The organism is Dactylosporangium thailandense, from assembly GCF_059739745.1.
The window spans coordinates 11,250,985-11,307,814 of the sequence record NZ_AP029195.1 but is presented as its reverse complement, the minus strand read 5'-3'; the positions used below and the strand labels follow the sequence as shown (position 1 = coordinate 11,307,814).

Below are 56,830 nucleotides of genomic sequence, written 5' to 3'. Positions count from 1 at the left end.
CGTAGGTGCGCAGGCCCGCGGCGTGCAGCAGCGGGGTGACCGCCGCCCACTCGCCGCTGTGCTGCGGGAATCCGTGCAGCAGCAGCACCGGCTCCCCGTCGGCCGGGCCGCCGTCGAACACATCGAACGTGAGCGAGCGCGCCGTGATTTTCATGACCCGAGACTACGAGTCGGCGACGATCACTGTTACCGTCAGGAAACAACTGCACATCCGACAGGGGAGCGCACAGCGCTGAGAGTGCGACGGCCGTCCGACGGCCTCGCAGACCCTCGAACCTGATCTGGGTAATGCCAGCGCAGGGAGCTCGGTCACCTCACGCCAGCCGTCACGTCGGCCTATCCATGGGCCGGCGTGACGTCGCGTCTCCTTCTGGTTCGCACGAACTGGGAGGTTCAACCATGCAGACCCGTTGGCGGACCGTCGACATCGTCGTCGCGTCCATCATCGCCGTGGCCTTCGCCGGGGTGTTCTACGCCTGGAACAACCTGTGGAACGCCCTGGAGAGCTTCGCGCTGCCCTGGCGCGCGGTGATCTACGGCGTGTGGCTCATCCCCGCGGTCCTCGGGCCGCTCGTCATCCGCAAGCCCGGCGCCGGCCTCTACACCGAGCTCGTCGCCGCGACCGTCTCCGCGCTGTTCGGCTCGGCGTGGGGGCTCACCGTCGTGGTGTCCGGCCTGGTGCAGGGCATCGGCGGCGAGTTCGGCTTCGCCGCGACCGGCTACCGCGGGTACAAACTCGTCAACGCCCTGGTCGCGGGCGCCCTCTCCGGCGTGGGCGCCGCGCTGTTCGACCTGAGCGTCTACTACGGCGACACGTTCACGGCCGGCCAGAAGTGGACGTACGCGGCGCTCGTCGTGGCCAGCGGCGCGATCGTCGCCGGCGGCGGCAGCTGGGCGCTGCAGCGCGCGCTGTCGCGCACGGGCGTGCTGGACCGCTTCCCGTCCGGCCGGGAGCGGGTTGCCGTCTAAGCGTTGAGCACCGTCGAATTCCGCGGGTTCGGGTGGCGGCACGCCGGGCGCAAGGCCTGGGCGATCCGCCACCTCGACCTGCGCATCGAGCACGGCGAGCGGGTCCTGCTGCTGGGCGCCTCCGGGGCCGGCAAGTCCACGCTGCTCGCCGCCCTGGCCGGCCTGCTCGCCGAGGACTCCGGCGAGCAGGAGGGCGAGGTCCTGGTCGACGGCCGCGACGCGCGGCGGCAACGCAACACGACGGGGATCGTGTTCCAGGACCCGCAGACCCAGCTCGTGATGAGCCGGGCCGGCGACGACGTCGCCTTCGGCCTGGAGAACCGCGGCGTGCCCCGGGCCGAGATCTGGCCGCGGGTCGACGCCGCGCTGAGCGCCGTCGGCTTCCCGTACGACCGCTCCCGCAGCACCGCCGCGCTCTCCGGCGGCGAGCAGCAGCGGCTGGCCATCGCCGGCGTGATCGCGCTGCGGCCCGGGCTGCTGCTGCTCGACGAGCCGACCGCGAACCTCGATCCGGAGGGGGCGCAGCTCGTCCGTACCGCCATCGCCAAGGTCATCCAGGACCTCGACGCGACCCTGGTGCTGGTCGAGCACCGGGTCGACGAGGCCCTCCCCCTGGTCGACCGGACCGTCGTGATCGGCGACGACCCCGACGCGGTCTGGAGCCCCGGCGCCCCGCTGCCGGCCCGCCGGGCCGTCACCGCCCCGGGCGAGGCGCTGCTCACCGCCGAGCGCCTGGCCCTGCCGCACACCGCCGCGGTCGTCGACGAGGAGGTGCGCGCGGGGCAGGCCCTCGCGGTCGAGGGCCCCAACGGCGCCGGCAAGACGACCCTCGCGCTGCTGCTCGGCGGCCTGACGAAGCCGCGGGCCGGGCGGGTGGTGGCCTCGGCCGCGCTGGCCGGGCGGGAGGCGGGCCGCCCGCCGCACCGCTGGCGGGCGCGGAGCCTGGCCACGCGGATCGGCTCGGTGTTCCAGAACCCCGAGCACCAGTTCGTCACCGACACCGTCCGCGCCGAGCTGGCCCTCGGGGGCGCCTCCGAGGCGACGGTCGATCACCTGTTGCAGCGGCTGTACCTCGACCGCCTGGCCCTCGCCAACCCCTTCACGCTCTCCGGCGGCGAACAGCGCCGGCTCAGCGTCGCGACCGCGCTCGCCGCCGCGCCCCGGGTGCTGGTCCTGGACGAGCCGACGTTCGGGCAGGACCTGCGCACCTGGCGGGAGCTGGTGACCCTGCTCGCCGACCTGCGCGACGAGGGCCGGGCGCTGGTGCTGGTCACCCACGACCCGCAGCTCGTGACCGCGATCGGCGACCGGCGGCTGGAGCTGCGCCGATGAACGGGACGTGGCTCGGGCGGCGCGACGCGGTGGCCAAGCTGCTCGCCGCGCTGCTGGTGACCGCCGCGGTGGTCACCACCCTGGACCCGGTCGCCTCGCTGACCGTCATCGGCGTGCTGCTGGTGCTGCTGCCGTTCACCGGGCTCGGCCTGGGCACGCTGTGGCGGCGGGGCTGGCCGATCCTGGTCTCCGCGGCCGGCATCTTCGGCTTCACCGTGCTGCTCGGGGCGCAGGACTCGCCGGTCGTCGCGCACGTCGCCGGGCTCGACGTGCGCGAGAACGCGGTCGGCTACGCCCTGCGGCTGCTCGCCGTCGGGCTGCCCGGCTTCGTGGTGTTCGCGACCATCGACCCGACCGACCTCGCCGACTCGCTCGTCGCGCACCTGCGGGTCCCGCCCCGGTTCGCCATCGGCGCCCTGGCCGCGCTCCGCCTGGCGCCGCTGCTCGCCGGGGAGTACCAGCTGATCCGGCTCGCCCGGCGCGCCCGCGGTACCAAGGCCGGGCCCTTCTCCACGCTCTTCGGTCTGCTCGTCGCCGCCATCCGGCGCGGCATCCGGCTGGCAACGGCCATGGAGGCCCGCGGATTCGACCGGGGCGAGCCGCGCACGATCGCCCGGGATACCCGATTCGGGTGGATGGACGCGCTGGTCGTGGCCCTCGGCCTGACCCTCGCGGTTGCGGTGATCATGCTGAAGTTCGTGCGGACATAGGTATATCGCTACCTGTTGTTTGCCCACGGCGTCGAGGGTCGGCGGTGAGAACCACCTGATTCCCAGCTGAGGAGCCTTCATGGGCCACGGCCACGGCCACCACCATCACCACGAGGACATGCCGCAGGCGGCCGGCGACGTCCCCGCGGTGCTCGACGCGTCGATCCCGGACAGCGAGCTCTCGCCCGGCGACGTCTCCCGCCGCGGGTTCCTTCGCCGCGCGGGCCTGCTCGGTGCGGCTGCCGCCGCGGGCGGCGCGCTGGCGAACGCCGGCGTCGCGCACGCGCACGGCGACGACGACCACAACCACGACTTCGACGGCTGGGACCGCCACGGCCACAGCCGCCCGTCGAACAACAACTACAAGTGGCTGGCGGGCGACCACCACATCCACACCCAGTTCTCCAGCGACGGCATGTACCGGGTCGACGACCACGTGAAGCACGCCTCCGCCTTCGGCCTGGACTGGATGGTCATCACCGACCACGGCACCGTCCAGCACTCGAAGATCGGCGTCGACAAGGTCAACCCGCTCATCCGCGGGGCCCGCGACGACTACAAGGACATGCTGGTCTTCCAGGGCCTGGAGTGGAACATCCCGGCCGCCGAGCACGGCACGGTCTTCGTGCACCCGGGCGCCAACGAGGTCGCGGTCCTCAAGGAGTTCGAGGGCACCTTCGACGGCTCGGTGCAGGGCGCGGTCAACCCGGCCAACGTCACCGAGGCCCTCGCGGTCGCCGGCATCAAGTTCCTCGGCGACCAGGTCGCCAAGCGGCGGGTCCAGGACGCGCTGTTCCTGGCCAACCACCCGGCCCGCAACGGCATCGACTCGCCGCACGAGATCCGCAACTGGCGCGACGCCAACCCGCAGATCGCGATCGGCTTCGAGGGCGCGCCCGGCCACCAGGCCGCCGGCATCGCCAAGCCGCTCGGCGGCGGCGCGGGCCGCGGCTTCTACGAGAACGCCCCCAACGCGAACTCGTTCGCCGCCTACCCGCCGGAGAGCTACCGCACCTGGGGCGGCTTCGACTGGATGACCTCCACCGTCGGCGGCCTCTGGGACAGCCTGCTGGCCGAGGGCAAGGCGTGGTGGATCACCGCGAACTCGGACTCGCACGTCGTCTACGAGGAGACGTCGAAGCGCCCCGACAACACGGACTTCGCCACCAACGGCTACCACTTCGACCCGGTGTACGGCCAGCCGGCCAACCTCACCCCCGGTGACTTCTGGCCCGGCTACTACAGCCGCACCCACGTCGGCTCGAGCAACTTCAGCTACGCGGCGGTCATGGCCGGCCTGCGCGCCGGTCGCGTGTGGGTCGACCACGGCCACCTGATCGACGGCCTCGACGTGCAGGTGCGCGTCAAGGGCTCGCCGACCGGCACCACCCTGGGCGGCTCGCTGCAGCTGCGCCGCGGCCAGCGCGCCGAGCTGGTCATCAAGATCGCGCTGGCCGACAAGGCGAACTGGGCGAACTTCGTGCCCAAGCTGGCCCGCGTCGACGTCATCCGCGGTGCCGTCACGGGCGCCGTGTCCGACAAGGACACGTTCAAGTCCCCCGACACCAAGGTCGTCAAGTCCTTCGAGGTGACCCAGTCCAAGGGCACCGTGTCGTTCACCTACGACCTGGGCGTGGCCGACCAGCCGTTCTACGTGCGCGTGCGCGGCACCGACGGCAACCGCACCGCCCCCGGCTACCTGGGCGCGGCGATCGACCCGGCCGGCCCGGCGATCGACGTCCTCGGCGACGCCGACCCGTGGAAGGACCTCTGGTTCTACGCGAACCCGATCTGGGTCCTCCCCCGGTAATGCAGTTCCCCGACGTCCAGGCGGCCGACCATCACATCCTGACGGCCGGCCGCCCCGCGTTCACGTACTTCTCCGGCGGGCAGGTCGCCGTCGGCGCCGAGGCGCAACAGCCCCCGGAGGGCGCCCGCCAGGTGGTGTTCGAGGGCCACGAGGGGCTCAAGGGCACCATCGCGGTGTCGGCGATCATCGACGGCTCGGCGATCGAGAAGGTCGTGATCCTCGGCGGCATGACGGCGGTGCCGGAGATGCTCGTGGACACCCGCGACTTCGTCCGGCCGATCTGGCGCGACGGCGTGCTGACGCTCGTCACCCAGTTCGGCCGGGGCGGGGTCCTGGTGCCCTTCGAGCCGCCGAACAACCGGCCCTGCTGCGCGGATCACTGAACCGAGGGTTCGTGAGGGGCCCGCTGGGATTCCAGCGGGCCCCGGCTAGTCTCGGGGCATGCCCAGGGACCAGATCGACGAGGTCGTCGACGAGTGGCGCGCGCAGCTGCCCGACGTCGTCTCCCCGTCCATGGAGCTGGGCAAGCGCGTCCACCGCCTCGCCGGGCGGCTCCAGGAGGCGGTGCGCAACGAGACCGCGGCCCAGGGGCTCACCCCGGCCGAGTTCGACGTGCTCTCGGCGCTGCGCCGGGCCGGCCCGCCGTATGCGCGCAAGCCCTCCGACCTCGCCTCCGGCCTCCTGCTGACCTCCGGCGGGATCAGCAACGTGCTGCGCCGGCTCCAGCAGGACGGGCTCATCGAGCGCGCGGCCGACCCCGCCGACGCCCGGGTCGCCTGGGTGCGGCTGAGCGAGACCGGCGTGGCCGCGGCCGAGAAGATCGTGCGGGCGGTCACCGGCGCGCAGGCCCGGCTCTTCGCCGGCGCCGACCCGGCCCTCGTCGCCCAGGCCGCCGACCGGCTGCGCGACGTGCTCATCGCCCTCGGGGACATCGCAAAGGACTGAAGATGCTGCAGCGGTACGACGAACGCAACGCCGAGCTCAAGTACTGGGTCAACGGCACGCTCCGGCACCGGGACGAGCCGGGCATCTCCCCGTTCGACTCCGTCGTGCAGGGGGGCGACGCGGTGTGGGAGGGGCTGCGGCTGTACGACGGCGGCATCTACGGCCTGCACGAGCACCTGGCGCGGCTGCGGCGCTCGGCCGTCTCGCTCGGCTTCGAGGGCGTCCCCGCCGACGCCGAGATCATCGCGGCCCTGCGCGAGACGCTGGCCGCCAACGACATGCGCGACGGGGTGCACGTCCGGCTCACGCTGACCCGCGGCGTGAAGGTCACCAGCGGCATGGACCCGCGGCTCAACCGCTCCGGCTGCACGCTGATCGTGCTCGCCGAGTTCAAGGCGCCGGTGTACGACACCGGCGGCCTCACCCTCGTGACCAGCAGCGTGCGCCGGCCCGCCCCGGACGTGCTCGACCCGCGCATCCACCACAACAACCTGCTCAACTCGATCCTGGCCAAGCTCGAGGCGAACGTGGCCGGGGCCGACGACGCGATGATGCTCGACGCGCGCGGCTTCGTCGCCGAGACCAACGCCACCCACCTGTTCGCGGTCGCCGGCGGCGAGCTGCTGACCCCGCGCGCGATCGCCTGCCCGGAGGGCATCACCCGCGACACCGTCCTGCGCATCGCGCCGCTGCCGGTGCGGGAGCGGGATCTGGCGCAGGTGGAGATGTACACCGCCGACGAGGTCTTCTGCACCGGCACCATGGGCGAGATCGCCGGCGTGGTCGCCATCGACGGCCGCCCCGTCGGCGACGGCAAGGTCGGCCCGGTGACGCGCCAGATCGCGGAGCTGTACCGCGCCCACGCCCGCGCCCATGCCGTCGCCCTCTGAGTTCGAGGCGCTCGTCGGCCCGCTGCGGCCGCAGCTGCGCGCGCACTGCTACCGCATGCTCGGCAGCGTCCACGACGCCGACGACGCCGTGCAGGAGACCCTGCTGCGGGCCTGGAAGAGCGCCGGGCGCTACGACGCCGAGTCGGTGCGCCCGTGGGTGTTCACCATCGCGACCAACCGCTGCCTGACGATGCTCAAGGGCCGACGGTCCGTGGAGTGGCCCGAGCCGCTGCCCACGCCGGCCGCCGAGGCGACCGTGGTCGCGCGCGAGGGCATGCGGCTCGCGTTCGTGGCCGCGCTCCAGCGCCTCACGCCCCGCCAGCGCGCGGTGCTGCTGCTGCGCAACCTGCTCGGCTACAGCGCGGCCGAGACGGCGCAGATGCTCGGCACCTCGGTCGCGTCCGTGAACAGCGCCCTGCAGCGGGCCAAGCGCGTCGAGCCGGTGGACGCCCCGCTCGACGACGAGGTCCGCGAGCGGGCGGCCCGCTACGCGCGGGCGTGGGAGTCCGGCGACCCCGACGCGATCATCGCGATGCTGACCGAGGACGCGCGCTACTCGATGCCGCCGCTGCCGGAGCGCTACACGGGGCGGGGCGCGATCCGGTCGTTCCTGCTCCGCGGGCCGCTGCGGACCGGCTGGCGGTTCCTGCCCACCAGCGCCAACGGGCAGCTCGCGTTCGGCACCTACCGCCTGGTCGACGGCGCCTGGGTGCCGAGCGGGCTCGACGTGCTGGACTTCCGCGGCGGGCTGGTGGCCGAGGTCGTGTCCTTCCTCGAGGCCGACCTCACCGCGTTCGGCCTGCCCGCAGCGCCACCGTAGCCAACTCCTCGTACAGCGGCCGGGCCCGCGCCACGAGCGGCTCCAAATGGGCGGGGACCTCGGCGGGCCGCGGGTCGTAGGGCGCGAAGCCGGTGGAGCGTTCGACGGCGGCGTACCAGTGCGGCGCCCACACCCCGTCCGTGTCGCGCCGCCCGGCCGGCCAGGCCAGCATCGCCGGGTCCCAGGCCAGGCCGAGCGCCGCGCACAGGGCGCCCAGCGTGCCGGCCGGGTCGCGGAGCACGTCGGCGGCGTCGACCACCGGGCCGCCGAACGCCCGGAAGATCTCGACCTGCTGCGGGTACCCGAGATCCTCGAGCGTCGGCTCCCCCCGCACCTTGGCGTAGGACGCGACCACGTGGGCCGGGTCGCGGATCAGGAACGCGTTGCTCACCTCGGCCAGCCAGTCCCGCCCGATCATCGGCAGCAGGTGGTGGGTCATGTGCTTCTGGTAGAACACCGCGGCGTCCACGGGCGCGAGCAGCCCGGCGACCGCGTCCGGCCAGCGCCGCGGCTGGGAGCCGAGGATCGCCTCGCGGCCCGGATGGTCGAGCCCGGTCTCGGCCAGATAGTGCGCGTACAGCGGCTCGTCGACGACCACGGTGTCGGGCCGCGCGCCGAAGCTGCGCATCAGCGCCGTGGAGATGTTTCTGGGGCCTGACCACATCGCGACTCGCACCGTCATGGTCCAGGAGGGTAACCCACGTGCCGTTCCGCCCGTTTTACACGCGAATAGCACGAAATCCTGGCGCGCGTCGATGCGATCCACTCGGCGTCGCGGCGCTTACTGTCGAGGACGGAGCCTTACCGAGCGCCCGCCCCGCACCAGGCTTTCTTGGAGACCGACGACGAACCATGCTGCGCGGCAAGAAAGGGGCCGGTCGATGGACCTGCTGATCGACGTGCGAGTGGCGAGGCGCGACTCGGGCGCGACGCTGGATCGCACGGTCCGGCTGCGGGCCGACCCGGGTGGCGCGGTGGCCGACCTGATCGCCGCGCTGCTGGGCCTGCTCGACCCGGCCGAGCGGCCGCAGCAGACCACGTGGGCCTGGCTCGCGCGCACCGGGCGCCGCCTCGACCCGAACCGCCCGCTCGGCGACCAGGGGCTGCGCTGCGGCGACATGGTCCTGCTGGCCCCGCCCGAGCAGCGCCCCGAGCGGCCGCAGCGGGTCGAGGGCCACCGCTTCGAGCTGCTGGTGCTGGCCGGCCCGGACGCCGGGATCTGGGTGCCGCTGCCGCCGGGCGAGTTCGTGCTCGGCACCGACCCGGCGAGCGACCTCGTGCTCACCGACCCGACGGCCGGGCGGCGCCACCTGCACCTGGGCATCGGCAGCCACGAGGTGGCGGCCACCGACCTGCGCTCGCCGGGCGGCACCCGGCTGGACGGGGAGCCGCTGACCGGGACGGCGACGCTGACCGGCGGGCAGCTGCTGCGGCTCGGGGCCACGCTCGTCACGGTCGAGGAGGTCCCCGCGGAGGCGCCCGCGCCCAAGGGGCCCCCGCCGGCGGTGTGGCTGCCGGTCGTACCGCAGCCGCCCAAACGGCGTCGTCTGACGCTGCGCCGCCGGGCCGCCGATCCCGCCGCCGAGTTCGAGGCCGCCATGGAGCGGGCCGAGGCGGACGCGGCCATCAAGCATCGGGCCGTCGTGCAGGCGCGCCGGGCCGAGGCGCCCAGCGTGGCCCACCTGGCGCGGGCCGCCGACCGGCAGGAGAAGCCGGCCCGCCGCCCCGACGACCGGGACTTCCTCACGCTGCGGATCGCCACCGCCGACCAGCCGAGCCGGCTGCGCTTCGAGCAGGCGCCGACCACCGGGGACTTCGACCCCGCGCACACCGAACGGATCGGCGCGCTGCGGCAGCGGTACGCGACCGACCCCGACGTCCCCGTCGAGGCCGACCTGCGCACCCTCGGGGCCCTCGGCGCGCACGGCGACGAGGAGACCCGCCGCGCGGTGCTGCGCTCCTGGGTGGTGCAGCTGGCCACCCTCGCCGGCCCGAACGACCTGGCCCTGGTCGTGCTCGCCACCCCCGAGGAGGCCGAGCACTGGCGCTGGACCGGCTGGCTGCCGCACACCCGCACGCTGACCGCGGCCTTCGCGCCCGGCGCCCGCACCGTCGCGGCCCAGGAGGACGACCGCCGGCGGGTGCTCGCCCTGGTCGAGGCGCTGCTGCGGCAGCGGCGGCTGGGCCGGCACGCGATCGCCGAGCAGTTCGTCCCGCACGTGGTGGTGGTGCTTCCAGACGCCGATTCCGTACCGCCCGAGGCCCTCGCCCGCCTGGTCGAGGACGGCCCCCGGGGCGGGATCAGCCTGCTCACGGCGGCCGGGAGCGCCCGCGCGCTGCCGGCCGGGGTCGTGGCGCTGGAGGGCGACGGGATCGACGCGGCGGTCGCCGACCGGGTCGCGCACGCCCTGGCCGCCAACCGGGACGCGGCCGGCGGCGCGGCGCCGCGGATCGCGCCGCTCGGCGAGGTCCTCGGCCTCGGCGGGGAGCCGGCCCCGAGCGCGATCGTGAAGCGCTGGGTGCCGTCCACCCGCGACCGCGGCCTGGCCGCCCCGATCGGCTTCGGCGGCACCGGCCCGCTCGTGGTCGACCTGCGCCGCGACGGCCCCAACGGCATCATCGTGGGCGCGCCGGGCTCGGGCCGGGCCTGGCTGCTGCGCTCCTACCTGGCCGCGCTGGCCGCGACCTACCCGGCCAACCGGCTCACCTTCGTGCTCGTGGACGCCGCCGGCACCACGTTCGCCGAGTGCGCCGAGCTGCCGCACACCGTCGGGCTGTTCACCGGGGACGACGGCTACATGGCCCGGCGGATCCTGGTCTCGCTCGGCGCCGAGGTGCGCCGGCGGGAGGGGGTGCTGCGCCGGCACGGGGTCAAGGACATCGTCGAGATGGAGCGCAAGCACCCGGCCGCGGCCCCGGCCAACCTGCTCATCGTCGTCGCCGAGTTCACGACCGCGCCGCCCGAGTTCGTCACCGGGCTGCGGGAGCTCGCGCGGCGCGGGCGCTCGGCCGGAGTACACCTGCTGCTGTCCACGGCGTTTCCGCACGGCGCCGTCGACGACGACCTGCGCGCCGAGGCGCCGCTGCGCATCGCGCTGCGGGTCGAGGAGGAGCAGGACAGCCTGGAGGTGCTGGAGCGCCCCGACGCCGCCCACCTCTCCCCGCTGCTGCCCGGCCGCGCGTTCGTGCGCACGGTGACGTCGGACCCGGACGCGGTGCAGATCGCCTACGGCGGGGCCCGCTCCCCCGCCGACCGCTCGGCCGGCCCGACCCTGGTCACCGAGTGGCGCTTCGAGTCCGGCCTGCACACCCCGGTGCCCGACCTCGAGGAGCCGGACGCCGCGATCCCCCTCCCCGCGCCGGCCCACGACGGCGAGGTCACCGACCTGCAGCGCCTGGTCGCGGCCATCTCCGGGGCGCACCGGGAGGCGCGGGTGCCCGACCAGCCCAAGGCCTGGCACGCCCCGCTGGACGCCACCTACGACCTCGACGAGCTGCCGGAGCCGCCCGAGACCGGCCGCGACGCCTTCGCCGCGCCGATCGGGATGGTGGACCTGCCCAACGCCCAGGCGGTGCAGGTCTGGCCGCTGGACCTCGACGAGCTCGGGCACCTGCTGGTCTTCGGCCCCACGGGGGCGGGCAAGACGACGCTGCTGGACACGGTGGCGGCCGCGTTCGCCCGGCGCTACGACGCCGCGGCGCTGCGGGTGTACCGCGTCGACGGCACCGACGTCCCGTCCGCCGCGAAGCTGCTGGGCACGATCCGCGGCCTCGTGGCCGAGCGGGCCGCGCTGGCCGAGCCGGACGGCGCCCGCGTCCTCGTCCTCGTCGACGGCCACGACCCGCTGCTGAACGAGGCACTGACGGCGGTCGCGGCGGACGGCAAGGCGGTCGGCGTGCATCTGCTCCTCGCGACCGAGCAGCGCAGCGCCGTGCCGACGTCCCTGTCCCGGCTGATGCCCGGCCGGATCGTGCTGCGCTCGGCGGGCCGAGGCGTCGTGGAGAGCACCGTGGAGCTGCAGATCGCCACGGCGGGGCCGGCCGCCCGTTCGGGTGACGTCGTCACCCCGGCACCGGCCGCGCACGCCGGGGCGAAAGCCCGTGGGGCGGCGAAAACCACAACTCCTGCACAACGCCCCCGCCAGTTGCAGCTGGAGGTCTGAGTACGCTGAACCATCGTGCAGCACAATCCTGGTGAGTACCGTGCGGGCTTCGCCTGCTTCGTCGGCCGTCCCAACGCCGGCAAGTCGACGCTGACCAACGCGATCGTCGGTCAGAAGATCGCGATCACGTCGCCGAAGCCCCAGACCACCCGGCACACCGTGCGCGGCGTGGTCCACCGGCCCGATTCCCAGCTCGTGCTCGTGGACACGCCCGGGCTGCACCGCCCGCGCACGCTGCTCGGCGAGCGCCTCAACGACCTCGTGCGCTCCACCTGGAGCGAGGTGGACGTGATCGGCCTGTGCCTGCCCGCCGACGAGGAGATCGGCCGCGGCGACCGGTTCATCAGCGGCGAGATCGCCGAGCTCAAGGCGACCCTCGTCGCGGTCGTCACGAAGACCGACCTGGTGGACCGCGCCACGCTGGCCAAGCGTCTGCTGGCCGTGCAGGAGCTCGGCGAGTTCGCCGACATCGTCCCGGTGAGCGCCGTCTCCGGCGAGCAGGTCCAGACCCTGGTCGACGTGATGATCTCGCACCTGCCCCGCTCGCCCCAGCTGTACCCGGACGGCATGCTCACCGACGAGCCCGAGCAGATCCTCATGGCCGAGCTCATCCGCGAGGCGGCCCTGGATGGGGTCCGCGACGAGCTGCCGCACTCGATCGCCGTGCTCGTCGAGGAGGTCCTGGAGGAGGACGGGCTGACCCGCATCTACGCCGACATCTACGTGGAGCGCTCCAGCCAGAAGGCGATCGTCATCGGCCACCAGGCGAGCCGGCTCAAGGAGGTCGGCACCCGCGCCCGCCGCGAGATCGAGGACCTGATCGGCGGCCGGGTCTACCTCGACCTGCACGTGCGCGTGGCCAAGGACTGGCAGCGCGACCCGAAGCAGCTGCGCCGCCTGGGCTTCTGATGGCTCCGCGCTCCGCGCTCGCCGCGCCCGGCCCCGCACCGCGCTCCGCCCTCGCCGCGCCCGGCCCCGCACCGCGCGTGGCGGGCGGCGCGGCGTTGCCCGAGGGCCGCCGCTGATGTCCGGGGGTGGCTCGGGTTTCCGGGGGAAGCTCTATCGCGACGACGCCGTCGTGCTGCGGGTGCAGAAGCTGGGCGAGTCGGACCGCATCATCACGCTGTTCACGCGGCACCACGGCCGCATCCGGGCCGTCGCGAAGGGCGTGCGCCGCACCACCTCGAAGTTCGGGGGGCGGCTGGAGCCGTTCGGGCATGTGGACGTACAGCTGCTGGAGGGCCGAAGCCTCGACGTGATCAGCCAGGTGGAGGGCGTCGACCTGTTCGGGCGGCGGTTCCTGGACGACTATTCGCGGTACACGGTGGCCAGCGCCATCGCCGAGACCGCCGAGCGCCTGACGCCCGTCGAGCAGGAGCCGTCGCTGCGGCTGTTCCAGCTGACCCTCGGCGCCCTGCGCGCGCTGGCCGTGGCCGAGCACGCGTGCAGCCTCGTGCTGGACGCGTACCTGCTGCGCGCCATGAGCTCGGCCGGCTGGGCCCCCGCGCTGCGCGAGTGCGCGGTCTGCGGCACGCCCGGCCCGCACCGCGGCTTCTCGATCGCGGCGGGCGGCGCGGTCTGCCCCGACTGCCGCCCACCGGGCGCGGCCCACCCGGCCCCGGCGACGATCGACCTGATGACGGCGCTGGTCGAGGGCGACTGGACGATCGCGGACAACGCGTCCCCGGTCCACCAGCGCGAGGCGAGCGGCCTGGTGGCGGCGCACCTGCAATGGCACCTGGAACGCTCCCTGCGCTCTCTACCCTTGGTCGATCGCGAGGAGCGCCGCCGGTTTCCCTCGCAACCGACCGGCCCCATTGCGCCGCCTACCCCGTTCGCCCCGGCCGGGCCACTCGATGGGCCGGCCGGATCGCTCGCGCCGGTGGAGCCGCTCGACGGCTCGGCCGGACCCCTTGGTCACGCTGGAAAGGAACGTCCGTGAGCAGGAACTTCCGCCCGCCGTCCGCGCACCCCACCGGTGCCCGCCCGCCGGCGCTGCCGAAGGAGGCCGTGCCGCAGCACGTGGCGATCATCATGGACGGCAACGGCCGCTGGGCCAAGGATCGCGGCCTGCCCCGCACCGCGGGCCACACCGCCGGCGAGGCCGCCCTCTTCGACGTGATCGAGGGCGCGCTGGAGCTCGGCGTCAAGTACGTCAGCGCGTACGCCTTCTCGACCGAGAACTGGAAGCGCTCCCCCGACGAGGTCCGCTTCCTCATGAACTTCAACCGCGACGTGATCCACCGCCGCCGCGACGAGTTCCACGAGATGGGCATCCGCGTCCGCTGGGCCGGCCGCCGCCCGAGGCTGTGGCGCTCGGTGATCAGCGAGCTCGAGTACGCCGAGCAGCTCACCCGCCACAACGACCTGCTCACGTTCACCATGTGCGTCAACTACGGCGGCCGCGCCGAGGTCGCCGACGCCGCGGCCCGCATCGCCGCGGACGTGAAGGCGGGCCGCCTGAAGGCCGACCGCATCACGGAGAAGACGTTCGCCCGCTACCTGGACGAGCCCGATCTGCCGGACGTGGACCTGATGATCCGCAGCTCGGGCGAGATGCGCACGTCGAACTTCATGATCTGGCAGGCCGCGTACGCCGAGTTCGTCTCGGTCGACGCCCTGTGGCCCGACTTCGATCGCCGCCACCTCTGGTACGCCTGCGAGGTCTACGCGAAGCGCGACCGCCGCTTCGGAGGGGCCATCCCGAACCCGGTGGCACCGACCCTGACGACCTGAACCCCTCGTTCTCCCGAAATGTCCGGCGCTGGCGCGCCGGACATTTCGGTTATTTCAGCACTTACCGGTCCGTGCGAGTCTGAGCGCAACCCGCACAGCGCGGCACCAACCGTTACATCGTGAAATAAGCGAAAAGTCCGATCGCGGAGCGTCGGACTTTTCGTCGCAGCGTGAGACGACCGCGAACCGGCGTCGCCCGGGCCTCAGTCGGTGACGGCGGCGAAGACCGTCGCGTCCGGCGCCGCCAAGCGGATCAGCGCCGCCGCACAGGCGCCGTCCAGGTGGCATCCGGGCCGCTAACCGCCGGGCGAGGCGTCGCCCGGCCCTCAGTCGGTGACGGTGGCGAAGACCGTCGCGTCCGGCGCCGCCAGGTGGATCGGCGCCGCCGGCGAGACATCGCGCACCGCCGCATGGCCGAGCCCGTCCACCGTCGACGCCTCCGTCACCACCGCCGCCGCCTCCAGCTTCGTCGCGCCCGACGAGACCGCCGACGCCACCGCGAGCTGCAGAGCCGTCAGCGAGAGCGACGGCAGCGCGACGGAGGCGGCGTTGTACGTGCGCCCGTCCTGATCGCGAACGGCGGCCCCCTCGACCGCCCCGATGCGGGCGCGCGCCGCGCGGGCCAGGGTCACCAGCTTGGCGTCCTCGGCGGACAGGTCAGACATCGGCGTGCTGCCTCTCGAAGGTGTCGTGAACGGTCCGGGAAACGGGCCTAGGCATCCGCGTGCTGCCGCTCGGACTCGTGGCTGAGCTGGTCCTCGTCCTCGGGGTCGGCGCGGCGTACGAGCAGCGTGTCGATCCGGTTGCGCCGCCCGGCGGTCCCCTCGGCCACCAGCACCAGCCCGCCCACCACCGCGGTCGCGCCCGGGATCGGGACGCGCCCGAGGGCCTGGGCCAGCAGGCCGGCGACGGTCTCGACCTCGTCGGCGGGCAGCTCGACGTCGAAGACCTCGCCGAGGTCCTCGATGGGCAGGCGGCTCGTGACGCGTACCGCCCCGTCCGGCAGCTCCTCGATCGGCGGCCGCTCGGCGACGTCGTACTCGTCGGTGATCTCCCCGACGATCTCTTCGAGGATGTCCTCGATGGTCACGAGCCCGGCCGTGCCGCCGTACTCGTCGATGATCACGGCCATGTGCGTGCGCGCGGCCTGCATCTCGCGGAGCAGGTCGTCGACCGGCTTGGACTCGGGCACGAAGGTCGCGTCGCGCATGACCTGCGCGACGGGCATCTCGCCCGCGCCGGTCTCGTTGCCGGCGGTGCGGCGCACGAGGTCCTTGAGGTACACGATGCCGAGCACGTCGTCGACGTTCTCGCCCACGACGGGGATGCGCGAGAAGCCGCTGCGCATCGCGAGCATCAGGCCCTGGCGCACGGTCTTGTGGGCCTCGATCCACACCATCTCGGTGCGCGGCACCATGACCTCGCGGGCGATGGTCGTGCCGAGCGCGAAGACGGAGTGGATCATGTCGCGCTCGCCGTGCTCGACGACGCCGCGCTGCTCGGCCAGGTCCACGAGCTCGCGCAGCTCGATGGTGGTGGCGAACGGGCCCTCGCGGTACCCCTTGCCGGGCGTCACCGCGTTGCCGATGAGGATCAGCAGCCGGGCGAGCGGGCCCAGGGCCGTGCCGAGCCAGCGCACCGGCGGGGCGGCGAAGCGGGCGACGTGGTACGCGTGCTGGCGCCCCATCGTCCGCGGGGCCACGCCCACGACGACGAAGCTGATGACGGTCATGACGCCGGCCGTGATCAGCGCGGCGAGCCAGTCCCGGTGCCCGCCGACGGCCGCCGCGGTCTCCAGCGCCACGAGCGTGGTCGCGGTCAGCTCACAGAGGAGCCTCAGGAGCAACAACAGGTTGATGTACCGCGCCGGATCCGCCGCGATCACCTCGAGCGCACCGGAGCCGGGCTTGTTCTCCCGGGCCAGTTCGTGCGCGCGAGCGGGCGAGACGACATTCAGCGCTGCATCGGTCATCGCGAACAGCCCCGCGAGGACCACGAGTCCGGCCGCAGTTGTCAGCAGTGTGACATCGCTCACGGATTCACGACTTTCGCCAGCTCTCCAGCAGTCTCGCCTGGAGGCCGAACATCTCGGCCTCCTCCTCGGGCTCGGCGTGGTCGTAGCCGAGCAGGTGCAGGATGCCGTGCACGGTCAGCAGGGCCAGCTCGTCGATCGCCGCGTGCCCGGCGGCGGCGGCCTGCTTGGCGGCCACCTCCGGGCAGAGCACGATGTCGCCGAGCAGCGCCGGCTCGCCGGCGCCCTCCCCGGGCCCGTGGTCGACGCTGCCCTCGTCCATCGGGAAGGCCAGCACGTCCGTGGGTCCGTCGCCGTCCATCCAGCGGTGGTTGAGCTCCGTCATGTACTCCACGTCGACGCACAGGATCGACAGCTCGGCGAGGGGGTTGACCCCCATCTCGTCGAGGGCGTGCCGCGCCACCGCGAGAATGGTGTCGGAGTTGACGTCGACGCCGGACTCGTTGGCGATCTCGATGGACAACAGCGCTCCCGTGGCTATCTGCGTCGCCCGGGCCGGCCGCCCTGTGCGGCGCGATCCGGGACGGCGCGCACCGGCTGCTGAGCCTCCTGCGCTTCGTCCCAGCGGGCGTAGGCGTCGACGATGTCACTGACCAGCCGGTGGCGCACGACGTCGGCGCTGCCGAGCTGGGCGAAGTGGACATCCTCGACGCCGTCGAGGATCTCACGGACGACCCGGAGACCGGAGCGGGTCCCCCCGGGTAGATCGACCTGGGTCACGTCACCGGTCACGACGATCCGCGAGCCGAAGCCGAGCCGGGTCAGGAACATCTTCATCTGCTCGGGCGTGGTGTTCTGGGCCTCGTCCAGGATGATGAAGGCGTCGTTGAGCGTCCGGCCGCGCATGTACGCCAGCGGCGCCACCTCGATCGTCCCGGCGGCCATCAGCTTCGGGATGGACTCCGGGTCGATCATGTCGTGCAGGGCGTCGTAGAGCGGGCGCAGATACGGGTCGATCTTGTCGTAGAGCGTGCCGGGCAGGAAGCCCAGCCGCTCGCCGGCCTCGACCGCGGGCCGGGTCAGGATGATCCGGTTGACCTGCTTGGCCTGCAGCGCCTGGACGGCCTTCGCCATGGCCAGGTAGGTCTTGCCGGTGCCGGCCGGGCCGATGCCGAACACGATCGTGTGCTGGTCGATCGAGTCGACGTAGCGCTTCTGGCCCAGCGTCTTCGGCCGGATGGTGCGGCCGCGCCGGGAGAGGATGTTGAGGGTCAGCACCTCGGCCGGGCGCTCGGTGGTGTTCTGCTGCAGCATGCCGACGGTGCGCCGGACGGTGTCCGGGGTAAGGGTCTCGCCCTTGCGCACCAGTTCGATGAGCTCGCTGAAGATGCGCTCGGCCATGGCGTTGTCCGCGGCCGCGCCGGTGATGGTGATCTCGTTGCCCCGCACGTGCACATCGCTGCTGACCGACCGCTCGACGAGCTTGAGGATCTCGTCGCCGGCCCCGAGCAGCCTGACCATGACGTGCGGGTCGGGAACGGTGATCTTGCTGATGGCCCGCACGGGCTGCTCCGACGTTACTGCCGGCACGGGGTTTGGGGTCTCGGTCATACCTTGGCCGCGTTGGGCCTCTAGCACCTGCTTCCGGGCTCGCTCCAGCCTGGGCTCATGTCCAGGCTCTTCATGGTATCGGCTGCGGGCGCGAGCGACCGGCCTCATTTTTTCCACGGCGCGCTGCGGGGTCCCGGGCGTTGCCCCGAACGCGTTCGGCCGAACATGCCGTCTGCGCCGATTCGGCCACGAACCACCCGGCTGGGCTGGTAGGGAGGCAGTTGACCGATTCACGAAAGGGGGCCGGAGCCATGGTCGAGCGCACCGGATACATCGACGGCGAGCCCTGCTGGGCGGACGTCGTGGCGGCGGACGTCCCGGCCGCGCAGCACTTCTACTCGTCCGTGTTCGGATGGGAGTACGCCGACACCGGCGCCGAGTTCGGCAACTACGTCATGTGCACGAAGGACGGGCGGATCGTGGCCGGGATGAGCCCGCCGATGCCCGGCTCGGAGCAGCTGCCGGCGGCCTGGAGCCTGTACCTCATGTCGCACGACCTCGCCGAGACCTCGCGGCGCATCGAGGAGCACGGCGGCAAGATGCTCGTCGCGCCCATGGACATCCCGGAGAACGGCCGGATGCTCTTCGCCATGGACCCCTCCGGCGCCGCGTTCGGCGCCTGGGAGCCGGGCCGGCACACCGGCTCGCAGCTGTTCGACGAGACCGGCGCCCTGTGCTGGGCCGAGGTGACGACGCGGGAACCCACCGTGACGGACTTCTTCTACCACGGCCTCTTCGGATACCGCCAGACCCGGATCGCCGGGACCACCGACGCCGGGGAGGAGTCGTTCGACTACTCGTCGTGGAGCCTCGGTGACGCCGACCCGGTCGCGGGCCGCCTCACGATGGACTCGGAGTGGGACGGGGTCCAGGCCCACTGGAGCGTCTACTTCGCCACCGACGACACCGACGCCGCGGCCGAGCGCGTCGTGGCGGCGGGCGGCCGCGTGCAGCACGGCCCGTTCGACTCCCCGCACGGCCGCCTGGCCGTGATCGAGGACCCCAACGGGGCCGTGTTCACGATGATCAGCCGCTGAGTCAGAACCGGTGCCCGTCGAAGGCCTCCTGACCCCGGCTGAGGCGGTACGTCGCCCAGTGCATCCGCACCACGGTCCCGTCGGCGTCGCGGGTGAGCCGTAGCAGCTCGCCCGCCTCCCGGCCCGACACGGTGCGGAACAGGTCCGGCGAGCCCTCGACGGCCGCGAACACCGCCGGCGGCAGCTTGCCGGGCGCGTCGACCGCGCGGGCGTGCAGGGTGCCGTCGCGCCAGCTGAAGCCGTACTCGAACCCCTCGCTCCACCACCGTCCGAGCACGCTGCGGTACTGCGGCGGCGCCGGAGGCCCGGGCACCCAGGGCGCGATGGCCGCGGGGTCCTCCTCGACCACGGCCGCGAGCAGCTCGTGCGGCAGCTCGCAGATGTCCCGGGCCGTGCCGGACGATCCCAGCGCCGCCGCCCCGAGCGCCCGCGGCGTGCCGGCCCCGCCGACCCGTCCGTAGGCGCCGGCGAGGAACCCGGGCATGGCCCCGTCGTGCCCGACGTGCACGACCCGCTCGGCGCCCGGCCGCGGGTGCAGGATCAGGCCGAGCCCGAAGCCGCGGGCCCAGAGCACCTCCTCGGTGACCGTCTGCGGCGCGCGCATCTCCTCCACGGTCGCCGCGGACAGCACGGTGCCGTTGGGGTCCATCTCGCGCGGATCGGCGAGGAAGGCGGCCCAGCGCGCCAGGTCGGCCGCGGTGGTCCACAGCTGCGCGGCCGGCCCGACGGCGCCGAAGTCGGTCGACGGCTCCGGGTGCGCGTAGTCGGACCAGGCGTCGACCTGGTATCCGGTCACCGGCCGCTGCGGGGTGACCGCGGTGTCGTGCAGCCCGAACGGGTCGAGGATGCGCTCCTGCAGCACCTCGGCCCACGTCCCGCCGCGCAGCCGCCCGACCAGGTGCCCGAGCAGCGCGATCGCCAGGTTGGAGTAGTGGAAGCGCCGGCCGGGGCGCAGCACCTGCTCGGCCCGGTCCAGCTGGGCCAGCATCTCCTCCAGGTCGGGCGCCCGCATGGTGTCCCAGACGTCGCCGAACGGCTCGCGCTGCAGGCCCGACACGTGTGACAGCATCCGGCCGACGGTGAGCTCGCCGTGGGCCTTCACGGGCAGGTGGCGGGCGATCTGGTCGTCGAGCTCGAGCAGCCCCTCGTCGCGGCACTGCATGACCAGCACGGCCGTGAAGGTCTTGGTGACCGACCCCATCCGCAGCTGACTGCCGGCGTCGACGCCCTCGCCCACCTGGAACGTCCACAGCGGACGGTCGGCGCGGTGGACCGCGACGCTGAGGGCCGGCACTCGGGCGTCCGCCTGCACGTGCCGGGTGATGCGTTCGTACCGCTGCGTCGCCTTCATCGCGACACCATCGGCCCGATCGGCGTACCCCCGAGGATGTGCCCGTGCGCGTGGAAGACCTCCTGGCCGCCGTCGGCGCCGCTGTTGAAGATCAGCCGGTACCCGCTCGCGGCGACCCCCTCGGCCTCGGCCACGGCCGCGACCGTGGCGAGCACCTCGCCGGCCAGCCCCGGGTCGGCCCCGCCCAGCGCGGAGACGTCGGCGTGGTGGGCCTTCGGGATCACCAGCACGTGGACCGGCGCCTTGGGATCGATGTCGCGGAACGCCAGCGTCGTGGCGGTCTCGTGCACCACCGTCGCCGGAATCTCGCCCGCGACGATGCGGCAGAACAGGCAGTCACTCGTCACCAGTGCATCCTAGGGGCCGCCGGCCGCGCACACGGCCGCTCAGCGCGCCGGCGCCACCCGGCGCGACGCACGCGCCGCTCGTGCCGCTGGTGCCGCTGGTGCCGCGCGCCGGCGCCACCCGGCGCGCCGCTCGTGCCGCTCGTGCCGCTCGTGCCGCTCGTGCCGCTGGTGCCACCCGGCGCGACGCACGGCACCAGCGGCGGGGCCTAGGCTGCGCGCATGGCTGCTCAACGGGTCCTCGTCACCGGCGCGGCGCGCGGCATCGGCGCCGCGATCGCGCACGCCTTCGCGTCCACCGGCGCGCGTGTCGCCGTGCACCGGCGCGCCCCCGCCCCGCTCGACCTCCCCGGCGACGGCCACGCCGTGGTGACGGGCGACCTCGCGGACCCGGATGCCGTACGCGCGATGGTCGACGCCGCCGCCGAAGCCCTCGGCGGCCTGGACGTGGTGGTCAACAACGCCGCCGTGTACCTCGAGCACAAGATCACCGAGACCTCGTACGAGCAGTGGCAGACGGCCTGGCGCGACACCCTGGCCGTCGACCTCCTGGCCCCCGCGAACGTGTGCTGGTGCGCGGCCCGGCACCTGCCCCCGGGCGGGCGGATCGTCAACGTCAGCTCGCGGGGCGCCTATCGCGGGGAGCCGGACCATCCCGCGTACGGCGCCGCGAAGGCCGCCCTCAACTCGATGACCCAGAGCCTCGCGAGGGCGCTCGCGCCGCGGGGCATCGCCGTGTCGGCGGTCGCCCCGGGGTTCGTGGCCACCGACCTGGTCGCGGACCTGCTGGCCTCACCGGAGGGCGACGCGATCCGCTCCCAGAGCCCCTTCGGACGCGTCGCGAAACCGGAGGAGGTCGCGGCGGCGGTGCTGTACCTGGCGTCGCCGCAGGCCGAGTGGTCCTCGGGCGCCGTGCTGGACCTGAACGGCGCGAGCTACTTCCGCTGACCGGCCCGATCGCCGAGGGCGTGCGTCGCCGCCGACCTCACCAGCGCCCGAGCCGCACCGACAACGCGGCCACCGCGGCCGCCCCGGCGGTCGAGGTCCGCAGCACCTCCCGGCCGAGCCGGACCGCGGTCCCGCCGATCGCGTCCAGCTCCTCCGGCGCCACCCCGCCCTCCGGCCCGACGACCAGCGTGATCGACCCGGACGCGGGCAGCGGCACCGACGACAGGGGCAGCGCGGCCTCCTCGTGCAGCACCAGCACGGTGCCGGACAGCGCCAGCTGCCGCGTCGTGCACGCCGGCGCGACCTCGGGAATCCACGAGCGGCGGGACTGCTTGGCCGCCTCGCGCACGGTCGAACGCCACCGTTCGAGGGGCCGCTCGTCCTTCCAGCGCGCGATGCTGCGAGCCGCCTGCCACGGCACGATGCGGTCGACGCCGACCTCGGTCAGCAGTTGTACGGCGAGCTCGGCCCGCTCCCCCTTCGCGATGCCCTGTACCACGGTGAGGGCCGGGTCGGGCGCGGGCTCGAAGGTGGGCTCGTCCAGCTCCAGCGTCAGGGCACCCTTGCGCGCCGCGGTGACCACGGCCCGGGCCACGCCGCCGCGCCCGTCGGCGAGCAGCAGCGCCTCGCCCGGCGTGATCCGCTGCACATCGGCAGCGTGATGCCCCTCGGGGCCGTCGAGTACAAAAGACGACCCCGAAGGCAAAGCTGGTACAAGAAACAGCGGCAGGCTCACGCCGCCTCCGCTCCGCTCCGGCGACGCGAGCCAAACCTGTGCCCCTGGTGAGCGGCCCCTCCGCTCCGCTCCGGCGACGCGAGCCAAACCCTGCACCCCAGGTGAGCGGCCCCTCCGCTCCGCTCCGGACCGCTCACGCCGCCTCCGCTCCGCTCCGGCGACGCGAGCCAAACCTGTGCCCCTGGTGAGCGGCCCCTCCGCTCCGCTCCGGACCGCTCACGCGTGCCCGTTGAACGCGTCGCGCATCCGCGAGAAGAAGCCGCCCTGCTTCGACAGCTCGGCGACCTCCTCGCCCCGGCTGCGGGCGAACTCGCGCAGCAGGCGCTCCTGCTCCGGCTCGAGGCGTGTCGGCGTGCGCACGTCCAGGTGGACGTAGAGATCGCCGCGACCGGCGCCGCGCAGGTGGGGCACGCCCTTGCCGCGGATGCGCAGCGTGGAGGTCGGCTGGGTGCCGGCCTTCACGTCGACCGTCTCCTCGCCGTCGAGGGTCTTGATGGTCAGCCGGGTGCCGAGCGCCGCCGCGGTCATCGGCACGGTGACGCGGCAGTGCAGGTCGTCGTCCTTGCGCGAGTACACGTCGTGCGGGCGCTCGTGGATCTCGACGTAGAGGTCGCCGGGCGGGCCGCCGCCGGGGCCGACCTCGCCCTGCTGGGCGAGGCGGATGCGCATGCCGTCCTCGACGCCCGACGGGATCTTGACGGTGAGCGAGCGGCGGGTGCGGACCCGGCCGTCGCCGCCGCAGGTCGCGCACGGGTGCGGGATCACGGTGCCGAAGCCCTGGCAGGCCGAGCAGGGGCGGGCCGAGACGACCTGGCCGAGGAACGTGCGCTGGACCGACTGGACCTCGCCGCGGCCCTGGCAGATCTCGCAGGTCTGCGGGTGGGTGCCCGCCGCGGTGCCGGCCCCCTGGCAGGTGCCGCAGACGATCGCGGTGTCGACCTGGATCGGGGCCTCGACGCCGAACGCGGTCTCGTGCAGGTCGAGGTCGAGCCGCAGGATCGCGTCGGCGCCCGGACGCACGCGCGGGCGGGGCCCGCGGGCGGACTGGGTGCCGAAGAAAGCGTCCATGATGTCCTGGAAGCCCACGAACGCCCCGCCGGCCGGGCCGCCCCCGCCACCGCTGGGCGCGAGCGGGTCGCCGCCGAGATCGACCATCTCCCGCTTGCGCGGGTCGGACAGGACCTCGTAGGCCGCGTTGATCTCCTTGAACTTCTCCTGTGCCGCCGGGTCGGGATTGACGTCCGGGTGGAACTCGCGGGCCAACCGCCGGTAGGCCCGCTTGATCTCATCGGCTGTGGAGTCCCGCTTGACGCCGAGAATCCCGTAATAGTCCTTCGCCACTGAGTCCTATGCCCCTGAGATAGATGTCAACTCTGTGCCAGCAGGTCGCCGACGTAGCGTGCCACGGCCCGCACGGTCGCGATGTTCGCGGGGTAGTCCATGCGGGTCGGCCCGAGCACGCCCATCCCCCCGACCACCATGGTGCCCGGTCCGTAGCCGGTGGCCACGATCGACGCGGTCCGCAGGTCCTCGATCTCGTTCTCGTCGCCGATGCGCACCCGGGTCATGCTGGGCTCGACCTCGCCGAAGAGCTTGAGCAGGATGACCTCCTCCTCGAGCGCCTCGAGGATCGGGCGCAGCGAGCCCTGGAAGTCCAGCAGGCCGCCGCGGGCCAGGTTGGCGGTGCCGGCGAGCGCGATGCGCTCCTCGGACCGCTCGACCAGCGTCTCCAGCAGGACGGTCGACAGCGCCGTCATCGGCGGCCGCAGGCTCGGCGCGGTCTCCTCGACGAGGGCCACCACGAGCGGAGGCGTGTCCGCCAGCCGCTTGCCGACCAGCTTCTCGTTGATCATGCGGCGCAGCTCGGTGACGTCGTCGGCCAGGATCGGCCCCGGGAGGTCGACCAGGCGCTGCTCGACGCGGCCGGTCTCGGCGATCATCACCACCATGAGCCGCGTCGTGGAGATCGGCACCAGCTCGAAGTGCCGCACGCTCGCCCGCGACAGGCTGGGATACTGCACCACGGCCACCTGCCGGGTGAGCTGCGCGAGCAGCCGCACGGTGCGGTGGACCACGTCGTCGAGGTCGACCGCCCCGATCAGGAACCGCTCGATGGCCCGGCGCTCGGCCTGGCTCAGCGGCTTGACCCGGGAGAGCTTGTCGACGAAGAGCCGGTAGCCGGCGTCGGTGGGCACCCGGCCCGCACTGGTGTGCGGCTGTCGGATATATCCCTCCTCCTCCAGCACCGCCATGTCGTTGCGGACGGTCGCCGGGGAGACCCGCAGGTTGTGCCGTTCGACGAGCGACTTGCTCCCGACCGGTTCCTGGGTGGCGACGTAGTCCTCGACGATGGCGCGAAGCACTTCGAGCTTCCGCTCGTCAAGGCCCATGGCACCTCCTCGAGGACTGGCACTCCCAACTCGTGAGTGCCAGTCTACGTCAGTCGCGCGGGGGCACGCGATGATCGTTTGGCGCACGATAGACGCCACGGCCGCTGTACTGGGTAAAACTTGTCCAAAAGAAGTCATGTCGTGTCGCTGGCGCCACTTGATCGATGCACCTACCGTGGCCCCCATGAGTGAACCACCTCGCCCCGGGGAATACGGCATGCCGTCGGACCCCAACTCCGGGTACCCGCCCCAGCCGCCCGTGTCGGGTGGTGGGTACGCTCCGCCGCCGTCGAGCGGCGGCGGGGCCTATGGCACCCCGCCCACGTCGGGCGCCGGGTACGACCAGTCCGGCTACCAGCAGCCGGGTTACCAGCAGCCCGGCTATCAGCAGCAGCCCGGCGGCTACCAGCAGCCGGGTGGGTACCAGCAGCCCGGTTACCAGCAGCCCGGCGCCTACGGGCAGCCCGGCGCGCCGGCCGGCTACGCCAACAGCGACGAGAAGACGTGGGCGCTCATCGCCCACTTCGGCGGAATCGTCGTCGGCTTCATCGCCCCGCTCGTCGCGCTCCTGGCGAAGGGCAACGAGTCGCCGACCGTCAAGGCCCACGCGAACGAGGCCCTGAACTTCCAGATCACGTGGGGCATCGCCATGATCGTGGCGGTCATCGTCTCGATCTGCTCGTTCGGGATCCTGTTCTTCCTGCCGTTCCTGGTGTGGATCGTCATCATCGTCTTCGCCATCCTCGGCGGCATGAAGGCGAACAACGGGGAGCTGTACCGCTACCCGATGACGTTCCGCTTCATCAAGTAGGACCCAGCTTCCAGGAGGGGCGGCCCATCGGGCCGCCCCTGCTTACGTCAGCGCCCGGGCCACGCCATCGGCCAGCAGACGGCCACGCAGCGTGAGCACCGCGCGGCCCGCCGCGAACGCGTCCGGGTCCAGCTGCCCGTCGGCGAGGCAGTCGCGCGCGCCCGCGAGCCCGGCGGCGTCGAGCACCTCCAGCGGCAGGCCGTCCGCGAGCCGGATGCGCAGCAGCACGTCCTCCAGGTGCCGCTCGTCCGGCGTCAGTACCTCCCGGGCCTGCCCCGGCGACGCGGAGTCCGCGAGCCGCGCGGCATAGGTGTGCGGGTGCTTCACGTTCCACCAGCGCACCCCGCCGACGTGGCTGTGCGCGCCCGGCCCGAGCCCCCACCAGTCCCCGCCGCGCCAGTACAGCTCGTTGTGCCGGCACGGCGAGTCCCTCGACCAGTTCGAGACCTCGTACCACGTGAAGCCCGCGGCGTGCAGGGCCTCGTCGGCGGCGAGGTAGCGGTCGGCGGCCACGTCGTCGTCGGGGTACGGCAGCTCGCCGCGGCGCATCCGGGCGGCCATGCGCGTGCCGTCCTCGACGATGAGCGCGTACGCGCTGACGTGGTCGACCCCGGCGTCGACCACGGTCGCGAGGGACCCCGCGAAGTCCTCGGGCCGCTCCCCCGGCGTGCCGTAGATCAGGTCCAGGTTGACCCGCTCGAATCCGGCCGCCCGGGCCTCGGCGGCGGCCGCGGCGGGCCGGCCGGGCGTGTGCCGGCGGTCCAGGACGGCCAGCACGTGCGGCGCGGCCGACTGCATGCCGAGGGAGATGCGGTTGAAGCCGGCCGCGCGCAGCTGCCGCAGCCCGGCGAGGTCGACGGACTCGGGGTTGGCCTCGGTGGTCACCTCGGCGCCGGCGGCCAGGCCCCAGGCGCGGTCGATGCCCTCCAGGATGCGGCCGAGCTCGGACGGGGGCAGCAGCGTCGGGGTGCCGCCGCCGAAGAAGACGGTGTCGACCCGGGGCGGGCGCACGACCTTGGCGGCGAGGGCCAGCTCGTCGAGCACCTGCTCGGCGTAGCCGGCGCTGAGCACGCCCTCGCTCGCGGTGTAGGTGTTGAAGTCGCAGTACCCGCACCGCGTGGCGCAGAAGGGCACGTGGACGTACACCCCGAAACCCTCGCGACCGGCGCCGTCCGCGACCCCGTCGGGCAGCGAACCGTCGCGGGGAATCGGCTCGCCTTCTGGCAGTGATCCGGGCATCCCACTAGTGTGCCCGCATGTCTCTGGTGCTCTCGGAAACCGCACGGGGCGTGGCGACGCTCACCCTGGACAGCCCGGCCAACCGCAACGCGCTGTCCACGGCCCTGATCGAGGAACTGCTCGCGGCGCTGGCCGCGGCCGACGCCGACCCGTCGGTCCGCGCGATCGTGCTGACCCACACCGGCCCGGTCTTCTGCTCCGGCGCGGACCTGAAGGAGACGGCGGCCGCGTTCGGCTCGGGCAGACCGCCGGTGAGCCGGCTCGGCGACGTGCTCGCCGCGATCTGGGAGGGCCGCAAGCCGGTCGTGGCGCGGGTCGCGGGGCCGGCCCGGGCCGGCGGCCTGGGGCTGATCGCCGCCGCCGACATCGCGGTGTGCGCGAGCACCGCCACGTTCGCGTTCTCCGAGGTGCGCATCGGGGTGGTCCCCGCGGTGATCTCGGCCACAGTGCTCCCGCGGCTGGACCGGCGGGCCGCGGCCGAGCTGTTCCTCACCGGCGCCACGTTCGACGGGGCCCGGGCCGAGCGCATCGGGCTGGTGACCGCGGCGGTGGACCCCGACGGGCTCGACGCCGCGGTGGACGCCTACGTGCGCGACCTCGTCCGGGGCGCCCCCGGGGCCCTCGCCGGCACCAAGGAGCTGCTGCGGACGCCGAAATCCGACAGCTTCCGCGACGAGATCCGGGCGATGACCGAGCTGTCCGTCGCCTACTTCGGCTCGCCCGAGGGCGTCGAAGGAATCGCCGCATTCCGCGAGAAAAGGGACCCGAACTGGGTACCCGACGGCGCCGCCTGACCGGGTCGGCTGGTATCTGCCACGTACGCTGTTCGACCTGACGACTGGGAGGTGGACGTGCGTGCGCGACGACTGGTGACGATCGCGGCCCTGGCGGCCGTGGCCGTGGCGCTGTGCGCGTACGTCGTGATCAACCGCATCAGCGAGAACATCCCGCTGACCGTCGCCACCGGCCGCGCCTGCGTGGTGAGCGCCGGCAACGCGGCCGTCGGGGCGACCGGGGACGCCTCCGAGGTCGAGCTCGACGCCGAGCAACTGGCCAACGCGGCCACCATCACCGCGGTCGGGCTGACCCGCAAGATCCCGCACCGCGGCCTGGTCGTCGCGCTGGCCACCGCCTGGCAGGAGTCGAAGCTGGAGAACCTGACCGGCGGCGACCGGGACTCGATCGGGCTGTTCCAGCAGCGGCCGAGCCAGGGCTGGGGCAAGCCCGAGCAGATCGCCGACCCGCGCTACGCGGCCGGGCAGTTCTTCACCGCGCTGCTCAAGGTCAAGGGCTGGGAGCAGATGCGGGTCACGGACGCGGCCCAGCAGGTGCAGCGCAGCGCGCACCCCGAGGCCTACGAGAAGTGGGCCGACGAGTCCGAGACGATGGTCAACGCCCTCAGCGGCGAGGTGGCGGGCGCTGTCGCGTGCACGGTCACCGAGGAGTCCAGCCGCGGCCCCGAGGCGGCCCGCTCCCTGAGCGCCGACCTGAAGCTGGACTGGGGCAGCGTCAAGACCGCGGACGTGAACAACCTCGTCGGGGTGGCCCTGAAGGTCGGCGAGAAGAAGACCGGCTGGCAGTACGCGCACTGGCTGGTCGCCCACGCCCAGGAGCGCGGGGTGAAGCGCGTCGTCTACGGCGACATGCAGTGGACGGCCACGAGCGGAGCGTGGGCGCACGTAACGGAGCGTGGCGGCATCGACGCCGGTCCCGGTGGGGAGCGGGTCGTCGCCGAGGTCTACTGAAGACCTTGACGTTGCTCGCGAGCAGCGGGTTGTCGCCCTTTCGGACATTGTCAGGTGGCCAACTCCCAAGTCGGCCCCATATGCACCTCGCGTTACCATCGGGTCGTTCGAGACCACGCGAGCGAAAGACCAAAGTAAGGGGAGGACATGACGTCCGCTGCACCCGACTACGGCGATCTCACCGGCTACGAGCCGATCAGCGAGACCGACCGCAAGGAGTTCCTGGACAACGGCTTCCTGCTGGTCCGCAACGTCCTCACGGAGGACCACCGGGCCGCGCTCGAGGCCGCGATGGACCGGGTCTACGAGGAGGAGAAGGCGGCCGGCTCCAAGAGCATGAAGAAGGACGGCACGCTGCACCTGCTGGGCTTCCTCAACCGCGACGAGCTCTTCGGGCACCTGCTGACCCAGCCGACCATCTTCCCCTACATGTGGGGCCTGGCCGGGTGGAACATCTACACGCACCACAACCACCTGGACGTCACGCCGCCCACCTCCGAGGAGGAGCCGCCCTCGTGGGGCTGGCACCAGGACGGGTATCGCCAGAACTCCGACCCGGAGACCATGGACCCGAACCTGCCGCGGCCCATGTTCTCGCTGAAGGTCGCCTACGTGATCTCCGACCTCTCGGAGACCGGCCGCGGCGCCACGAAGGTCATCCCGGGCAGCCACCTGTGGAACTCCCTGCCCCGCCCGGCCGACACCACGGTGCACAACCCCGACCCCGAGGGCACCGTCGAGATCACGGCGAACCCCGGTGACTGCTTCATCTTCGATCGGCGCCTCTGGCACTCGCGGTCGCCCAACTACTCGGACATCACCCGCAAGATGCTGTTCGTGGGCTACACCTACCGGTGGATCCGCATCCTCGACGACATGCCGATCGACTTCCAGGGCGAGTGGTGGAACAACCGCACCCCCGTGCAGCGTCAGCTGCTCGGTGAGGCGAGTCACACCGCGAACTACTGGGGCATCAACTGGAACGGTTACATCGACGAGGAGATTCCGCTCCGCAAGGAGCTGAAGACCCGCGGCCTGCTCGACCGTTCTATTCCCTGGCTGCGATAATCAAATCTCGGCACACACGCGAATGGCCCCCGGATTCGGATCCGGGGGCCATTCGCGTTCAGCTGGTGGTGAAACTTACAGGGCGCGGCGACCGCGGCCCGCGAAACCGGCCACCAGGGCCACGCCGATGGCGGCCACGACGACCTGGACCAGCAGCTCGCCCCAGTCGACACCCGGGGTGTCGGTGGCGATGCCGATCGCGTTCGCGATCAGGGTGCCGAGGAACGCGGCGATGATGCCGACGACGATGGTCAGCCAGATCGGCAAGTTCTGACGGCCGGGGACGACCAGCCGGCCGAGGGCGCCGATGATGAGACCGACGATCAGCGCGGTAATGATTCCGGTGACAGTCACTGGTCTTCCTCCTTGTACCAAGCTCAACCAGGGGGCGTTGCTTTGCGGTTGAACTTGTATTGCCCCCGGTCTCAGGGAGCCAAACGTACGGAAGATCGACGAACGACGGGATTGCGCAATACCGAGTCCATTGACGGAAAAGCCATCTCGGGCGGATCGTCCAGGGACAGCCAGGTGTACTCGCTGCCCTCCCCCGGGTCGAGCACGATCTCGCCCGCGGTGATGGTGGCGAGCCAGAAGCAGTCCAGCACCGGCAGCCGCTCGCCCTGGAAGTCGTACGACCCGATGAACATCCCGGCGAACTCGCCGAGCTCGACGGTCACGCCCAGCTCCTCGCGGGCCTCGCGCACGGCCGCCTCGGCGGGGTGCTCGAAGCCGTCGCAGAAGCCGCCAGGGAGGTCCCAGTAGCCCTTGCGGGGCTCGCGGGCCCGCCGGATGGCCAGGAACGTCTCGTCGCGCAGGATGACGACGGTGCCGGTGGGGCGCGGGTTGAGGTAGGTCTCGTAGCCGCACGCGGCGCACCTGGCGGGCGGGTCACCCGTGGGCGCGCCGCAGCGGGGGCAGTGCCGCATTACTTCTTCGGCTTGTCGGCGCCGGAGGTGTCGGAGGTTGACAGGGCGGCGATGAACGCCTCCTGCGGCACCTCGACCCGGCCCACCATCTTCATCCGCTTCTTGCCTTCCTTCTGCTTCTCCAGCAGCTTGCGCTTGCGGCTGATGTCACCGCCGTAGCACTTGGCGAGCACGTCCTTGCGGATGGCGCGGATCGTCTCGCGGGCGATGATCCGGCTGCCGATGGCGGCCTGGATCGGCACCTCGAACTGCTGGCGCGGGATGAGCTTCTGCAGCTTGCCGGCGATGGTGACGCCGTAGTTGTACGCCTTGTCCTTGTGCACGATCGAGCTGAACGCGTCGACCGCCTCGCCGTGCAGCAGGATGTCGACCTTCACCAGGTCGGAGGCCTGCTCGCCGCTGGGCTCGTAGTCGAGGCTGGCATAGCCCTTGGTCCGGCTCTTGAGCTGGTCGAAGAAGTCGTAGATGATCTCGCCGAGCGGCAGCGTGTAGCGCAGTTCGACCCGATCGGCGGACAGGTAGTCCATGCCCAGCAGCGAGCCGCGGCGGCCCTGGCAGAGCTCCATGACCGCGCCGACGAAGTCGTTGGGGGTCAGCACGGTGGCCCGGACGGTCGGCTCGAAGATCTCGCCGGTCTTGCCGTCAGGGAACTCGCTGGGGTTGGTGACCGCGACCTCGGTGCCGTCGGTGGTGATCACGCGGTACACCACGTTGGGCGCCGTGGAGATCAGGTCGAGGTTGAACTCGCGCTCCAGCCGCTCCTGGATGATCTCCAGGTGCAGCAGGCCGAGGAAGCCGCAGCGGAAGCCGAAGCCGAGCGCGAGGCTGGTCTCGGGCTCGTAGACCAGGGCCGCGTCGTTGAGCTTGAGCTTGTCGAGGGCGTCGCGCAGCAGCGGGTAGTCCGAGCCGTCGATCGGGTACAGGCCCGAGTACACCATCGGCTTGGGGTCCTTGTAGCCCCCCAGCGGCTCGGTCGCCGGCTTCGCGTTGATGGTGACCGTGTCACCCACCCGCGACTGGCGCACGTCCTTCACGCCGGTGATGAGGTAGCCCACCTCGCCCGCCCCGAGCCCGGTGCTCTTGATCGGCTCGGGCGAGATGACGCCGATCTCCAGCAGCTCGTGCACCGCGCCGGTGGACATCATGCGGATGCGGTCGCGGGCCTCGATCCGCCCGTCGACCACCCGGACGTAGGTGACCACGCCCCGGTACACGTCGTAGACGGAGTCGAAGATCATCGCCCGGGCCGCGCCGGCGGAGTCGCCGGTCGGGGCCGGCAGCTGCCGCACGATCTCGTCCAGCAGGTGCGCGACGCCCACACCCGTCTTGCCCGAGACGCGCAGGCAGTCGTCCGGCTCGCAGCCGATGAGGTGGGCCAGCTCCTCCGCGTACTTCTCCGGCTGCGCGGCCGGCAGGTCGATCTTGTTGAGCACGGGGATGATCTGCATGTCGTTCTCGAGCGCGAGATACAGGTTGGCCAGCGTCTGCGCCTCGATGCCCTGGGCGGCGTCGACGAGCAGGACGGCCCCCTCGCACGCGGCCAGGCTGCGCGAGACCTCATAGGTGAAGTCCACGTGGCCCGGCGTGTCGATCATGTTCAGCACGAACTCGTCGCCGGCCAGGCCGCCCTCGCGAACCTTCCACGGCATACGCACGGCCTGGCTCTTGATCGTGATGCCGCGCTCGCGCTCGATGTCCATGCGGTCGAGATACTGGGCCCGCATCTGCCGCGCCTCGACCACCTCGGTCAGCTGCAGCATCCGGTCGGCCAGCGTCGACTTCCCGTGGTCGATGTGGGCGATGATGCAGAAGTTGCGGATCCGGTCCGGCACGGTGGCGCCGGGGCGGTTCGCGCCGGGGTCGATCGTCGGTGGCACAGGCGTCCGTTCTCCATCGGGCTGGGGATCGCATATATCGTCCCACGCCCGCCGCGAAACTGGCTCACGGCCGTACCCTGCGGCAATCTCCCCGGCCGGCACTTTCGGAGAAAACCGGACGTTCGGCGCATGAACCGGGCACCATAGGGTACGAACCCGGAGCCACGCCCACCCGAGAGACCCGTGAGAGCCGACCGAGAGGACATCGAGAGGCCTGCATCGAATACTGGATCGCGGTCCCCCGATCACGTCCGGAACGGGGGTCGGCGAGACCGGCTGCGCAACCGACCTCGCCGAGCGGGCGTCACTTGGGGACCGGAACAGGCACGCTCCGGAGCGGGTCCAACTCCATAGGCAGTGAGACCAGCCGCAGCGTCAGAGCAGCGCGCCCTCGTCGTGGAGCCAGTCCACGAAGCCGAGGGCCACCACGGCCGCGCAGTCGACGAGCTCGGCAACGAGTGCCTCGTGCGCGCCCGACAGCAGCGGCACCTGCATCTCGGCATAGATGGGCAGCTGGCCACGGTCGGTCGCGTCGCCGACGTAGGCCTTGTAGAAGCGCCGGGTGTGGTTCCACTCGTTGATCACCCGGTAGGCCCGGTCGGCCCAGTCCGGCGGAACCGTCGCGTGCGGCCGCGCCCGGATGACCAGGATCTCGTCCGCCGGCCCCTCCAGCGCGAACAGCACCGCGTGGCGCTCCCAGAGCGCGAGCAGGCTGCCGTCGCCGTCCGTCAGGTAGCGGATGTCGAGCTTCTCGAGGGCCTCCGCGACCCGTGGCAGTGTCACCGGCGCGATCCCGCCGGCGCCGTCCTCCTGCGGCTTCTCGCACGCTCCGTCGATCGTCGGGGTTGCGTCTTCCCGCGGCAGCTGAGCCACGATCGAGTCGGTCTTCGACCCACTCGCCTGCTCGGCCCGCCATGGCCACCTTGGCATCGTCCCGGCTCCCTGCTCCCCCGTGCGCCTCCACCCGCATGTGCGGTCCGTCGCCAACCGAATTCGCTCGGCGGTGGACCCGAAAGAGGACGGTACCCGTTCGGTCGAGTTTCAGCAGCCCCCAATTTCACCCTCGCACCACCCGTTCGGGTGAGGGTCTTACAGCCGTCTATCCGATGAGCAGTGATCCGCCCGCCCGATGCCAGGCAGAGCCATATGCGCAGGCCAGGGCCGTCCACGGGCCCGAAATCCGGACATCGACCAAGTCTGGCGGGCCGCCGCCGACGAACCCCATGCGGATGACCGCCTGGACGAGACGCTGCGTGACGGGTATACGCCGGCCCGCCTCCGTGGTGACCACGATGGGCTCATGATCGAGCAGCGCGTCGCGCAGGACCCGGGAGCCGACCGGGCGGCCGCCGACCCCCTCGGCGGCGGCGGTGCGCAGAGTCTCCGCGGCCGCCGCGCCGACCCGCAGGACATCGGCCGCCGGGATGCGCTCGACCACCGTCCCGGGGATCGGCGGCAGCGACCAGCGCCAATCCGTGTCCCGCGATGCGGGAAGCTCGCCATCGACCGACGTGAGCAGATCGCGGGCCGAGACGGTCCGGTCCCGGGACACCGCGGCGGCGATGCCGCGGGTCACGAGCACCCCCCACGGCAGCCGCGACCACAGCGCCACCCGCTCCCCCGCGGGCCGCAGCCGCACGACGGCGGCCGGGTCGAGCCGGGCCACCCGCGCGGCGAACGCGCAGACGTCGGAGCGGCCGGATTCGGCCAGCCAGGCCACTATCCGAGCCAGGGCGAGAGGAACTCGCGCTCGATGTCGCGGACCCGGCGGGGGCGCCCGGCCTCGAGGTCGTAGGGCACGCAGACGGTCCGCGCCCGGGACGCCAGCTCGTCGCCGTCGAAGAGCTCGTACGCCACGATCAGCCGCGACGCCTTGATCTCCTCGATCCACAGCTCGATGCGCACCGGGTCGCCGTAGTCGATCGGCCGGAGATAGTCGATCTCATGACGTGAGATGACGATGCCGTTCTCGAACGACTCCAGGCCGGCCGCGCGGGCGGCGGTGAACATCAGCGCAACGCGCGCCTCCTCGTAGAGCGTGAGGAAGCGCGCGTTGTTGACGTGCCCGTACGCGTCCAGATCGGACCAGCGCAGGGCGCAGTGGTAAATGAAGCGGGCCACTACTGTCGGCTGCTGTCAGTCGCGGGTGAGCTTGCGGTAGGTCACGCTGTGTGGCCGGGCCGCCTCGGGGCCGAGCCGGTCGACCTTGTTCTTCTCGTAGGACTCGAAGTTGCCCTCGAACCAGAACCACTTGGCCGCGTTCTCGTCGTCGCCCTCCCAGGCCAGGATGTGCGTGGCCACCCGGTCCAGGAACATCCGGTCGTGGGAGATGACCACGGCGCAGCCAGGGAACTCCAGCAGCGCGTTCTCCAGCGAGGACAGCGTCTCGACGTCGAGGTCGTTGGTCGGCTCGTCCAGCAGCAGCACGTTGCCGCCGATCTTGAGCGTCAGCGCCAGGTTGAGCCGGTTGCGCTCGCCGCCGGAGAGCACCTTGGTCGGCTTCTGCTGGTCGGGGCCCTTGAAGCCGAACGCGGCCACGTAGGCCCGCGAGGGCATCTCGACCTTGCCGACCATGAGGTGGTCCAGGCCGTCGGAGACGACCTCCCAGACGGTCTTGTCGCCGTCGAGGCCGGTCCGGTTCTGGTCGACGTAGGACAGCTTGACCGTCTCGCCGACCCGCACCACGCCCTCGTCCGCCGTCTCCAGCCCGACGATGGTCTTGAACAGCGTGGTCTTGCCGACGCCGTTCGGGCCGATGATGCCGACGATGCCGTTGCGCGGCAGCGAGAACGACAGCCCGTCGATCAGCACGCCGCGCTCGTGGAAGCCCTTGACCAGGTCCTTGGCCTCGATGACCATGTTGCCCAGGCGCGGGCCCGGCGGGATCTGGATCTCCTCGAAGTCCAGCTTGCGGGTCTTCTCCGCCTCGTTGGCCATCTCCTCGTAGCGCTCGAGGCGGGCCTTGGACTTGGTCTGGCGGGCCTTGGCGTTGGAGCGGACCCACTCGAGCTCCTCGGAGAGGCGCTTCTGCAGCTTCTGGTCCTTGCGTCCGGCAACCGCCAGCCGCTGGGCCTTCTTCTCCAGGTAGGTCGAGTAGTTGCCCTGGTAGCCGTGCACCTGGCCGCGGTCGACCTCGGCGATCCACTCGGCCACGTGGTCGAGGAAGTACCGGTCGTGGGTGACGGCCAGCACGGCGCCCGCGTACTTCTGCAGGTGCTGCTCCAGCCAGTTCACACTCTCGGCGTCGAGGTGGTTGGTGGGCTCGTCCAGCAGCAGCAGGTCGGGCGCCTCGAGCAGCAGCTTGCACAGCGCGACCCGCCGGCGCTCACCCCCGGAGAGCTGGGTGACGTCGGCGTCGGGGGCCGGGCAGCGCAGGGCGTCCATGGCCAGCTGCAGCTTGGAGTCGATGTCCCACGCGTCGGCGTGGTCGAGCTCCTCCTGGAGGCGGCCCATCTCCTCCATCAGCTCGTCGGTGTAGTCGGTCGCCATGAGCTCGGCGACCTCGTTGAACCGCGCGAGCTTGGCCTTGGTGTCGGCGACGGCCTCCTCGATGTTGCCCAGGACCGTCTTGCTCTCGTTGAGCGGCGGCTCCTGCAGCAGCATGCCGACGGTGTAGCCGGGCATGAGCCGGGCCTCGCCGTTGCTCGGCTTGTCCAGCCCGGCCATGATCTTGAGCAGGCTCGACTTGCCGGCGCCGTTCGGGCCGACGACACCGATCTTCGCGCCGGGCAGGAACGACAGCGTGACGTTGTCGAGCACGACCTTGTCGCCGTGCGCCTTGCGCGCCTTCTCGAGCACGTAGATGTACTGCGCCACGGTGCGCCCCTACCTCCGGTCAGCTTGCGTACGGGAATCGCCCCAATCTTTCCAGGCCCGGCGCCGAGTGCCCAACCCACCCCTCAGGCGGGCGGGTAGGCTTGGATCACTCCGTAGGTCTTCGAGCCGATCGCCAGGCTCCGGGGCGTGACGGTGTAGGTGGTCCCGTCATTGGTGACGGAGTACGACCGGTTCTTGGCGTCCTCGGTGGCGCCCGGGCGCAGCAGCCCGTTCTTGCCCTCCTCAGGGATCTCGCCGCCGTCCTCGTCGGCCCAGTTCTCGAGGCGGTCGTGGCCCTGGTACCACAGCCCGGAGCCGTCCTTCTCGCGGCAGATCCAGGCCTCCTTGTTGTTGCCGGTCCGCACGTACTGCACCAGCTGCATCGGCACCGCCGCGCCCGGGTCCTGCTTGAGGGCGCCCGCGCTGACGAACTGCGGGCAGGCGCGCGGCCGCGCCGGGTTGGCGGCGCTGGTCGCGGCTCCGGAGGGCACCGCCAACGGACCGTCACCGGCGGTTGACTTATTCTCATCAATGTCACGTAAGCCGAGGACGTACCCGAAGAGGGCGCCGATGACGGTGAGGATGAGCAACGAGAGACCGACGACGGTGACGGTCCGGCTCGACTCCCGTACGGGTTCGACATCGATGCGCGACATGCACAGCAGGATCGCACCTGTGAGCCAGCACTCCGCATGCTGCCAGGTCGCACTCGGGATCAGTAGGCTGAAAGTACGAGGGTGGATCACCCAGGGGGAGGACTCGACACGTGGCTGGAGACAGTGCATTCGTAGTGGTCGCCAACCGGTTGCCCGTCGACAAGGTGGTGGGCCCGGACGGTGAGGTCAGCTACCGCAGGAGCCCGGGCGGGCTGGTGACGGCGCTCGAGCCCGTGCTCGAACAGCGCAACGGGACCTGGGTCGGCTGGCCCGGCGGGAGCGGGGACACCGACGCCCAGGAGGAGACGTTCGAGGCCGGCGGGATTCATCTGCACACCGTGCCGCTCAGCGCGGGCGAGATCGAGCGCTACTACGAGGGCTTCTCCAATTCCAGCCTCTGGCCGCTCTATCACGACGCCGTGGAGACGCCGATCTTCAAACGACGATGGTGGGAGTCGTACCGTCTGGTCAACGAGCGATTCGCGAAGGCGGTCGCCGACGATGCCGCGCCGGGCGCCACGGTGTGGGTGCAGGATTACCAGTTGCAACTCGTGCCGGCCCTGTTGCGCGAGTCCCGGCCCGATCTCAAGATCGGATTTTTTCTGCACATCCCATTCCCGCCCGTCGAACTGTTCATGCAACTACCGCGCCGCGCGGACATTCTCAAGGGTCTGCTCGGTGCCGATCTGGTTGGTTTCCAGCGGCCACTCGGCGCGCAGAACTTCGTCCAACTGGCCCGACATCTGCTCGGCACTCGCGTGCGCCGCGGAATCGTGGAGTGGGAGGGCCGCACCGTGCGCGCCGAGGCGTTCCCGATCTCGATCGACGTCGAGGAGATGCGGCGTCTCGCCGCCTCGCCGGAAGTGCAGGCCAGGGCGGCCGCGATCCGCACCGAGCTGGGCGAGCCCCGCACGATCATCCTGGGCGTGGACCGGCTCGACTACACCAAGGGCATCGAAAGGCGCCTCAAGGCATTCAGGGAACTGCTGTCGGATGGACGACTCACGGCGCCCGAGACGGTGATGGTACAAGTGGCTACGCCGAGCCGGGAGCGGGTGGAGCACTACCAGACGCTCCGGGTGAACGTCGAGCGTGAGGTCGGGCGGATCAATGGGGAGTACGGACGAGTTGGCCAACCGGCCGTGCACTATCTCCATCAGTCGTACAGTCGGGCTGAGTTGGCGGCGTTGTATGTTGCGGCCGACGTGATGATGGTGACTCCGCTGAGGGATGGCATGAACCTGGTGGCCAAGGAGTATGTCGGTGCCCACGCCGACGGCCGGGGCGCCATCGTGCTTTCGGAGTTCGCGGGCGCGGCCGCCGAGCTGCGCCAGGCGTACCTGTGCAATCCGCACGACCTCGACGGGGTGAAAGACGCACTCATGCGTGCGATCCATGTCGACCCGGTCGAGGGCCGCAAGCGAATGCATGCTATGCATTCCCACCTGCGCGCCCACGATGTCCGAACCTGGGCGGACTCGTTCCTGGACGCGCTCGGCGCCGCATCATGACCCGCCCGTCGGCACGGCGCCTGCTCGACCGCACAGCTCCAACCGCTCGGCACCCTGACGAAGACTTCGTCGAGCAAACAGTCGAACACCTCGTCGAACACCCTGTCGAACACCCTGTCGAACACCCTGAATGCACAACTGACTTCCACGAACAGGCCGGACATGAACCAGACCTCGGCGACAGGCAACGGCCTCTCGCTCGACCCGGACCTCCGCGCGGCGGTGCTACGTGTCGCCCGCGTGCCCAACCTCTTGGTGGCATGTGACTACGACGGCACCCTCGCGCCGATCGTCGCGGACCCCACCAAGGCGACTCCGACCGCCGAGTCCGTAGCCGCCGTGCGCGCCCTCTCGTCGCTGCCGCAGACGACGGTGGGCGTGATCAGCGGCCGGGCCCTGCGTGACCTTGCCGCCCTGTCCCGCCTCCCCGCCGAGGTGCGCCTCGTCGGCAGCCACGGCTCCGAGTTCGACGTCGGCTTCGTCGACGAGCTGCCGCCCGAGCGCCAGCAGCGGCGCGGCGAGCTGCAGGCCGCGCTCAACGCGATCTGCCGGGACCAGCCGGGCGTCCGGCTGGAGAGCAAGCCCGCGAGCATCGCGGTGCACACCCGGGCCGCGCCGCGGGACGTGGCCCAGCGGGTCTTCGACGCCGTGCGCAGCGGGGCGGCGCTGTGGCCCGACATCGAGGTGACCACCGGCAAGGAGGTCATCGAGCTCTCGGTGGTGCCGACCGACAAAGGCCTGGCCGTCGACGCGCTGCGCATGCAGGTGTCGGCGAGCGCGGTGGTCTACCTCGGCGACGACGCCACCGACGAGAAGGCCTTCGCCCACCTGCACGGCCCTGACCTCGGCATCAAGGTCGGGACGGCCGACGAGGAGACGCAGGCCCGCTTCCGCATCGACGGCGCGGAGGCGGCGGTGGCCGTGCTCGAGCTGCTGCTGTTCACCCGGCGGCGCTGGCTCTTCGGCGAGCAGGCGGTGCCGATCGAGCGGCACTCGATGCTCTCCAACACCCACACCGTCGCCCTGCTCACGCCGGCCGCCCGGGTCACCTGGCTGTGCCACCCGAAGCCGGACTCGGGCGCGGTCTTCGCCGACCTGCTCGGCGACACGGCGGCCGGGCACTTCACGGTGCAGCCGGAGAAGGGCGGCACCCCGCTCGGGCAGCGCTACCGGCCGGGCACCATGACCGTGGAGACCCGCTGGTCGGGCCTCACCGTCACCGACTGGCTGGACCACCACCGCACCGGCAACTCGCTGATCCGTGTGCTGTCGGGCAGCTCCCGGGCCCGCATCGACTTCGTCCCGCGCCCGGACTTCGGCCAGGTGCACATCCGCCTCCAGCCGCTCGGCGGCGACGGGCTGCTGGTGCTGGGCTCCAACGAGCCGATCGCGCTGTACTCCCCCGGCATCGAATGGGAGATCAGCTCCGACGGCCACAGCGACATGGCCCGCGCGACGGTCGACCTCAGCGCGGTCGGCGGCACGGCCATGCTGGAGCTGCGGCTCGGCACCGACTCGATCGAGGCGCCGCGGGTGGCGCTGACCGAGCGGCAGATCGCGGCCGAGGCCGCCTGGCGCGACTGGTCGGAGTCGCTCAAGCTGCCCTCGGTCGCCAAGGACCTGGTCCGGCGCAGCGCGCTCACCCTGCGCGGCCTGTGGCACAAGCCCAGCGGCGCGATCCTGGCCGCCGCGACCTCCTCGCTGCCGGAGGAGATCGGCGGCTCCCGCAACTGGGACTACCGGTACTGCTGGCTCCGCGACGCCTCCCTGACCGCCAAGGCACTCGTCGACCTCGGCTCCACCGAGGAGGCCGAGTCCCTGGTGCGCTGGACGCTGCGGGTGTCCGACAACACCGACGGGCACCCGGAGCGGCTCCACCCGCTCTACACCCTCGACGGCACCGAGCTCGGCCCCGAGGCCGTGATCGAGGCGCTGCCCGGCTACGCGGGCTCCCGTCCCGTGCGCATCGGCAATGCGGCCAACGGCCAGGTGCAGCTCGACGTGTTCGGCCCCGTCGCCGACCTCATCTGCGCCCTCGCCGACGTGCGCCCGCCCGAGGAGGGCGACTTCGCGCTCATGAACGCGATGGTCGAGGCCGTCGAGCGCCGCTGGCACGAGCCGGACCACGGCATCTGGGAGGCCCGCCGACGCCCGCGGCACTACGTCTACTCGAAGGTCATGTGCTGGATGACCGTCGACCGCGGCATCCAGCTCTTCGAGCGCCAGGGCCGCCCGGTCCCGGAGGGCTGGCACGCCCTGCGCGAGACCATCGCCGGCAACGTGCTCGACAAGGGCTGGAACGAGAAGGTCGGCGCGTACACGGTCGCCTACGGCTACGAGGAGATGGACGCCTCGGTGCTGTGGATCGGCCTGTCCGGCCTGCTCACCGACGACGACCCGCGGTTCCTGGCCACGGTCCTGGCCGTCGAGGCCGACCTGCGCGAGGGCCCGACCGTGTACCGCTACCGCTGGGACGACGGCCTGCCGGGCGTCGAGGGCGGCTTCCACCTGTGCACGACGTGGATGATCGAGGCCTACCTGCGCACCGGCCGCCGCGCCGACGCCGAGGAGCTCTTCGCCCAGTTCATCGAGTGCGCCGGCCCGACGGGGCTCATCCCGGAGGAGTACGACCCGATGACCGAGCGCGCCCTGGGCAACCACCCGCAGGCGTACTCGCACCTGGGCCTGATCCGCTGCGCCCTCGAGCTCGACCGCGCGTAGGACGCGAACGAACCGGGGCGCCCCTTCGATCCGAAGGGGCGCCCCGCGCGCGTGTGGCCGCCCGGACCTACGACTCGGCGGGCCGGGCGGCGGACAGCGCGTCGACGACCGGGCCGATCACGATCACGGCCGGCGGGCGCAGGCCGGCCGACTTCGCGGCGTCGGCGACCGTGGCCAGCGTCGCCCGTACCGTCCGCTGATCCCGGGTGGTCCCCTCCTGCACGACGGCGACGGGCGTGTCGGGGGCCCGCCCGTGCTCCAGCAGGATCGCGGCGATCGAGGGCAGGTTCTTCAGCCCCATCAGCACGCACACCGTCCCCCGCAGCCGGGCGAGGGCCGCCCAGTCCACGAGCGACTCCGCGTGCCCCGGGGCGAGATGCCCGGAGACCACCGTGAACTCGTGCGCAATCCGGCGATGGGTCACCGGGATCCCGGCCGCGGCCGGCACGGCGATCGAGCTTGTGATCCCCGGCACCACGACGACCGGCACCCCGGCCGCCGCGCACGCGAGCACCTCCTCGCCGCCTCTGCCGAAGACGTACGGATCCCCGCCCTTCAGTCGCACCACGAACTTCCCGGCCTGGGCGCGCGTGACGAGGACCCGGTTGATCTCCTCCTGGGCGGCCGAGGGCCCGTAGGGGATCTTGGAGGCGTCCACGAGCTCGACCTCCGGCCGCAGCTCGTCCAGCAGGAGCCCGGACGCGAGGCGGTCGATCACCACCACGTCGGCCGCGGCCAGCAGCCGCCGCCCGCGCACGGTCAGCAGCTCGGGGTCGCCCGGCCCGGACCCGACGAGCGCGACGGTCCCGGCCAGGTCGGCACCCGCGACGACGCCGGCCGTCGCCAGCTGCTCACCGATCGCGTCGCGCACCGCCACCGCCCGGGCCGGGTCGCCGCCGGCCAGCACGGCCACGGTCAGCGGGCCGTGCCGGGTCACCGCGGGCGTCCACGCGGTCGCGGCGTGCCGGTCGTCGGCGCGCACGGTGAAGATCCGCTTCGCGGCGGTCACCTCGCTGATCGCGCGGGCCGCCTCCGGGTCGCTGACGGCGACGTGGACGAGCCACACGTCGTCGACGTCGGCGGGCTCGAAGCGGCGCTCGCGCCAGGTGAGCCGGCCGGCGTCGAGGTGGGCGCGCAGGGCGGGGGTGATGTGCGGGGAGACGAGCACGACGTCCGCGCCCGCATCGAGCAGTGCGGGCACGCGCCTGGTGGCGACCGCGCCGCCGCCGACCACCAGGACGCGTAACCCGTCGAGCCGTAAACCGAGGGGGTAGGGGTTCACTTGTGGGCTACTCCAGCGGAATCGAAAGTGGCAACCTCGTGCAACACGCGGACAGCACTGGCCACGATCGGCAGCGCCAGCACGGCGCCGGTGCCCTCGCCCAGGCGCAGGCCCAGGTCGACGAGCGGTTCGAGCTCAAGATAGCCCAGGGCCACCGTCGCGCCCGGCTCGGCCGAGCGGTGCCCGGCGATCATCGCGGCGGTCGCGGCCGGGGCGAGCGCGTGGGCGGCCAGGGCGGCCGAGGCGGCGATCACGCCGTCGAGCACGACCGGCACACGCAGCTGGGCCGCCTTGAGGATGTACCCGGCCAGCGCCGCGTGCTCGTAACCCCCGACCGCGGCCAGCACGTCGATCGGGTCCTCGGCCTTCAGCCCGACGACGGCGGAGGTGACCACGGCGACCTTGCGGGCGTGCGTCTCGCTGTCGATGCCGGTGCCGAGCCCGGTCACGGCGGCCGGGTCGGCGTGCGTGAACGCCGCGATGAGCGCCGCCGACGGGGTGGTGTTGGCGATGCCCATGTCGCCGGTGAGCAGTGCCCGGGCGCCGCCGTCGACCAGGTCCGCGGCGACCCGCATGCCGGTCTCGAGCGCCTGGACGGCCTCGTCGCGGGTCATCGCCGGCTCGGTGCTCAGGTCGCGGGTCCCGGCCCGCACCTTGCGGTCCAGCAGACCCTCGGCCGGGTCGAGCGCGGCCTTCACGCCCACGTCCACGACCGTGACCGAGACCCCGGCCTGGCGCGCGAAGGCGTTGACCACGGCGCCGCCGGCGAGGAAGTTCGCCACCATCTGCGCGGTGACCTCCTGCGGCCAGGGGGTCACGCCCTGCTCGTGCACGCCGTGGTCCCCGGCGAAGATCGCGAGCGCGGCCGGCTCGGGAATCGGCGGCGGGCACGTGCCGGAGAGCCCGGCCAGCCGTACCGCCAACGTCTCCAGCGCCCCGAGCGACCCCATCGGCTTCGTGAGGCGGGCCTGCAGGGCCCGGGCGGCCGCGATGGCCTCGTCGTCGAGCGGCCGGATCGCGGCAATCGTCTCGTGCAGCATGTTCACCCTCCCAATACGTTCGACAACACCGCGACGAAGGCGTCACTCGTGGCAGTGTCCCGCACGGCAATACGTAACCAGTCCGGGCCCAGTCCCGGGAAGGTTTCGCCACGTCGGACCGCGAACCCGCGCTCGCGCAGCGCGGCCCGCACCCGTTCGCCGTCCGGGACCCTGATCAGCACGAACGAGCTCGCCGGGCGCCCGGGCACGGCCACGCCGGCCCGGGCGAGGGCGTCGACGAGGTGGGCGCGGTCGGCCGCGAGCCGGGTGGCGATCTCACGCTCCGTGTCCACGGCCCGCGGCGAGGCGCAGGCGATCGCGGCGGCCAGCGCCGGTGTGGAGACGCTCCACAGCGGGGCGTGCTCGCGCATCCGGTCGAGCAGCGGCTCCGGGCCGAGCACGTAGCCGATCCGCAGCCCGGCCAGCCCCCAGGTCTTGGTCAGGCTCCGGATGACCAGCAGGCCGGGCCGGTCGCGGTTCCCGGCCAGGGACTCGGGCTCCCCCGGCACCGTGTCGGCGAAGGCCTCGTCAATGACGGTGATCCGCCCCGGTTTCGTCAGATTTGCCAGCAACTCGGCGGGGTGCAGCGTCGAGGTGGGATTTGTCGGATTCCCCACCACCACGAGGTCCGAGTCATCCGGAACGTCCGACTCGCCCAGCACGAACCCGTCCGCCGCGCGCAGCACCACCCGCTCCACGGCGTGGCCCGCGGCCAGCAGCGCCGCTTCGGGCTCGGTGAACTGTGGGTGTACCACCACCGCCCGCTCGGGCGCGAAGGCCTGCGCGATGAGCACGAACGCCTGGGCCGCCCCGGCGGTGAGCAGCACTTCCGCGGCGGGCCGCCCGTGCCGCGCCGCGATCGCCGCGGTGGCCTCGGCCGGGTCCGGGTAGCGCGCGAGGTGGGCCAGCGACGCCGTCACCGGTCCCATGAGCCACGACGGCGGCGCCGCCGTGCGGACGTTGACGGCGAGGTCGACGAGGCCCGGCGCGATCTCAGCGTCGCCGTGGAACCGCAGCATCAGGCGATCGTCGCGTACGGCGAACCGATTTGTCCTAGCTTAAGAATGTGATCGCGCGCACGATGCGAGTGGCCGGCGGCTTCCTCGCGCTCCTGCGGACCGGGCTCATCGTGGGGCTGGCCGTGGCCGCGCTCGTCTATCCCCTGGCCGCGGTCAGCGGAATGGGCGTGAAGAAGGGCGCGGACGAGCTCGCGATGCCCCCGGAGGCGCTGCGGCAGGCGCTGCCGGCCCAGACCACGCACGTCTACGCGGCCGACGGCACCACGATGCTTGCCCAGTTCTACGAGGAGTACCGCACGTACACCTCCCTGGACTCGATGTCCGTCAACGTGCAGCACGCGATCGTCGCCGCCGAGGACGCCCGGTTCTGGGAGCACCACGGCGTGGACTTCAAGGGGGTCGCCCGCGCGTTCGTGGCCAACCACAAGGCCGGCGGCGTGTCGCAGGGCGCGTCGACGATCACCATGCAGTACGTGCGCAACGTCCTGCGCGACACCGCCCGCACGCCGGCCGAGGTCAACGCGGCCACCGAGCAGACCGGGGCGCGCAAGGTGCGGGAGATGAAGCTCGCGATCGAGCTCGAGAAGCACATGAGCAAGCAGGAGATCCTGGAGCGGTACCTCAACGTCGCCTACTTCGGCCATCGCGCCTACGGCGTCCAGGCGGCCGCGGAGGTCTACTTCTCGAAGAAGCCCGCCGATCTCACCGTGCCGGAGGCGGCCCTGCTCGCGGGCCTGGTGCAGGCGCCCTCGTCCTACGACCCCGCCGTCGGCGACGCGAAGACCGCGACCACCCGGCGCAACTACGTGATCGACCGGATGGTCGACCTCAAGTACCTCAGCGCGGCCGACGCCACCGCGGCCCACGCCGAGCCCATCGCGCTGAAGCTCACCGATCCGCCCAACGACTGCCTGGCGACCAAGCCCGGGTACGGCTTCTTCTGCGCGATGTTCCGCTCCTGGTGGGCGAACCAGCCCGCGTTCGGCGCGAACTCGACCGAGCGCCTGGAGGCGCTGCGGCGCGGCGGGTACAAGATCGTCACGTCGATGGACCCGCGCGTGCAGGACGTCGCGCAGGCGCAGATCCTCAAGCGGGAGCAGGCGCGCAGCCCCTACGCCCTGGGTCAGGTCGCGATCGAGCCGGGCACGGGCCTCATCCGGGCGATGGCGGTCAACCGGGTGTACTCCCTGGACCGCGCCAGCAACGGCCCGCACTCGGACCCGCGGCAGCGCAAGCGGCTGCGCGGCAACTACCCGAACACGGTCAACCCGCTGCTGGGCGGCGGCGACGACATGGCCGGCTACCAGGCGGGCTCGACGTTCAAGATGTTCACCATGCTCGCGGCGCTGGAGCAGGGGCTGCCGCTGTCGACCGCGATCTACTCGCCGAAGACGGTGCAGACGAAGTACAAGACGGGCCGCAGCAGCCCCGCCCACTGCGGCAACGACTTCTGGTGCCCGTCGAACGCGTCGGACTCGATGACCGGCCGGCAGACGATGTGGTCCGGCTTCGGCAAGTCCGTGAACACGTACTTCGTCCAGCTCGAACAGCGCGTCGGCGCCGACGCGGCCGTGCGCATGGCCGAGCGCCTGGGGCTGCACTGGCGCACCGGCATCGACAAGACCCAGGCCTCCCCCGCCAAGGCGAAGGGCTGGGGCGCGTTCACCCTGGGCGTGGCCGACACGACCCCGCTGGAGATGGCGGGCGCGTTCGCCACCGTCGTAGCCGACGGCGTGCACTGCGAGCCGATCCCGGTCACCTCCATCACCGACGCGAGCGGCAAGCCGGCCGTCGACGACAAGGGCGTGGAGGTCGCCAAGCCGCGCTGCGCCCAGGTCCTCTCGGCCGACGTGGCCCGCGGGGCGGTCGACGCCGCCCGGTGCGTGACGGGTTACAAGGCCGCGACGGGCGACTGCGGCGGGTGGTCCACGGCGCCTCGGGTGTTTCCGACGGTACGCCGCCCGGTCGCCGGCAAGTCGGGCACCACGGACGACGACCGGGCGGCCTGGTTCGTGGGGATGACGCCGGGCCTGACGGTGGCGGGCTTCATCGCCGACCCGGACAACCCGCTGCACCGAGTCGGGGCCGGCAACGCCGGGAAGCCTCGCGAGGCGGTGGCGGAGACGCTGCGCGACGCCCTGGCGGGCACCCCCGTGCGCGGCTTCACGCCCCCCAGCGCACAGATCGTGGGCAAGAAGCCCCCGGCCGCGAAGGCCCGCGCGAAAACCACAACCCCGGCCCGCGCCTGACGCCTTCTCACCGATCCTCGCAGGCGTCGCTCACGCGGGCCGCTCAATCCTCAGCGTGCTCGGCGCGGGCCGATCCACACGGGCCACTTTTTTGATGCGGCCGATTCACGCGGGCCAATCCGTGCCGGCCACTTCGATACGGCAACTTCGTGTCGGCTGTTTAGGGCGGGTTGCTTGGCGCCACTCTTCCACGGCCGGCTCGAAGTCCTGCCCGCGCCGGCTCCTTTGCGAACCACCGCTCAGCGAATGTCGGACGGCAGCAACGACCAGCTCTCGAGATCGACCCGCCCACTGGCCAACGACCCGGCGTTGCGCAACAGCCCCTCGTAGGTGAACCCAGCCTTCTCCGCCACCCTGCGCGACGCCACATTCCCGGGCGCCACCCGCAGCTCGATCCGCTGGAACCGGTGCTCGAGCAGCAGCGACAACGCGAGCACGTCAACGGCCTCGGGCGCGACCCCGTACCCGCGAGCATCCGCGGCCACGGCATAGGCGATCTCCGTGGACCGCGTCAGCCAGTCGGTGTTCTTGGTCCAGAGGCACCCGACGAGCCGCTCGTCCTCGCGCCGCACGATGCCGTAATGGTCCCCGGCCCCGCTGTCCCGCCGCTCGACCGCGAGCTCGGTGCACCACGCGTAGCCGTCGAACTCCTCGAGCTCGTCCGCCGCGACGGGCAGCCAGCGCCGGACGAGCCGGTCGGCAAAGATCTCCGCGACCCGCTTGTCATCATCGGCACCGAGCGGCCGCACCGTGAGCCGCGGCGTCTCGACCAGCAGCGAGGGAAAGCGCCGCAGCGCCACCGACCAGGTCGACACTAGGCCGCCTCGCCGGACCCACCGGCGGGCGGCTTCCCGCCCCCGTCACCGTCAGAGCCACCCTCGGGGCTTCCCCCCTGGGCGTTCGAAGGGCCCCCAGACCCCACGCTCGAACCGGCGCCCGACGCACTCGCGAACCCCACGCTCGAACCAGCATCCGGCGCGCTCTGGAACCCCGCGCTCGAACCGGCACCCGGCGCGCTCTCGAACCCCGCGCTCGAACCGGCGCCCGATGCACCCCCGAGCCCCGAGCTCAGGTCCACGCCTCCCGCACTCGCGGCAGCGGAGGCGGCACCCCCGAGCGGCGGGGCGGAGACGGCACCGGCGGGAGTACCGGACGATGTTCCCGAAACTGGCGAAGCAGGCACGGAACCGGACACTACCGAACCGGGAGGCCCGGAGACCGGCCCCGACACGGGCGCGGCGGGAATCGACGCGGTTCCAACCGAACGCCCGACCGCTGGCGGGGCCGAGACCGGCGGCGCCGACACCGGCGCCTGCTCCGCGATCTCACCCCCGGAGATCCCCGGCGACGGGTACGACCCGGCCTCCCCCGACTGCACCGCCTCCGACTCCCCCGCCGGCATCGCGGTCACCCCGCCCGGCGCCGCGGACACGGGCGCGGAGGAGGCCGTCGGCATCGCCTCGGAGAACACGGGCATCGGCGCCGAGGACACCGGCATCGCGGCCGAGAGCGCCGGCCCCCCGTCACCCGGCGACAGCGCCCCGGCCGCCGCCGACGAGACGGGCCCGGCGACAGGCGAGGACACCGAGGCGGCGGCGGACGAACCCTGACCCCCGGGAAGCGACGAAACCGGCGACCCGACCATGGCGCCCTGACCACCAACGGGTGACGACACCGAGGCAGGCACCGGCGACGACACCGAAGCGGCCGCCGACACACCCTGACCACCAACAGGCGACGACACCGGAGCGGCGGCGGGCGAGGAGAACGAGTCGGCGGCGCCCGGTGCGTGACGGGCGGCGGACGGCGAGGCGGCTCCCGGGCCGTACGCCGTGATCGGCCCCGTCACCGAAGGCGACGACACCGGCTGAGCGGAGGACTGGACGGGCACAACCCCAGACGATGGCAGCCCCGGCGCCCCCGCGGGTCCGTTCGGCCCGGAAGGCACCCCAACGCTCGCCTCATCCGTCGCGGTCGCCGCACCACCAGCGGGAGACACGGCCAGCACCGTCGTCGCCTCGGACCCGCCGACCGACTCCGACTCACCCGGCGCGGAAGGCACCCCCGAAACCGACGAGGAGACCGGGGCGAAAGCGGGCGCCGACGCCTCGGGCGAGGACGAAGACGAGGACGAAGATGAGGGCGAGGATGAGGGCGAGGACGACGATGAGGGCGAGGTCCACGGCGTCGGCATGGCCGGCCCCAGCGCCGGCCCGAACGGCGAAGAAGCCCCCGGCGAGGTCGGTGCGCTGGCCGGAACCTCCGACCGATAGGTCCCAGACACCGGCGGCGGGCTAGCCAGCGAGGACCCCGGCACCGGATACGACCCCGTGGCCGGCGCCACGGCAGGCGATGCGGCAGGCGGCGCTGCCGCGATGGTCCCCGCCCCGCCCGGGCTGGCCAGGATCGACCCCGGGATCGCGGCGGGCAGGCGGGGCGCCGGCGTCTCCGGCGTCGTGTAGTCCGACACGTAGCTGAGCGCCTCGTCGTCCGAGGGCGCAAAGGGCGCGTGCACCGCAGCAGCAGGCATGGCAGGCACGGCGGGCGCGGGCGCCCCGGTGACCGGAGCGGCCGGCGGGGCGAGAGCGGCCGGCGGGGCGAGAGTTGCCGACGGGGCCGACGGGGCCAACGCAGCCGGCGGGGCCGACGGGGCCAACGCGGCCGGCGCGGCCAAAGCGGCCGGCGGGCCGGTCACGGGGGCCGCCGGCACGGCCGTCACGGGCGAGGCGGGCAGCACCGGCGCGGTCGGGAAGTTCATGACGGGAACGGAGGGCCGGCCGTAGGGGCTGGTCGACGGCGTGCTCCACTGCCCCGGCGCCGGTGCCGCCGTGGCCCCCGCGGCCGCCACGAAGCGGGACGCGATCGCGGGCGTGCCGGCCCAGTGCAGCCCGAGGTAGGACGCGTGCACGCCGCGCTGGACGAAGCCCTCGGCCGGGCCGCCGGCCCAGGTCCAGGCGGCCTGCAGCCCGGCGCGCGGGCTGATGCTCGTGCGGTGCATCTTGTGCCCGATGACCTGGGCGCCGACCGGCAGCAGGACCGAGGAGGAGCGGGCGGTGGCCTCGCGGTAGCCGAGCACGACGAGGTCGGTCTCGCGCGCGGATGCGTCCACGACTCCGCACATCGGGCGGCCGTTGTAGTCGCGGCAGAGCCACACCAGGCCGGTGCCCTCGGCGGCGATCGGCTTGCCGGCCGCGGCGTGGGCGGCGACGGCGGTGCGCAGCCGGCCGTTGAAGGTCAGCTCCTCGGCGTAGGACTCCGGCAGCGCGGACCCGATGACCAGGCCGTCGACGCCGGACGGGAGGACCTCGTCGCGCAGCGGGTCGAACGGGACGACCTCGGCGCCGGCCGCGGTGAGCAGCTCGGCGGTCTCCGGGTAGGCGAAGGCGACGCCGATGATCGGGCGGCGGCCGATGCGCGTGGCGGCGATCGAGGACTGGCTCTCGGCGGCCGCGGCGATCTCGGCCTCGGCGCTCCACGGGTCGGAGGTCAGGCGGGGCGCGGAGCGGGCCAGGGCCATCGTGCGGTCGATGTCGACGGCGCCGGCGATGACCTCGCCGAGACGGCGCACGGCCCGCACGGCGTCGAGGTTGTTGTGCACCACCGGGGCGACCCCGTGGTGGCGGGAGGGCAGCGGGGCCCCGGCCTCGCCGGCGTCGGTGAGCGCGTGGCGGCGCAGGGCGCCCAGGACCGGCACCCCGATGTCGTCGAGTGCCTCCCGCAGCAGCTGCTCGTGGCGGGTCGAGGCGACCCGGTTGAGGATCACGCCGCCGAGCCAGAGCAGCTCGTCGTAGGCCCGGAACCCGTGCACCAGGGCGGCCACCGACTGGCCCATGGCGCCGACGTCGACGACCAGGATCACCGGCGCGCGCAGCAGGCCGGAGATCTGGGCGGTCGACTCGCTGTCGGTGCGCCCGGCGAGCCCGTCGAAGAGGCCCATCGTGCCCTCGACCACGGCGATGTCCAGCGACGCGGCCCCGTGCGCGAACAGGGGGCCCATCCGCTTGGCGCCGACCATGCGCGGGTCGAGGTTGCGGCCCGGACGCCCCCCGGCCAGCCCGAGATAGGCGGCGTCGACGTGGTCCGGCCCGATCTTGAAGCCCGCGGCACGGTAGCCGCGGGCGGACAGCGCGGCGAGCAGCCCGACCGACACGGCCGTCTTGCCGTGACCGGACGACGGGGCGCTGATCACCAGCCGCGGGATCGTGCTCATGTGCTCCTCCGGCGCTGAGGCATACGTGTGTCCCGGACGATACCGAACGGGCGCCACCATGACCGTCCGGAAGGGGACGGGCTACCGTGCATGGTTGTGTACCGGTTTCTCGCGACGCCCCGGTGGCTCGGCTACGCCGCGCTGACCTTGGCCGCGGCGACGGTCATGGTGCTGCTCGGCCTGTGGCAGTTCGACCGCTACGACCAGCGGGCGGAGATCAACGCCCGGATCGACGCCGGCACCTCGGCGACGCCGGTGCCGCTGACGGACGTCGTCGGCGCGCCGGACGGGGGCGCCGGGACGGTCGGACCGGCCCCGTCGGAGCACACGGAGTGGACCCGGGTGACCGTGACCGGCACCTACGACCCGGCCCACGAGATCCTCGTGCGCGGCCGCACGGTCGAGGGCGCCGTCGGCTTCGAGGTGCTCACCCCGCTCGTGCTGCGCGACGGCACCGCGGTCCTCGTCGACCGGGGCTGGGTGCGCCCGGCCGCGGCCGGCGCCATGACCACGCCCGATGTGCCCGCGGCCCCCTCCGGCAACGTGACCGTCTCCGGCCGGCTGCGCCCGTCGGAGAGCCGGGGCGGGCGGCCCCAGGAGGTCGCCGGGCATGCGGAGATCCGCCGCATCACGCCCTCGGCGATCGCCCCGGCCGTGCCCTACGCCCTCTTCGACGCCTACGTGAGCGCGGACGAGCCCGCGCCCGGGTTCACCGCCGTGCCGGCCGAGAAGCAGAACGCGCTGCAGAACGCCGGCTACGTCCTGCAGTGGTGGCTCTTCGCCGCGATGACCCTCTACGGCTTCGGCTACCTGGCCCGCCGCGAGGCGAGGGGCCCGCGCCCGGACAACCTGCTGGACGACGACGAGGACGAGGAGACCGACGCTCAGCAGGTGCACAAAGCCCCCTTGTGAGCCGCCCGCGAGCAGCGCGTTCACGAGCCGCCCCGGTGGATCGCCCGCACCGTGTCGATGGTGTCGGCCTCGTCGGGGCGCTTGTCCTCCCGGTAGCGCAGCACCCGCGCGAACCGCAGCGCCATCCCGCCCGGGTAGCGCGGCGAGGTCTGCACCCCGTCGAACGCGATCTCCACGACCAGCTCGGGCCGCACCTTCACGACCCACTCGGACTCCTCGACCTCCTCGACGGCCAGCGCCCGCAGCCTCTCGGTCTGCCACCGCAGCATCTCGTCGGTCATGCCCTTGAACGTCTTGCCGAGCATCACGAACCCGCCCGTCTCCGGGTCCCGCGCGCCCAGGTGCAGGTTGGACAGCCACCCGCGGCGGCGGCCGTGGCCGCGCTCGACGGCCAGCACCACCAGGTCGAGCGTGTGCCGGGGCTTGACCTTGACCCAGGCCGAGCCGCGCCGCCCGACGTCGTAGGGGGCCGCGGCCGACTTGATCACGAGCCCCTCGTGCCCGGCCGCGACCGCCGCGGCGAACGCCGCCTCGGCCGCCTCGGGCGTGTCGATCACGGTGCGCCCGGCCCGCAGCGGCTCGGGGACGACCCGTTCGAGTGCCGCCCAGCGCTCCCCGGCCGGCCGGTCGAGCAGGTCCTCGCCGTCGAGGTGGAGCACGTCGAAGAAGAACGGCTGCAGGATCGACACCCCGTCGCGCCGGGCGGCCCGGCTGGAGGTCTCCTGGAACGGGATGGCTCGGCCGCTGTCCGGGTCGACGCCGACCGCCTCGCCGTCGAGCACGATCGAGGACACCCCGAGCGCGGCGACGGCCGCGACCACCCCGGGCAGGCGGGCGGTGATGTCGTCGAGACTGCGGCTGAACACCGAGACCGACTCCCCGTCCCGGTGCACCTGGATCCGAATCCCGTCGATCTTGATGTCGGCCGCGGCGGGTGTCCCGGTGGCCGCGAGCGCCTCGGTGGCGTTCGGCGCGCTGGCGGCGAGCATCGGGGCGAGCGGGCGGCCGACGGTGAGCGCGTAGGCGTCGAGGGCCTCGGGCCCGTGCAGCAGCGCGTCGGCGGCGACGGCCTTGAGGTCGCCCGCGAGCAGTAGCGCCCGGCGGACGGCGGTGGAGGGGATGGCGGCGGCCCGGGCGACGGCGTCGGCGAGGAGCCCGGCCTGGGCGCCCTGGCGCAGCTCGCCGCTGAGCAGCCCGACGAGGAGCCGGCGCTCGGGCTCGGTGGCGGCGCCGAAGAGCGCGGCGACCTCGGCCCGGCGGGCGGCCTGGGAGCCCTTGCCCGCGAGCCCGGCCATGCGCTCGAAGGCGAGGTCGATGTCGGCGACGCTCAGGGAGGGCTCGGCCGCGGGCGGCGGCAGGTCGCGCAGGCTGGCGTAGCCGACCCCGGTCTGGCGCTGGCGCAGCTCACCGGCGAGGTAGCCGGCCCCGGCCGAGACCGTGCGCTCGTCGCCGGACGCGGCCAGGTCGCGCAGGGCCGCGGCCAGAAGGTCGATCTTGGCGTTGCGGGCGGAGGTGGCCGCCACCGCCCCGGAGACCTTCGCCAGCTGCTCGAATCGCATATCGGGATTCTCGCGCAGGGGTACGACAAAAACCGCCTCAGACCATCGCGCGGGCGTAGGCGCGACGGATGCAGTCCAGCACCCAGCCCATCCGGCTGACGGCGGTGTCGGGGTGCTCGCCGAACTCGTGGGCGACCAGCGCCGCGCAACCGCGGGGCCCGTGGCGGCGCACGCTGAGCATGACCGCCCGGCGGATGCGCTCCGCGTCGAGGACGTCCGAGGACTGCACGTCCGAGCAGAAGAGCGCCTCGGCGCGGACGTGTTCGAGCAGCTGTGGCGTCATGACTTGCTCCCTTCGCCTCAACCCAGTCCACGCTCCCGCCAGAGCAGGCACGTGTCCGCCGGGTTGCAGACAGGGTGGTATCGGTCCGGCGACACAACCTGGCCGAAGTTGACGCGATGACGGAAAATAGTGGTGTGAATACGTTCCGTGAGCAAAGCCCCGGTCCGGCGCTGCTCGACGCTGGGCTCGCGGCCGTCGCCACGGGCCTGCTGACCTGGGTGTACGCCCTCGGCCCCGACGCCCTCCCGGTCGCGCTCGCCACCTTGCTCGCCGTGATCACGCTGCACCCGTGGCTGCGCCGGCTCCCGGTCCCCCGAGCCGCCGGCCCGGTCGCGCTGGTTCTCGTGTCGCTGCTGGCTCCTGGTGTACTGCTCGTGCAGTACACCCGCAGCCAGACGCACGACGTCCCGCTGGCCGCGGCCGCGAGCGCGCTGGTCTTCCTGCTGGTGCTCGGGCGCCTGGCCCTGCTGCTCGCCGACGCGCGCCACATCGCCGCCACGGACGCGCTGACCGGCCTGAACACCCGCCGCGCCTTCGAGGCGCGCCTGCGCGAGCTGCGCCGCGGGCGGCCCGCGGCCGTGGTGCTGCTCGACATCGACCGCTTCAAGCGCATCAACGACGCGTTCGGCCACCCCGCCGGCGATCGGGTCCTCTGCGCGGTCGCGGGCCGGCTGCGGGAGACGGCCGGCCCCGGCGTGACCGTCGCGCGCTACGGCGGCGAGGAGTTCGCGCTGCTCATCCCCGACGCCGACGCCGCCCGCGCGGGCGAGCTGGCGGACCGGCTGCGCTCGGCGATCGGCGCGACCGCGGTGGACCTGGGCGGCGGCGCCGTTCGCGTCGTCACGATTTCCGCCGGTACTGCCGCGCTCCCCGCCGACACCCGCGACCCCGGCGAGCTGGTCCCGCTGGCCGACCGCGCCCTCTACGCCGCCAAGCGAGCCGGCCGCGACCGCGTCGTGGCCGCCACGCCGCCCGCGAACCCGGGCACCACGACCGGCCCGGGCGCGGGGGCGAGCGCCGGCCCCGACTGGGCCGCCGCGAACGCCGCGCCCCCGCGGGCCCGGGACCAGGACGCGGCCGCGCGCGAGCCCGGCACCGACGAGTGGCCCGCCCCGCTACCGCGCCCGCGCCGCACCGAGCTCGAGGCGGCCTGACAGCAGCGCGTCGAGGTCAGCCGGCGGTACCGGCCGGGAGTACAGGAATCCCTGGGCGTGCTCGCACCCGAGCGCCCGCAGGGTCGACGCCTGGTCCTCGGTCTCCACGCCTTCGGCGACGGTCTGCAGCGACAGCCCGCCGGCCAGCTGGAGGATCGCGCGCATGAGCGTGGTGTCCACGGCGGTGGCCAGGAACGTACGGTCGATCTTGAGCACGTCGACCGGCAGGTGCACGAGGTAGGCGAGCGACGAGTACCCGGTGCCGAAGTCGTCGATCGCCACCCGCACCCCGTCCGCGCGCAGCGCGTCCAGGCGCGCCGTGGACTCGGCATCGGCGACGAGCGTGCTCTCGGTGACCTCCAGCACGAGCGCGCCCGCCGGCAGCCCGCCCTCGGCGAGCGCCGCCCGGACGCGCTCCACGAAGTCCGGCTCGCGCAGCTGGTGCGCGGCCACGTTCACGGTGAGGCTGATCCCGGCCCGCTCGTGCCACTCCCGCGCCTGCGCGCACGCCCGGCCCAGCACCCACCAGCCCAGCGGCACGATCAGCCCGGTGGCCTCGGCGACGGGGATGAACACGCCGGGCGGGATGGCCTCGGCGCCGGGCGGGAACCAGCGCAGCAGCGCCTCGACCGCGGTGATGCGCCCGTCGGCGAGGCGTACCACCGGCTGGTAGTACACCTCCAGCTCCCCCTCGCGCAGCGCCCGCCGCAGCCCGGTGGCGAGCTCGCGCTGCCGATCCGCGGCCGTGCGCAACCCGGCCTCGAACCGGACGATGCGGTCCTTGCCGCCCTCCTTGGCCGCCTGCAGCGCCAGTCCCGCGTCGCGCAGCACCTCGGCCGAGCCGCGCCGCCCGTCGGCCACGACCACGCCCGCGCTGCCGGTGAGGTGCACGGTGCGCTCCTCCACCCGGTACGCGGGCCGCAGCCGGCCCAGCGCGCGCTCCGCCGCGTCCGGGGGCGCGGCCCCGCGCCACACGGCCGCGAACTCGTCGTCCCCGTGCCGCGCGATGAGATCGGCCGAGGGCAGCGCCGCGCGCAGCCGCCGGGCGACCTCGTGCAGCAGCGCGTCCCCGGCGGCGTGCCCGAGCTCGTCGTTGATCGCCTGGAACCCGTCGAGGTCGAGCAGGATCACCGTCGGCCCCGGCCCGCGCTGCAGCTCGGCCCACCGCTCGGTACCGATCCCGTTCCCCTTGGCGGCAACAGCTCCGGCACGAAGGGAGGCGGCCCCGTCGAGCATCGCCGTGAGCAGGGCTCGGTTGGCCAGTCCGGTGACCGGGTCCCGGGTGGCCCGCTCCCGAAGCGCCCGCTCCAGCCCGCGCCGCCGAGCCGAGGACTGCGCCAGCGAGGAGGCGAGCCGCCGGGACCGCGCCCGCACGAGCAATACGGCCACCAGGGCGGCCACCAGCGCGACAACGCCGGCCAGGAGGGACGAGAACTGCCGGAGCAGCGCCGGTACCGCCGCCAGAAACGCCGCCCCCGCCACCCACACGGCCACGAGCAGCCCCGTCTCGCGACCCATCAGCCCGGGCCGCCGCGGATGAGGGCTCGGCCTACGACGCACACTCGCATGCTATCGGGCAAATGTCCGATATATCCGAGTTAACGGACAACACGCGGGCGCGCCTCCCGCACGTGTACCACGATGCCCGTTGACGCGACGTACAGCGTACGTCTACCGTCTTATACGTACACCATACGTCCAAGCAGTACGACGTACGTCCGGAGGCCGAGATGCCCGACAACCTGCTGCACCGCCTCACGCACCGCATCCCGGGAGTTCCCGAGCACGGCGAGAACGAGCCCCACTCGCGGAACCGGCGCCCGCACCATCGCTCGCTCAACCACAACGCAGGCCGGCCGCCGAGGGTCTTGGCCGCCTGGCAGCGCCGGATCGCGGCACTCTTCGGCCGCGACCTCCCGTGACGAACCCGGCCCTCTCGGCCCGCACCTCCCTGCACTGGCGGGGCCGCCTCGTGGAGCTGGTCCTGC

At 72.8% G+C, this 56,830-nt stretch carries 52 protein-coding genes and 1 riboswitch (1 of these 53 cut by a window edge); of the genes, 24 read left to right on the top strand and 28 right to left on the bottom strand.

Annotation, left to right across the window (positions count from 1 at the left end; genetic code table 11):
- Positions 1-154 carry the beginning of an alpha/beta fold hydrolase gene (locus tag AC6JBM_RS50735; RefSeq protein ID WP_497980687.1) on the bottom strand. 671 nt of this gene lie to the left of the window's left edge, so the window shows 154 of its 825 coding nt (coding positions 1-154); it begins with the start codon at positions 152-154; its stop codon lies beyond the left edge, outside the window.
- A 52-nt stretch (positions 155-206) separates the two neighbouring features.
- Positions 207-321, top strand: a riboswitch (TPP riboswitch).
- Positions 322-399: 78 nt separating this feature from the next.
- On the opposite strand from AC6JBM_RS50735, the gene AC6JBM_RS50730 reads away from it, so the two are divergent.
- The 8 genes from AC6JBM_RS50730 to AC6JBM_RS50695 all read left to right on the top strand — a co-directional run bounded on the left by AC6JBM_RS50730 (position 400) and on the right by AC6JBM_RS50695 (position 7,476).
- Positions 400-969, top strand: coding sequence for an ECF transporter S component (locus tag AC6JBM_RS50730; RefSeq protein ID WP_350620783.1), 570 nt, complete (start codon positions 400-402; stop codon positions 967-969).
- 3 nt (positions 970-972) lie between these two features.
- Entirely contained in the window at positions 973-2,301 is a 1,329-nt protein-coding gene (locus tag AC6JBM_RS50725) for an ABC transporter ATP-binding protein (RefSeq protein ID WP_497980686.1), read from the top strand.
- On the top strand, positions 2,298-3,011 hold the full coding sequence (locus AC6JBM_RS50720; protein WP_497980685.1) for an energy-coupling factor transporter transmembrane component T family protein: 714 nt from the start codon (positions 2,298-2,300) through the stop codon (positions 3,009-3,011). The genes AC6JBM_RS50725 and AC6JBM_RS50720 overlap by 4 nt, the downstream gene beginning before the upstream one ends.
- Positions 3,012-3,090: 79 nt before the next feature.
- On the top strand, positions 3,091-4,821 hold the full coding sequence (locus AC6JBM_RS50715) for a PHP domain-containing protein (RefSeq protein ID WP_497980684.1): 1,731 nt from the start codon (positions 3,091-3,093) through the stop codon (positions 4,819-4,821).
- Positions 4,821-5,204: a hypothetical protein gene (locus AC6JBM_RS50710; protein ID WP_497980683.1), complete on the top strand. Its 384-nt coding sequence runs from the start codon at positions 4,821-4,823 to the stop codon at positions 5,202-5,204. The genes AC6JBM_RS50715 and AC6JBM_RS50710 overlap by 1 nt, the downstream gene beginning before the upstream one ends.
- Before the next feature lie 58 nt (positions 5,205-5,262).
- A complete protein-coding gene (locus AC6JBM_RS50705; protein WP_497980682.1) occupies positions 5,263-5,766 on the top strand; it encodes a MarR family winged helix-turn-helix transcriptional regulator in 504 nt (167 codons plus the stop codon).
- Positions 5,767-5,768: 2 nt separating this feature from the next.
- Positions 5,769-6,656, top strand: a complete 888-nt coding sequence (locus AC6JBM_RS50700; RefSeq protein WP_497980681.1) for an aminotransferase class IV — start codon at positions 5,769-5,771, stop codon at positions 6,654-6,656.
- Positions 6,640-7,476, top strand: a complete 837-nt coding sequence (locus AC6JBM_RS50695; protein ID WP_497980680.1) for a sigma-70 family RNA polymerase sigma factor — start codon at positions 6,640-6,642, stop codon at positions 7,474-7,476. The genes AC6JBM_RS50700 and AC6JBM_RS50695 overlap by 17 nt, the downstream gene beginning before the upstream one ends.
- Here AC6JBM_RS50695 and AC6JBM_RS50690 read toward each other — a convergent pair.
- Entirely contained in the window at positions 7,442-8,158 is a 717-nt protein-coding gene (locus AC6JBM_RS50690; RefSeq protein WP_497980679.1) for a sulfotransferase-like domain-containing protein, read from the bottom strand. The two genes, AC6JBM_RS50695 and AC6JBM_RS50690, sit on opposite strands and share 35 nt — an antisense overlap.
- Positions 8,159-8,357: 199 nt before the next feature.
- Between AC6JBM_RS50690 and AC6JBM_RS50685 the strand changes: the two genes are divergently transcribed.
- The 4 genes from AC6JBM_RS50685 to AC6JBM_RS50670 all read left to right on the top strand — a co-directional run bounded on the left by AC6JBM_RS50685 (position 8,358) and on the right by AC6JBM_RS50670 (position 14,375).
- On the top strand, positions 8,358-11,639 hold the full coding sequence (locus AC6JBM_RS50685; protein WP_497980678.1) for a type VII secretion EssC family protein: 3,282 nt from the start codon (positions 8,358-8,360) through the stop codon (positions 11,637-11,639).
- A 15-nt stretch (positions 11,640-11,654) separates the two neighbouring features.
- Positions 11,655-12,548: a GTPase Era gene (era, locus tag AC6JBM_RS50680; protein ID WP_497980677.1), complete on the top strand. Its 894-nt coding sequence runs from the start codon at positions 11,655-11,657 to the stop codon at positions 12,546-12,548.
- Positions 12,549-12,663: 115 nt separating this feature from the next.
- The gene (gene recO, locus AC6JBM_RS50675) at positions 12,664-13,581 is read left to right on the top strand and encodes a DNA repair protein RecO (protein ID WP_497980676.1); all 918 of its coding nucleotides are present in this window, start codon (positions 12,664-12,666) and stop codon (positions 13,579-13,581) included.
- On the top strand, positions 13,578-14,375 hold the full coding sequence (locus AC6JBM_RS50670; RefSeq protein ID WP_497980675.1) for an isoprenyl transferase: 798 nt from the start codon (positions 13,578-13,580) through the stop codon (positions 14,373-14,375). Before recO ends, AC6JBM_RS50670 begins: the two co-directional genes overlap by 4 nt.
- A 326-nt stretch (positions 14,376-14,701) precedes the next feature.
- Here AC6JBM_RS50670 and AC6JBM_RS50665 read toward each other — a convergent pair whose 3' ends face one another.
- From AC6JBM_RS50665 to AC6JBM_RS50650, 4 genes are read right to left on the bottom strand one after another with little or no spacing between them, the layout of a single operon-like run.
- Positions 14,702-15,040, bottom strand: a complete 339-nt coding sequence (locus tag AC6JBM_RS50665; protein ID WP_497980674.1) for a cytidine deaminase-like protein — start codon at positions 15,038-15,040, stop codon at positions 14,702-14,704.
- A gap of 47 nt (positions 15,041-15,087) precedes the next feature.
- Positions 15,088-16,410, bottom strand: coding sequence for a hemolysin family protein (locus tag AC6JBM_RS50660; protein ID WP_497980673.1), 1,323 nt, complete (start codon positions 16,408-16,410; stop codon positions 15,088-15,090).
- Between the two features lie 4 nt (positions 16,411-16,414).
- Entirely contained in the window at positions 16,415-16,870 is a 456-nt protein-coding gene (gene ybeY / locus AC6JBM_RS50655) for an rRNA maturation RNase YbeY (RefSeq protein WP_433079801.1), read from the bottom strand.
- Positions 16,871-16,884: 14 nt separating this feature from the next.
- Positions 16,885-17,958 carry a PhoH family protein gene (locus AC6JBM_RS50650; protein WP_497980672.1) on the bottom strand — a complete coding sequence of 358 codons (1,074 nt, stop codon included), beginning with the start codon at positions 17,956-17,958 and terminating at the stop codon, positions 16,885-16,887.
- A gap of 251 nt (positions 17,959-18,209) precedes the next feature.
- Between AC6JBM_RS50650 and AC6JBM_RS50645 the strand changes: the two genes are divergently transcribed.
- Positions 18,210-18,995, top strand: a complete 786-nt coding sequence (locus AC6JBM_RS50645; protein ID WP_497980671.1) for a VOC family protein — start codon at positions 18,210-18,212, stop codon at positions 18,993-18,995.
- Between the two features lies 1 nt (position 18,996).
- On the opposite strand, the gene AC6JBM_RS50640 is transcribed toward AC6JBM_RS50645, so the two are convergent.
- On the bottom strand, positions 18,997-20,346 hold the full coding sequence (locus AC6JBM_RS50640; protein WP_497980670.1) for a serine hydrolase domain-containing protein: 1,350 nt from the start codon (positions 20,344-20,346) through the stop codon (positions 18,997-18,999).
- Positions 20,343-20,696 (bottom strand): HIT domain-containing protein, encoded by a 354-nt coding sequence (locus AC6JBM_RS50635; RefSeq protein WP_497986718.1) that lies wholly within the window; start codon positions 20,694-20,696, stop codon positions 20,343-20,345. The genes AC6JBM_RS50640 and AC6JBM_RS50635 overlap by 4 nt, the downstream gene beginning before the upstream one ends.
- A gap of 216 nt (positions 20,697-20,912) precedes the next feature.
- Between AC6JBM_RS50635 and AC6JBM_RS50630 the strand changes: the two genes are divergently transcribed.
- Complete coding sequence (locus AC6JBM_RS50630) at positions 20,913-21,638, top strand: SDR family NAD(P)-dependent oxidoreductase (protein WP_497980669.1); 726 nt, start codon at positions 20,913-20,915, stop codon at positions 21,636-21,638.
- A gap of 37 nt (positions 21,639-21,675) precedes the next feature.
- On the opposite strand, the gene AC6JBM_RS50625 is transcribed toward AC6JBM_RS50630, so the two are convergent.
- The 3 genes from AC6JBM_RS50625 to hrcA form a co-directional block, all read right to left on the bottom strand.
- Positions 21,676-22,374 (bottom strand): 16S rRNA (uracil(1498)-N(3))-methyltransferase, encoded by a 699-nt coding sequence (locus AC6JBM_RS50625; protein ID WP_497980668.1) that lies wholly within the window; start codon positions 22,372-22,374, stop codon positions 21,676-21,678.
- Positions 22,375-22,590: 216 nt separating this feature from the next.
- On the bottom strand, positions 22,591-23,715 hold the full coding sequence (gene dnaJ / locus AC6JBM_RS50620; protein ID WP_350620825.1) for a molecular chaperone DnaJ: 1,125 nt from the start codon (positions 23,713-23,715) through the stop codon (positions 22,591-22,593).
- 26 nt (positions 23,716-23,741) lie between these two features.
- Positions 23,742-24,764 (bottom strand): heat-inducible transcriptional repressor HrcA, encoded by a 1,023-nt coding sequence (gene hrcA, locus AC6JBM_RS50615; RefSeq protein ID WP_433079812.1) that lies wholly within the window; start codon positions 24,762-24,764, stop codon positions 23,742-23,744.
- Between the two features lie 184 nt (positions 24,765-24,948).
- Between hrcA and AC6JBM_RS50610 the strand changes: the two genes are divergently transcribed.
- Positions 24,949-25,575: a DUF4870 domain-containing protein gene (locus AC6JBM_RS50610; protein WP_497980667.1), complete on the top strand. Its 627-nt coding sequence runs from the start codon at positions 24,949-24,951 to the stop codon at positions 25,573-25,575.
- Between the two features lie 42 nt (positions 25,576-25,617).
- Here AC6JBM_RS50610 and hemW read toward each other — a convergent pair whose 3' ends face one another.
- Positions 25,618-26,814, bottom strand: coding sequence for a radical SAM family heme chaperone HemW (gene hemW / locus AC6JBM_RS50605; protein ID WP_497980666.1), 1,197 nt, complete (start codon positions 26,812-26,814; stop codon positions 25,618-25,620).
- Positions 26,815-26,831: 17 nt separating this feature from the next.
- Between hemW and AC6JBM_RS50600 the strand changes: the two genes are divergently transcribed.
- The 3 genes from AC6JBM_RS50600 to AC6JBM_RS50590 all read left to right on the top strand — a co-directional run bounded on the left by AC6JBM_RS50600 (position 26,832) and on the right by AC6JBM_RS50590 (position 29,627).
- Positions 26,832-27,608, top strand: coding sequence for an enoyl-CoA hydratase-related protein (locus AC6JBM_RS50600; RefSeq protein ID WP_497980665.1), 777 nt, complete (start codon positions 26,832-26,834; stop codon positions 27,606-27,608).
- Positions 27,609-27,659: 51 nt separating this feature from the next.
- Positions 27,660-28,559: a VldE C-terminal domain-containing protein gene (locus AC6JBM_RS50595; protein WP_497980664.1), complete on the top strand. Its 900-nt coding sequence runs from the start codon at positions 27,660-27,662 to the stop codon at positions 28,557-28,559.
- Between the two features lie 147 nt (positions 28,560-28,706).
- Positions 28,707-29,627: a phytanoyl-CoA dioxygenase family protein gene (locus AC6JBM_RS50590; RefSeq protein WP_350620837.1), complete on the top strand. Its 921-nt coding sequence runs from the start codon at positions 28,707-28,709 to the stop codon at positions 29,625-29,627.
- 75 nt (positions 29,628-29,702) lie between these two features.
- On the opposite strand, the gene AC6JBM_RS50585 is transcribed toward AC6JBM_RS50590, so the two are convergent.
- From AC6JBM_RS50585 to AC6JBM_RS50550, 8 genes are all read right to left on the bottom strand, one after another.
- Positions 29,703-29,981 carry a GlsB/YeaQ/YmgE family stress response membrane protein gene (locus tag AC6JBM_RS50585; RefSeq protein WP_497980663.1) on the bottom strand — a complete coding sequence of 93 codons (279 nt, stop codon included), beginning with the start codon at positions 29,979-29,981 and terminating at the stop codon, positions 29,703-29,705.
- A 71-nt stretch (positions 29,982-30,052) separates the two neighbouring features.
- Complete coding sequence (locus tag AC6JBM_RS50580) at positions 30,053-30,553, bottom strand: NUDIX domain-containing protein (protein ID WP_497980662.1); 501 nt, start codon at positions 30,551-30,553, stop codon at positions 30,053-30,055.
- Positions 30,553-32,430, bottom strand: coding sequence for a translation elongation factor 4 (lepA, locus tag AC6JBM_RS50575; RefSeq protein ID WP_497980661.1), 1,878 nt, complete (start codon positions 32,428-32,430; stop codon positions 30,553-30,555). Before lepA ends, AC6JBM_RS50580 begins: the two co-directional genes overlap by 1 nt.
- A 375-nt stretch (positions 32,431-32,805) precedes the next feature.
- Positions 32,806-33,360, bottom strand: coding sequence for a type III secretion system chaperone family protein (locus AC6JBM_RS50570; protein WP_497980660.1), 555 nt, complete (start codon positions 33,358-33,360; stop codon positions 32,806-32,808).
- A gap of 169 nt (positions 33,361-33,529) precedes the next feature.
- The gene (locus AC6JBM_RS50565; RefSeq protein ID WP_497980659.1) at positions 33,530-34,150 is read right to left on the bottom strand and encodes a DUF8185 domain-containing protein; all 621 of its coding nucleotides are present in this window, start codon (positions 34,148-34,150) and stop codon (positions 33,530-33,532) included.
- Positions 34,150-34,551, bottom strand: a complete 402-nt coding sequence (locus AC6JBM_RS50560) for an acyl-CoA thioesterase (RefSeq protein ID WP_350620849.1) — start codon at positions 34,549-34,551, stop codon at positions 34,150-34,152. The genes AC6JBM_RS50565 and AC6JBM_RS50560 overlap by 1 nt, the downstream gene beginning before the upstream one ends.
- A 15-nt stretch (positions 34,552-34,566) precedes the next feature.
- Positions 34,567-36,246, bottom strand: coding sequence for an energy-dependent translational throttle protein EttA (ettA, locus tag AC6JBM_RS50555; protein ID WP_497980658.1), 1,680 nt, complete (start codon positions 36,244-36,246; stop codon positions 34,567-34,569).
- Positions 36,247-36,329: 83 nt separating this feature from the next.
- Positions 36,330-36,902: a hypothetical protein gene (locus tag AC6JBM_RS50550; RefSeq protein ID WP_497980657.1), complete on the bottom strand. Its 573-nt coding sequence runs from the start codon at positions 36,900-36,902 to the stop codon at positions 36,330-36,332.
- A 110-nt stretch (positions 36,903-37,012) separates the two neighbouring features.
- Between AC6JBM_RS50550 and AC6JBM_RS50545 the strand changes: the two genes are divergently transcribed.
- Positions 37,013-38,413, top strand: coding sequence for an alpha,alpha-trehalose-phosphate synthase (UDP-forming) (locus AC6JBM_RS50545; RefSeq protein WP_497980656.1), 1,401 nt, complete (start codon positions 37,013-37,015; stop codon positions 38,411-38,413).
- 162 nt (positions 38,414-38,575) lie between these two features.
- Positions 38,576-41,134: a trehalose-phosphatase gene (gene otsB, locus AC6JBM_RS50540; RefSeq protein WP_497980655.1), complete on the top strand. Its 2,559-nt coding sequence runs from the start codon at positions 38,576-38,578 to the stop codon at positions 41,132-41,134.
- Between the two features lie 67 nt (positions 41,135-41,201).
- Here the strand turns inward: otsB and cobA are convergent, their stop codons facing one another.
- The 3 genes from cobA to cobC are packed head-to-tail and all read right to left on the bottom strand — an operon-like array spanning position 41,202 to position 44,475.
- Complete coding sequence (gene cobA / locus AC6JBM_RS50535; RefSeq protein WP_497980654.1) at positions 41,202-42,416, bottom strand: uroporphyrinogen-III C-methyltransferase; 1,215 nt, start codon at positions 42,414-42,416, stop codon at positions 41,202-41,204.
- Positions 42,413-43,456 carry a nicotinate-nucleotide--dimethylbenzimidazole phosphoribosyltransferase gene (gene cobT, locus AC6JBM_RS50530; protein WP_497980653.1) on the bottom strand — a complete coding sequence of 348 codons (1,044 nt, stop codon included), beginning with the start codon at positions 43,454-43,456 and terminating at the stop codon, positions 42,413-42,415. Before cobT ends, cobA begins: the two co-directional genes overlap by 4 nt.
- 2 nt (positions 43,457-43,458) lie before the next feature.
- A complete protein-coding gene (gene cobC, locus AC6JBM_RS50525; protein ID WP_497980652.1) occupies positions 43,459-44,475 on the bottom strand; it encodes an Rv2231c family histidinol phosphate aminotransferase CobC in 1,017 nt (338 codons plus the stop codon).
- A gap of 47 nt (positions 44,476-44,522) precedes the next feature.
- Between cobC and AC6JBM_RS50520 the strand changes: the two genes are divergently transcribed.
- Entirely contained in the window at positions 44,523-46,724 is a 2,202-nt protein-coding gene (locus AC6JBM_RS50520) for a transglycosylase domain-containing protein (RefSeq protein WP_497980651.1), read from the top strand.
- A 239-nt stretch (positions 46,725-46,963) separates the two neighbouring features.
- Here AC6JBM_RS50520 and AC6JBM_RS50515 read toward each other — a convergent pair whose 3' ends face one another.
- Positions 46,964-47,539, bottom strand: a complete 576-nt coding sequence (locus AC6JBM_RS50515; protein ID WP_497980650.1) for a GNAT family N-acetyltransferase — start codon at positions 47,537-47,539, stop codon at positions 46,964-46,966.
- Entirely contained in the window at positions 47,539-50,934 is a 3,396-nt protein-coding gene (locus tag AC6JBM_RS50510; RefSeq protein ID WP_497980649.1) for a cobyrinic acid a,c-diamide synthase CobB, read from the bottom strand. Before AC6JBM_RS50510 ends, AC6JBM_RS50515 begins: the two co-directional genes overlap by 1 nt.
- 96 nt (positions 50,935-51,030) lie before the next feature.
- Here AC6JBM_RS50510 and AC6JBM_RS50505 point away from each other — a divergent pair, with 96 nt between their 5' ends.
- The gene (locus tag AC6JBM_RS50505; RefSeq protein ID WP_497980648.1) at positions 51,031-51,846 is read left to right on the top strand and encodes an SURF1 family cytochrome oxidase biogenesis protein; all 816 of its coding nucleotides are present in this window, start codon (positions 51,031-51,033) and stop codon (positions 51,844-51,846) included.
- A gap of 20 nt (positions 51,847-51,866) precedes the next feature.
- Here the strand turns inward: AC6JBM_RS50505 and AC6JBM_RS50500 are convergent, their stop codons facing one another.
- Together AC6JBM_RS50500 and AC6JBM_RS50495 are read right to left on the bottom strand one after the other, a co-directional pair.
- Positions 51,867-53,405 carry an ATP-dependent DNA ligase gene (locus AC6JBM_RS50500; protein ID WP_497980647.1) on the bottom strand — a complete coding sequence of 513 codons (1,539 nt, stop codon included), beginning with the start codon at positions 53,403-53,405 and terminating at the stop codon, positions 51,867-51,869.
- Between the two features lie 37 nt (positions 53,406-53,442).
- The gene (locus AC6JBM_RS50495; RefSeq protein WP_497980646.1) at positions 53,443-53,688 is read right to left on the bottom strand and encodes a hypothetical protein; all 246 of its coding nucleotides are present in this window, start codon (positions 53,686-53,688) and stop codon (positions 53,443-53,445) included.
- Between the two features lie 134 nt (positions 53,689-53,822).
- Here AC6JBM_RS50495 and AC6JBM_RS50490 point away from each other — a divergent pair, with 134 nt between their 5' ends.
- Positions 53,823-54,842: a GGDEF domain-containing protein gene (locus AC6JBM_RS50490; protein WP_497980645.1), complete on the top strand. Its 1,020-nt coding sequence runs from the start codon at positions 53,823-53,825 to the stop codon at positions 54,840-54,842.
- Here the strand turns inward: AC6JBM_RS50490 and AC6JBM_RS50485 are convergent.
- Complete coding sequence (locus AC6JBM_RS50485) at positions 54,804-56,360, bottom strand: putative bifunctional diguanylate cyclase/phosphodiesterase (RefSeq protein WP_497980644.1); 1,557 nt, start codon at positions 56,358-56,360, stop codon at positions 54,804-54,806. The genes AC6JBM_RS50490 and AC6JBM_RS50485 overlap by 39 nt on opposite strands.
- Before the next feature lie 212 nt (positions 56,361-56,572).
- Here AC6JBM_RS50485 and AC6JBM_RS50480 point away from each other — a divergent pair, with 212 nt between their 5' ends.
- Positions 56,573-56,764 carry a hypothetical protein gene (locus AC6JBM_RS50480; protein WP_497980643.1) on the top strand — a complete coding sequence of 64 codons (192 nt, stop codon included), beginning with the start codon at positions 56,573-56,575 and terminating at the stop codon, positions 56,762-56,764.
- Positions 56,765-56,830: the final 66 nt, after the last annotated feature.

Coding starts and splice junctions, on each gene's coding strand:
- hrcA (WP_433079812.1), bottom strand. CDS start 24,764: ATGGGCCTTGACGAGCGGAAGCTCGAAGTGCTTCGCGCCATCGTCGAG.
- AC6JBM_RS50695 (WP_497980680.1), top strand. CDS start 6,640: ATGCCGTCGCCCTCTGAGTTCGAGGCGCTCGTCGGCCCGCTGCGGCCG.
- cobC (WP_497980652.1), bottom strand. CDS start 44,475: ATGCTGCGGTTCCACGGCGACGCTGAGATCGCGCCGGGCCTCGTCGAC.
- AC6JBM_RS50570 (WP_497980660.1), bottom strand. CDS start 33,360: ATGCCAAGGTGGCCATGGCGGGCCGAGCAGGCGAGTGGGTCGAAGACC.
- AC6JBM_RS50580 (WP_497980662.1), bottom strand. CDS start 30,553: ATGCGGCACTGCCCCCGCTGCGGCGCGCCCACGGGTGACCCGCCCGCC.
- AC6JBM_RS50710 (WP_497980683.1), top strand. CDS start 4,821: ATGCAGTTCCCCGACGTCCAGGCGGCCGACCATCACATCCTGACGGCC.
- AC6JBM_RS50730 (WP_350620783.1), top strand. CDS start 400: ATGCAGACCCGTTGGCGGACCGTCGACATCGTCGTCGCGTCCATCATC.
- AC6JBM_RS50705 (WP_497980682.1), top strand. CDS start 5,263: ATGCCCAGGGACCAGATCGACGAGGTCGTCGACGAGTGGCGCGCGCAG.
- AC6JBM_RS50550 (WP_497980657.1), bottom strand. CDS start 36,902: ATGTCGCGCATCGATGTCGAACCCGTACGGGAGTCGAGCCGGACCGTC.
- cobT (WP_497980653.1), bottom strand. CDS start 43,456: ATGCTGCACGAGACGATTGCCGCGATCCGGCCGCTCGACGACGAGGCC.
- AC6JBM_RS50510 (WP_497980649.1), bottom strand. CDS start 50,934: ATGAGCACGATCCCGCGGCTGGTGATCAGCGCCCCGTCGTCCGGTCAC.
- AC6JBM_RS50485 (WP_497980644.1), bottom strand. CDS start 56,360: ATGGGTCGCGAGACGGGGCTGCTCGTGGCCGTGTGGGTGGCGGGGGCG.
- AC6JBM_RS50690 (WP_497980679.1), bottom strand. CDS start 8,158: ATGACGGTGCGAGTCGCGATGTGGTCAGGCCCCAGAAACATCTCCACG.
- AC6JBM_RS50720 (WP_497980685.1), top strand. CDS start 2,298: ATGAACGGGACGTGGCTCGGGCGGCGCGACGCGGTGGCCAAGCTGCTC.
- AC6JBM_RS50650 (WP_497980672.1), bottom strand. CDS start 17,958: ATGACCGAGACCCCAAACCCCGTGCCGGCAGTAACGTCGGAGCAGCCC.
- AC6JBM_RS50630 (WP_497980669.1), top strand. CDS start 20,913: ATGGCTGCTCAACGGGTCCTCGTCACCGGCGCGGCGCGCGGCATCGGC.
- AC6JBM_RS50600 (WP_497980665.1), top strand. CDS start 26,832: ATGTCTCTGGTGCTCTCGGAAACCGCACGGGGCGTGGCGACGCTCACC.
- AC6JBM_RS50500 (WP_497980647.1), bottom strand. CDS start 53,405: ATGCGATTCGAGCAGCTGGCGAAGGTCTCCGGGGCGGTGGCGGCCACC.
- AC6JBM_RS50640 (WP_497980670.1), bottom strand. CDS start 20,346: ATGAAGGCGACGCAGCGGTACGAACGCATCACCCGGCACGTGCAGGCG.
- otsB (WP_497980655.1), top strand. CDS start 38,576: ATGAACCAGACCTCGGCGACAGGCAACGGCCTCTCGCTCGACCCGGAC.
- AC6JBM_RS50715 (WP_497980684.1), top strand. CDS start 3,091: ATGGGCCACGGCCACGGCCACCACCATCACCACGAGGACATGCCGCAG.
- AC6JBM_RS50700 (WP_497980681.1), top strand. CDS start 5,769: ATGCTGCAGCGGTACGACGAACGCAACGCCGAGCTCAAGTACTGGGTC.
- AC6JBM_RS50480 (WP_497980643.1), top strand. CDS start 56,573: ATGCCCGACAACCTGCTGCACCGCCTCACGCACCGCATCCCGGGAGTT.
- AC6JBM_RS50610 (WP_497980667.1), top strand. CDS start 24,949: ATGAGTGAACCACCTCGCCCCGGGGAATACGGCATGCCGTCGGACCCC.
- AC6JBM_RS50645 (WP_497980671.1), top strand. CDS start 18,210: ATGGTCGAGCGCACCGGATACATCGACGGCGAGCCCTGCTGGGCGGAC.
- AC6JBM_RS50685 (WP_497980678.1), top strand. CDS start 8,358: ATGGACCTGCTGATCGACGTGCGAGTGGCGAGGCGCGACTCGGGCGCG.
- hemW (WP_497980666.1), bottom strand. CDS start 26,814: ATGCCCGGATCACTGCCAGAAGGCGAGCCGATTCCCCGCGACGGTTCG.
- AC6JBM_RS50495 (WP_497980646.1), bottom strand. CDS start 53,688: ATGACGCCACAGCTGCTCGAACACGTCCGCGCCGAGGCGCTCTTCTGC.
- AC6JBM_RS50590 (WP_350620837.1), top strand. CDS start 28,707: ATGACGTCCGCTGCACCCGACTACGGCGATCTCACCGGCTACGAGCCG.
- AC6JBM_RS50665 (WP_497980674.1), bottom strand. CDS start 15,040: ATGTCTGACCTGTCCGCCGAGGACGCCAAGCTGGTGACCCTGGCCCGC.
- recO (WP_497980676.1), top strand. CDS start 12,664: ATGTCCGGGGGTGGCTCGGGTTTCCGGGGGAAGCTCTATCGCGACGAC.